We start from the raw sequence: 54,091 nt of genomic DNA on the forward strand, positions 1-54,091 counted from the left end.
AAGTGGTGGAACTGTTCTCGCGGCTGCGCGAACTCAATCCGCGCCCGACGACGGAACTGGAATACGGCACGCCGTTCGAACTGCTGGTCGCGGTGACGCTGTCCGCGCAGGCCACCGACGTGGGCGTCAACAAGGCCACGCGACGCCTGTTCCCGGTGGCCAACACACCGGCGGCGATCCTCGCGCTGGGCGAAGACGGGCTGAAGAACTACATATCGACCATCGGCCTGTTCAACGCCAAGGCGAAGAATGTCATCGCCACCTGCCGGATCCTGCTCGAGCGGTACGACGGTGAAGTACCGCGCTCGCGCGAGGCGCTGGAAAGCCTGCCGGGCGTGGGCCGCAAGACCGCGAACGTAGTGCTCAACACCGCCTTCGGCGAGCCGACCATGGCGGTGGACACGCACATCTTCCGCGTGGCCAACCGCACGGGGCTTGCGCCCGGCAAGGATGTGCGCGCGGTGGAGGACAGGCTGATGAAGGTGGTGCCGGCGGAGTTCATGCAGGATGCGCATCATTGGCTCATCCTGCACGGCCGCTATGTGTGCAAGGCGCGCAAACCGGATTGCCCGCAGTGCGTGATCCGCGACCTCTGCCGGTTCAAGGACAAGACCGTCGCCTGACGCGGCGGCATCGCCTGCCGCCGGCGCGGCCTCGTTGCGAAGGGCGCCCCCAGGTTGTTGCGGGCCGGCTGATCCTGCACGGCCGCTATGTGTGCAAGGCGCGCAAACCGGACTGCCCGCAGTGCGTGATCCGCGACCTCTGCCGGTTCAAGCACAAGACGCTGCCTTGATGAACGACGGCAGGTAAGTCTGTCGCAGGCCACGAGGTCAGCGTTGTGTGGGAGCGACGTGAGTCGCGATCGACTCACCGGTAAAGCCGCCCCATCGCGACTTATGTCGCTCCCACAGTGACCTTTCAGACAAAAAAGCCCCGGGACGTGCCCGGGGCTTTCTCGTTTCCGGTACTGCGTGAGGCTTACCAGCTGAACTGCGTGCGCAGCGCGTACTGGGCGGTCTCGTCGCCGGTGACCTCGTTGTCGCCCTGGGTGTAGTTCAGCATGAAACGCAGGTTGGGGTTGACGTAGTAGTTGACGCCAAAGATCCAGCTGGTGACTTCGCGGTTCAGCGTCTCGTTCTCGGCATAGTCGTAGCGGCCGGTCAGTTCCCACAGCCCCTTGTCGGCGACCTTGGGCGAACCGAACACGCCGGTGGCACCCTTGTACGGCTTATGGCCGCCATTGAGCATGAAGCTACCCTGCACGTAGTAGGTCTTCACGTCCTGGTCGCGGCCTAGCGGCTGGCCGAAGGAAGCGTCGGCGTACTCGGCCTGGAAGAAGGCCGGGCCGAAGGAGCCGGCGGCTTCGACGGCGTACACGGTGACTTGGTTGCGGCTGGCGCCCGTGGTGGTGGCGATGTTCTGCGAGGGGCCACGGCGTCCGGCGTAATTGAAGGAGGCCGACAGGTTGTCCGAACCCTGGTTGGCGTTTTCGTAGCTGTACCAGGCGCCCAGGTGCAGCGTGTTGTTGTCGTTGTTGATCGGCGCGAAGGTCACGCGGCCGGACGCGCCCATGCCCTCGTTGCGCGAGTTGGCCGCGCCACGCAGGTTGAACACGGTGGCGCCGGCCGTGTAGTTGTCGCCCGCACGCAGGTAGCCCACGCCCTGCTGGAACTGGCGGCTACCGAACAGACCGGTGGCGGAGGCGAACGGACGCTCCATCATCAGCAGCTCGTTGGAGCTGGTCAGCTCTTCCATGGCGCGGTACGGCTTGAAGTGGCCGATGGTGAACTTGCCGCCCAGCGCGCTCTTGGCGATGTACGCGTCACGCAGGCCGTCCAGGTTGGTGCCGGCGCCGAAGTCCTGCTCCAGCTTGTATTCCCAGCCGTAGGCCTTGCCGCCCAGGGTCAGGCGGGCGCGGCGGAACTCGGTGGTGCCGGTGGCGCTGGCGAGATCGCGGTCGAAGGCGTAGGTGTCGAAATGGATACGGCCACCCACGGTCGCCTCGACCTTGCCGTCGGCGGAGGTCAGCTTGATGCCGCCCTTGGTGTCGATCTTCGGCGAGCCGGGGTTGAGTTTGTCCAGCTGCGCGGCGGTGTCGATATTGACGTCGGACTGCGCATCACTGCGCTCTTCCAGTTCGGCCACCTTGGCCGTCAGCGCTTCCAGCTGCGCCTTCAGTTCGGCGATCGTCTGGTCGCGGTTGTCGGCGGCGGATGCCGAGAAACTGGTGCTGCCCATGGCGACGGCAAGTGCGGCAGCCAGAAGGGAATAACGCATGGTGACTCTCCGGATGGAAGGTGGAGTAAGAGCGCGGGCTTCGCGGAAGCTTCGTTTCCCTTCGGAAATCATTAAGCGCCCGTCAAAGATGCGCTAAAGCATGAGAGTGAAATCTTGCAGTCACATGTGAGTTTCGTGACCGCAATGTGACAGTCGGCCGCCTGTGCAGCCAATGCCGGCCACGCCCGCGTGCCATGCACATATCTAGGACTCCTGGCATGGCCTTCCGTGCGGGTCGGTCAGCGCCCGCCCTCCCCTTGCTCTCGCATGCATGCGCCACGACGTCCGCCGGGCGACGTACCCGCCGTCACGGGACTGTCTTGATTGCGACACCGAGCTGTCACACAAACGTCGTGGAATGGCCACCCAACGGGCACGCCCGTGCCTTCCACCCTGCCAAAACCAGGAGTCTCCAGTGCTCAAATCCCTAAAGGCCCGCGCGGCAGCCGTGGCGTTTGCCGCCACGCTTTCGACCGGCGTGCTTGCTGCCGACATCACCGGCGCCGGCGCGACATTCATCTACCCCCTGCTCTCCAAGTGGTCCGCCGACTACAACGCCGCAACCGGCACCAAGATCAACTACCAGTCCATCGGTTCCGGTGGCGGTATCGCACAGATCAAGGCCGCCACGGTCGACTTCGGATCTTCGGACGCCCCGATGAAGCCGGAAGAACTGGCGAAGTACGGTCTGGGCCAGTTCCCATCCGCCATCGGCGGCGTCGTGCCGGTGGTCAACGTGGCCGGCGTCAAGGCCGGCGCGATGAAGTTCGACGGCCCGCTGTTGGCCGACATCTTCCTGGGCAAGGTCAAGATGTGGAACGACCCGCGCATCGTCGCGCTGAACGGTGGCATCCAGCTGCCGGAGCAGAAGATCACCGTGGTCCATCGCTCCGACGGCTCGGGCACCACGTTCAACTGGGTCAACTATCTGTCCAAGGTCAGCCCCGAGTGGAAGAGCACCGTGGGCGAAGGCACCAGTGTGAAGTGGCCGGCTGGCGTGGGCGGCAAGGGCAACGAAGGCGTGGCCGCCTATGTGAAGCAGATCAAGGGCGGCATCGGCTATGTCGAACTGTCGTATGCGCTGCAGAACAAGATGGCGTACGCCCGCATGAAGAACGCCGCCGGCAACTTCGTGCTGCCCAGCGACGAAACCTTCCAGGCCGCCGCCGCCAGCGCGGACTGGGCCAAGGCCAAGGATTTCTACCTGATCATGACCAATGCCCCGGGTGAGAACGCCTGGCCGGTGGCGGCAACCAACTTCATCATCATGTACAAGAAGCCGAAGAACGTGGAGCGCGCCAAGGCCACCAAGGAGTTCTTCCGCTGGGCCTACGCCAATGGTGACGCCCAGGCCAAGTCGCTGGACTACGTGCCGCTGCCGGATCCGCTGGTCAAGCAGATCGAAGCTTACTGGGCGCAGAACTACAAGTACTGATGCAGGCAACGTCCAGGACGCTCTCTCCGTTCCGGACCGCACGCGGCACCCTCTCCGCCGCCGCACGAGGCGGGCCTCCGGGCCCGCCTCTTTCTTTTCGGGCGGGCAGCCGTCGCACGGAACACGGAGACCCTGATGTCATCACGCTGTAACAAAAACATCATTTCATAGCGCCAATCCAAACTCGATCACGTTTCCGGAGCTCGCCATGTCGCGCATGTCATCAGTCCGTCTTGCTCTCGCCCCTCTCGCCATCGCACTGGCGGTCGCCGCCTGCAAGCCGGCCGGCGACAGCACGCCGGCAGCCGCCACGGGCGATCAGGCCGCTCTTCCGGGACAGGCTGCCACCGACAAGGTCTCGACCGAAATCACCGGTGCGGGCGCCACGTTCATCTATCCACTGTTGTCGCGCTGGTCCGCGGACTACAACAAGAGCACCGGCGCCAAGATCAACTACCAGTCCATCGGCTCCGGCGGCGGCATCGCCCAGATCAAGGCCGGCACGGTGGATTTCGGGTCGTCGGACAAGCCGTTGCCTCCGGAGGAACTGGCGCAGGCCGGTCTCGGCCAGTTCCCGTCCGCCATCGGCGGCGTGGTCCCCGTCGTCAACATCGAAGGCGTCGAAAGCGGCAAGCTGCGCCTCACCGGCCAGACGCTGGCCGACATCTATCTGGGCAAGATCACCGCCTGGAACGACCCGGCCCTGGCCGCGCTCAATCCCGGCCTGGCGCTCCCCGCTACCAAGATCAACGTGGTGAAGCGCTCCGACGGATCGGGCACCACCTTCAACTTCGTCAACTACCTGTCCAAGGTCAGTCCGGAATGGAAGGAAAAAGTGGGTGAGGGCACCTCCGTGAACTGGCCGGTCGGCATCGGCGGCAAGGGCAACGAAGGTGTCGCCGCCTACGTCAAGCAGATCAAGGGTTCCATCGGCTACGTCGAACTGGCATACGCCACGCAGAACGGCATGGCCTACACCGCCATGCAGAATGCGGCCGGCACGTTCGTGCAGCCCAGCGCCGCCAGCTTCCAGGCGGCCGCCGCCACCGCCGACTGGGCGACCGCCAAGGATTTCAGCCTGGTCATCACCAACGCGCCGGGCCCGGATGCCTGGCCGATCGCGGCAACCAACTTCATCCTCATGTACAAGCAGCCCAAGGACGCCAAGCGCTCCCAGGACGCGTTCGATTTCTTCAAGTGGGCGCTGGAGAACGGCCAGCCGCAGGCGGACGAACTGCACTTCGTCCCGCTGCCAAAGCCGCTTGTGGAGCAGGTGGAAGCGTACTGGGCGGCCGAGTTCAAGCTGTAACCAGAACGACATCGACCGCGGGCCACCATGACGGCCCGCGGCCCTGTGCCCGCCCCCTTCTCATCCGGTTGATTCCCCTTCGATGAATGCCGCCACCCTGCCCACCGCAAAGCTCGCCGACCGCGACGTGAAGGACACCCGTGCAGACAGCGGTTTCCGCTGGCTCGTCACGGGTGCCGGCATTCTGGTCCTGCTATCCCTCACTGCCGCGGCGCTGTCGATGCTGTGGGGCGGGCGCGCCGCGTTCGCCAAGTTCGGCCTGGAGTTCTTCTGGCGCGATGCCTGGAATCCGGTGCTGCAGGACTTCGGCGCGCTCGTGCCCATTTACGGCACGCTGGTCACCGCACTGATCGCGATGCTGATCGCTGTCCCGGTCAGCTTCGGCATCGCCATGTTCCTGACCGAGATCGCACCCAAATGGCTGCGCACTCCCATCGGCGCCGCGATCGAGCTGCTGGCAGGCATCCCATCCATCATCTACGGCATGTGGGGCCTGTTCGTGCTGGTCCCGTTCCTTGCCGAGCACGTGTATCCGTGGATGGACGAGAACATGGGCCAGCTTCCGGTGATCGGCGCGCTGTTCTCGGGCCCGCCGCTCGGTCTGGGCATGGGGACCGCTGGCCTGGTTCTGGCGATCATGGTGATCCCCTTCATTTCCTCGGTGATGCGCGAAGTGTTCCTGACGGTACCCGGCCGCCTGAAGGAATCCGCTTACGCGCTGGGCTCGACGCGCTGGGAAGTGGTCTGGGACATCGTGCTGCCCTACACCCGTTCGGCAGTGATCGGCGGCGTGTTCCTGGGACTGGGCCGCGCTCTCGGCGAGACCATGGCCGTCACGTTCGTGCTGGGCAATGCGCACAGCCTGACGCTCTCGTTGCTGGAACCGGGCAACTCCATCGCGGCCACCATCGCCAACGAGTTCGCCGAAGCCGATTCCCCGATGTACCTGTCGTCGCTGATCGCGCTGGGCTTCGTCCTCTTCATGGTGACGTTCGTGGTGCTGTCGATCGCCCGCCTGATGCTGCGCCAACTCAACAAGCGGGAGGGCAACTGATGAGCACGCCCCTGTACGGCTACCGCCAGTTCAAGAACATCGCCGCACAGACGCTGGCGATCATCGCCACCGTCTTCGGTCTGTTCTGGCTGGTATGGATCCTGTGGACCACGTTCACCAAGGGCCTGAGCAGCCTGAACATGGACCTGTTCACGCACATGACGCCGCCGCCGGGCGATGAAGGTGGCGGCATGCTCAATGCCTTCTTCGGCAGTGCGGCCATGAGCCTGCTCGGCATCGTGATTGGTGCGCCCATCGGCGTGCTGGCCGGCACCTTCCTGGCCGAATACTCGCAGAAGAGCTGGATCGGCGAATCCGTACGTTTCGTCAACGACATCCTGCTGTCGGCGCCCTCGATCGTGCTGGGCCTGTTCGTGTACACGCTGGTGGTGGCGCAGATGGGCCACTTCTCGGCGCTGGCGGGTGGCATCGCACTGGCCTTCATCGTATTGCCCGTCGTGGTCAGGACCACGGACGAGATGCTGCGCCTGGTACCCTCCCAGATGCGCGAGGCCGCCCTGTCGCTGGGCGTGCCGCAGTGGAAGGTGATCGTGCAGGTGCTGTATCGCTCGTCGCTGCCCGGCATCGTGACGGGCATCCTGCTGGCGCTGGCGCGCATCAGCGGTGAAACCGCCCCCCTGCTGTTCACGGCTCTCAACAACCAGTACTGGACGACCGACCTGACCTCGCCGATGGCCAACGTGCCCGTGGTGATCTTCCAGTTCGCGATGAGCCCCTACGAGAACTGGCACACGCTGGCCTGGGCCGGCGCCTTCGTCCTCACGATGTTCGTGCTGCTCGTCAGTTTGCTGGCCCGCGCCATCGTTCTGCGGAACAAGATCACCCATGAATGACATGACCTCTCCCACTGTTCCCCGGACCCCGGCCATGAACGACGCAAAGCTCAACCTCGCCATGCCCGACCGTGTCGCCTCCGACGAGCCGACGCGCGTCAAACTGGCCGCAAAGGGCCTGGATTTCTACTACGGCGACTTCCATGCGCTGAAGGGCATCAACCTGGAAATCCCCGAGAAGCGGGTGACCGCCCTGATCGGCCCTTCCGGCTGCGGCAAGTCCACCCTGCTGCGCATCTTCAACCGCATCTATTCGCTGTACCCCAAGCTGCGCGCCACCGGCGAGGTGCTGCTGGACGGCGACAACATCCTCGACGCCAAGTACCCGATGAACCGCCTGCGCAGCAAGGTGGGCATGGTGTTCCAGAAGCCGGTGCCGTTCCCGATGACGATCTACGAGAACGTCGCCTACGGCATCCGCCACCACGAACGCCTGGGCAAGGCCGACATGGACGTGCGCGTCGAACAGGCGCTCCGCCAGGCGGCCCTGTGGGACGAGGCCAAGGACAAGCTGAAGCAGAGTGCGCTGGGCCTGTCCGGCGGCCAGCAGCAGCGGCTGTGCATCGCACGCGCCGTCGCGCTGCGTCCGGACGTGATCCTGCTGGATGAACCGACCTCGGCGCTGGACCCCATCTCGACCAGCAAGATCGAGCAGCTGATCGAGGAACTGAAGCACCAGTACACCATCGCCATCGTCACCCACAACATGCAGCAGGCCGCGCGCGTCTCGGACTACACCGCCTTCATGTACCTGGGCGAGCTGGTGGAGCACGACGTCACCTCGACCATCTTCTCCAACCCCGGCAAGCAGCAGACGGAAGACTACATCACCGGCCGTTTCGGCTGAGGACGCCCATGAACACCCAACCGAACGACCATATCGTGAAGAGTTACGACGAAGAACAGCGCCGCATCGTGGCCGAGATCGTGCGCATGGGCGAAACCGCCGTGGCCCAGCTGGAAGCCGCGCTGGACGTGGTCGAACGCCGGGACGACAAGGCCGCGCAGCGCATCATCGCCAACGACGAGGCCATCGACGCCATCGAGCACCAGGTCAGCCATGACGTGATGCACCTGGCCCTGCGTGGCCCGATGGCGCGCGACCTGCGCGAGATCCTCGCCGGCCTGCGCATCCCGGCCGACATTGAGCGCATCGGCGACTACGCCGCCAACGTGGCCAAGCGCTCCATCGCGCTGAACGTGTCGCCGCCGATGCCGCAGATCACCGGCCTGCGCGCGCTCGGCAAGCTGGCGGCCCGGCAGGTCCGCGACGTGCTGGTGGCCTACCAGAACAGCGATGCCGAGCAGGCCGTGCAGGTGCGCGCGCGCGACGCCGAACTGGATGCGCACTACACCGCGCTGTTCCGCGAACTGCTGACCTACATGATGGAAGACCCGCGCAACATCACGCCGTGCACCCATCTGCTGTTCATGGCCAAGAACCTGGAACGGATCGGCGACCACGCCACCAACATCGCCGAGAACGTGTGGTTCCTGGTGCATGGCGACCAGCCGCTGCCGCCGCGCGACAAGCGCGACGAGACCAGCACCACCGGCGCGGTCTGACCCGTACCGCAACGCAGCACCCGGAACGCCCCGCCCTGCGGGGCGTTTCCGTTTCCGCCCGGCGCGCATACGAACCGCTAACAAGGCGCGGCTACAATCCCGGCACGCCGGTGCGGATCCCCCGCACCTTCCCGGGAGAGAGACCAGATGTCCAAGACCACCACCAAACCCGCCGCCGTGGCCGTCGCGCTGGCCGGCGGCATCCTGCTGGCCGGCTCGACGTTCGCGATGGAACCCCTGGCGCAGGGTTACCTGCTGGCCGCACCCGAGGCCGCGAAGGCGGGCGAAGGCAAATGTGGCGAAGGCAAGTGCGGCGAGGGCAAATGCGGCATGGCCAAGGCCGACACCGACAAGGACGGCAAGGTCTCGCAGGCCGAATTCGACGCCATGCACCCTGGCCAGGCGGCGATGTTCGCCGGGATGGACACCAACAAGGACGGGTTCATCGACGCTGCCGAGCACAAGGCCAGCACCGGCGCCAAGGGTGCCGAGGGCAAATGCGGTGAAGGCAAGTGCGGCGAGGGCAAGTGCGGCGGCGACAAGAAGACCGGCGACAAGTGAGTCCATGAGCGCGGATCCCGGCATCGTGGCCGGGATCCGGCTCCGCGCCGCATGACGACACGCCTTCCCTCCGCGTCCGCAGGCCTGGGCCTGCGACGCGCCCTGCTCGACGACCTGCGGGGAGCACCCGCGGGCACGTTCGACGTCCTCGAATGTGCCCCGGACAACTGGATCGGGGTCGGTGGTCGTCTCGGGGAAGCCCTGCACGACCTTTCATCGCAATACCCGCTGACCTGCCACGGACTGTCGCTGTCGCTCGGCGGCATGGCCCCGCTGGACGACACCTTCCTCGCCCGCACGCGCCGCTTCCTCGACCAGCACGACGTCGTCCTGTACAGCGAGCACCTGAGCTACTGCGCGGACGACGGCCACCTGTATGACCTGATGCCGATCCCCTTCACCGAGGAAGCCGTACACCATGTCGCCGCGCGCATCCGCCAGGCGCAGGATGCGCTGGGCCGGCGCATCGCGGTGGAGAACGTCTCCTACTACGCGGCCCCCTACCAGGCGATGGCGGAAGCCGACTTCATCGATGCGGTGCTGGAAGAGGCCGATTGCGACCTGCTGCTGGACGTCAACAACCTCTTCGTCAACGCCATCAACCATGGCTACGACGCGCGGAACTTCCTCGCCCGCATGCCGTCCGCGCGGATCGTCTCGTATCACGTCGCCGGCCATTACGACGAAGCCGACGACCTGAAAGTGGACACGCATGGTGCGCCGGGGAAGGACGTCGTGTGGTCGCTGCTGGCGCTGGCCTACGAACGGCACGGCGTGCCCCCCCCCCTGCTGGAGCGGGATTTCAACTTCCCGCCGCTGGCCGAACTCGCCGCGGAAGTGCAGCGGATCCGCGACCTGCAATCCGCACACGCCGGCACGGCGGCGCGCATGGCCCATGGCTGACACCCTGCAAGACCAGCAGTTCGCGCTCTCCCGCCACCTGCGCGATCCCTCTCATCCGCCGCCGCCCGGCATCGAGGAACGTCGGCTCGCGATCTATCGCGACCTGTTCTTCAACAATATCGAGAGCCTGCTGGCGGGCAATTTCCCGGTGATCCGACAAACGCTGCGAGACGACGCCTGGCGCCGCCTCGTGCGCAGCTTCTACGCCCGGCACCGTAGCCAGACCCCGTTGTTTCCCGAGATCGCGCGCGAGTTCATCCGCTTCCTGGAAACCCGCACCGGCGACAGCGACCCGCCGTGGCTGCGCGAACTGGCGCATTACGAATGGGTGGAACTGGCGCTGCAGATCGCCGACGACGCCACGCCGTCGCACGATCCCCGCGGCGACCTGCTCGCGGACGTGCCCGTCGTGTCGCCCTTTGCCTGGGCACTGGCCTACCAGTGGCCCGTGCACCGCATCGGTCCGGACTTCCAGCCCGACCTGCCGCCGCCGGAGCCGACCCTGCTGCTGGTACGCCGCGACGCCAGCCACCAGGTGCGCTTCGCCGCGATCTCGCCGCTGGTCTATCGCCTGATCGAATTGCTCGGCGAAGGCCGCCGCAGCGGGAGCGACGTACTGCGGCACCTGGCGACGGAGGCGGGCGTGGATGACGTGCCGGCCTTCGTCGACCAGGGAGCCGCGATGCTCGTGCGCATGCGCGATGAAGGCACCCTGCTGGGTACCGCCGGAGCCCCGTTTCCCAGCGTGGGAGCGACGTAAGTCGCGATCGCTTTACCCGGTCCGTGCATCGCGACTCACGTCGCTCCCACGCTTGCGATTCCACCTCCCGTCGGAGTCCGGCCGCAGGGACCTGCTACCCTTTCCCTCATGGAAAACACCGCCGAACCCGTCCGCACCACCCCCATGGCCCGCCGCTTCCGCGGCTACCTGCCCGTCGTGGTGGACGTGGAGACCGGCGGCTTCGACTGGAACCGCCACGCCCTGCTCGAACTGGCCGCCGTGCCGCTGGATCTGGACGAGAACGGCCTGCTGGTGATGGGCACCACTTCCAGCGTGCACCTGCACCCGGCGCCCGGCACCGAGATCGACCCCAAGTCGCTGGAGGTCACCGGGATCGACCTGGATCATCCGTTCCGCTTCGCCAAGCACGAGAAGGAGGCGCTGGACCATGTGTTCGCGCCGGTGCGCGCGGCGGTGAAGAAGCACGGCTGCCAGCGCGCGATCCTGGTGGGCCACAACGCGCACTTCGACCTGAACTTCCTCAATGCGGCGGTGGCGCGGGTCGGCCACAAGCGCAACCCGTTCCATCCCTTCAGCGTGTTCGACACGGTGACGCTGGCCGGCGTGGCCTATGGCCAGACCGTACTGGCGCGGGCCGTCGCCGCCGCCGGCTTCGACTGGAACGCCGAAGACGCGCACTCCGCCGTCTACGATGCCGAGCAGACCGCGCGCCTGTTCTGCACCATCGCCAACGCCTGGCCCAAGCCACTGGGCTGAAGCGTCCTGCCGGCGCCACCCTGCCACTGACCGCGCTCCAGGCCGACATCGTCGCCCGGCGGATCGACGCCATCGTCATTGCGTCCACCGCTCCCGGCAGGCCGGGCGTGGTGTTCTGCTGCCATCTCCGTACGACCTGGCGCGCTGTCGCGCCCTGCCCGCCTAGCCTTCGCCGCTGCCCGCCGAGTCCACCGGCGGCCGTGCGGTCATCGCCGCGCCCGCCGATGCGACGATGATCGCGCCGATCGCCAGCCACTGCAGCACGGTGAGTTGTTCGTGCAGGAATAGCAGGCCGCACAGTGCACCGATGGCGGGCTCCAGGCTCATCAGCATGCCGAAGGTACGCGTCGGCAGTTTCGTCAGCGCCACCATCTCCAGGCTGTAGGGCAGCGCGGTGGACAACAGCGCCACCCCGAACGCGATGGGCAGCAGCGCGGGCGAGAGCAGCGCGGTGCCTGCATGCGCCACGCCGAACGGCACGGCGACCAGTGCGGCGATGGAGGTGCCCAAGGCGACGGTCTGCGGTCCGTGGTCGTTGCCGGCCTTCTGCCCGAACACGATGTACAGCGCCCAGCACGTACCCGCGCCGAGCGCATAGGCCGCACCGACGGGGTCCAATGCCTGCGTACCCTGCTCCGGTACCAGCAGCACCAGTCCCAGCACGGCCAGTGCGACCCAGACCACGTCGCGCAGGTGGCGCGAGCCGAACAGCGCCACCGCCAATGGACCGGTGAACTCCAGCGCGATGGCGATGCCCAGAGGCACCGTTTCCAGCGACTTGTAGAACATCAGGTTCATCAGGCCCAGCGAGATGCCGTACGCCAGCAGCGCGGGCCACTGGTGCCGCTGGACGCGCATGCGCCAGGGGCGGAACACCGCGACCAGCAGCAGCGTCGCCAAGGCCAGGCGCAGCGCGGTTGCGCCCGTCGCCCCGACGGCGGGAAACAGATGCTTGGCCAGCGATGCGCCCGACTGGATGGAGACCATGGCGACCAGCAGCAGGGCGATCGGCTGCCAGCGCGATGCGGCGGGAGATGACGAGACGAAGTTCATGGGGAAAACTTTCTGTCAGGGCACGCGGAGCGCCCTGTGCTTGTGGGGGGATACGATTGCGCACTATATTGCGCAATCGAAAGCTTAGCTGATGCGCAATATATTGCGCAACCCCTCTCCATGAGCGTACTCGAACACGTGGCCGAGAACGTCCGCCGCCTGCGGACCGCCGCCGGACTCAGCCAGCAGGCCCTGGCCGAGACGGCCGACGTCAGCCGGCGGATGCTGGTCGGCATCGAATCCGGCGACGCCAATGTCAGCCTGAACACCCTGGACCGCATCGCTGAAGCGCTGCAGGTCAGCTTCGCCGATCTGGTGAAGGCCCCTGCCCGGGATCTGCGCCGGATCGAAGCCCTCGCCTGGAGCGGCAGTACGCCCGGCTCGCAGGCCGTGCTGTTGGCCACCGCGCCCGCGGCGCACGATGTCGAACTCTGGGCGTGGACGCTGATGCCCGGAGATCGCTACACCTCGGGCGCCGATCCCGCCGGCTGGCACGAGATGTTCTACGTCATCGAGGGACGGCTGACGGTGGAACTGCCCAGTGGCGAGCAGGCGATCGACGCGGGCGACTTCTTCGTCTTCCCCAGCGATTGCCGCTACGCCTACCGCAACGACGGGGAGACGCCGTTGCGCTTCATCCGCAACGTCGTGCACTGAGCAACATGCGCATCACTTCGCCGGGGCGATACCGTGCCGGCGCAGGATGTCGCGCACCCGATCCAGCGGAATCGCTTCGACCGTCTCGCCGTTGCCGCTGATCGTGGTCGCCATGAAGATCGCGTTGTAGATCGCCTCCTCGACGGCCTCTACGCTGGCCTGGAACACCGCGCTCATCTGCTCGTTGGCCAGTTCCGAGGTGTCCAGCCTCGGGGCATCGAAGGCATGGCGGACCGAGTCCGCGGTGGAGAACGCGAGCACATAGTCGCCACTGCCGTTGGACGCCGAACTGCCGGTGCGGCCCAGGCCCATCATCGCGCGCGAGGCGACGCGACGCAGGTTGCGGTCGCCCAGCGGCGCATCGGTGGCGATGACGATGATGATGGAACCGTCCCCGCGGTCGTCCGCCAGGCCTCGCGGACCGTCGGTGCTGGCCGCCACTGCGTTCTGGAATGCATAGCGGTCGAGCTCGCGCCCGACCGGCGCACCCGCCACCTGCAGCACGCCTCCGAAATTGGCCTGCACCAGCACGCCCACCGTCCATCCGCCCAGCGATGCGGGCAGCCTGCGCGAGGAGGTGCCGATACCGCCTTTCCAGCCGAACGCCACGGTGCCGGTGCCCGCTCCCACGCTGCCTTCCTGCACGTGGCCGCCGCTGGCCGTCTCCAGCGCGCGCCGCACGGCCTGGGCGGTGACAGGGCGCGCGCGGATGTCGTTGAGTCCCCCATCGTTGGTCTCGCCGACCACCACGTTGAGCGACCGTACCTGCTGCATGTCCGGACGCTCCAGCATCCACGCCGCCATCGCATCGGCGGCCTTCCACACGCACAAGGTGCAGGTCAGCACGATGGGCGTTTCCAGTTCGCCCAGTTCGTTCACCTGGGTGCTGCCGATGAACTTGCCGAAGCCGTTGCCGACATGCACGGCGGCAGGCACGCGCGAACGGTAGGGATTGCCGGGATGCGGCAGGATCGCGGTGACGCCGGTGCGCACGGTGTCGCCTTCCACCAAGGTCACCTGGCCGACTCGCACGCCGGCCACGTCGGTGATCGCGTTGTGCGTGCCGGGGGCGAAGATGCCCGGCGCCACGCCGAGGTCGCGTGCACGCGCGCGGGGCGCGTCCTGCGCGAAGGTGCCGGCGGAAACGACGGCCAGCAGCAACGCCGCCAGCCGGATCGGAGAACGGTGCGGCGCTGCAGGCATGCGGATTCCCTTATTGGCGTTGGCGGACGGCTTCGAACAGGGTGACGCCGGCGGCGACCGACACGTTGAGGCTCTCGATCTCGCCGGGCATGGGAATCTTCACCAGGCCATCGCAGTGCTCGCGCGTCAGCCGGCGCAGGCCGTCGGCCTCGCCGCCCAGCACCAGCGCGACGTTGCCGCGCAGGTCGAGTGAATACAGCGACGCCTCGGCTTCACCCGCCAGGCCATAGATCCAGACGCCGAGCTGCTGCAGGTCGCGCAGGCAGCGCGAGAGGTTGGTGACTTGCACCACCGGGATGCGGTCGGCCGCACCGGCCGAGGTCTTGCGCACGGTGGCGTTGACGCCCACCGACTTGTCCTTGGGAATCACCACCGCAGTGACGCCGGCACCGGCGGCGCTGCGCAGGCACGCGCCCAGGTTGTGCGGGTCCTGCACGCCGTCCAGCACCAACAGCAGCGCCTTGCCTTCGGCGGCTTCCACCAGGCCCTGCAGCTCGCCCTCGTCCCAGCTCTTGGCGGCGGCATAGCGGGCGGCGACGCCCTGGTGGCGCAACGAGCCGGCCACGCCGTCCAGCGCCTGCCCGGTGACGCGGCGCACATCGATGCCCTTGCGGCGCGCGTTCTCTTCGATCTCGGTCAGGCGCGCGTTCTTGCTGCCGCCCTCGACCAGCACCTCGCGCACGTTGTCGGCGTCGTTCTCGATGGCCGAGGCCACCGCATTGACGCCGACGATCCACTGGTTCTGCTTGCTCATGCGCTGTACGGCCGCGTTGGAAAGGCCGGCATTATCGCATCGACCGCCCGGTCAGCGCGGCGGCCAGGCCGGCGTGTCGTGGTCCGGATGCTGGTAGGAGACGACGCCGGCGAGGAAGGCGGCCGCGGCCTCGTCCTCCTCGGTACGCCGCTGCGGCAGCGCCGGCAGGTCGTCCACATAGGGCAGCTTGCCCTCCACGCCGTACTGCACCCACGGCGCCAGGGGGCGGGGATCATCGAACGCGCCCGCCGCCACCGCCACGCCATCCGGCGCCTCGTAGGTCAACGGCGTGCCGCAGTCGGCGCAGAAGCCGCGGCGGACCACGTTGGACGACTGGAACCGCTTCGGCTCACCGCGTGTCCATTCCAGTACCGCACCGCGCGTGGACACCAATGGCGCGTAGTAGGCACCGAACGCCTTCTGGCACATGCGGCAATGGCAGATGGACGCGTCGTTCAAGTCGCCGGTGACGCAGAAGCGGATCGCACCGCATTGGCAGCCGCCGGTGTGGATTTGGGTGGACATGGGGACATCATCCTGGAAGATGCTATGCCGTGCTGTAGGGCCGTGATCGAGCTGCGTCCGTCTGCAACCCCGTTCGTCATCCCGGCGCACGCCGGGATCCATCTTGATCCTGCTGTTGCCTTGGATACGGGACAAGAAGCAAGATCAAAATGGGTCCCAGCTTGCGCTGGGACGACGACGTACTTGCTCAATACTTCCGCTTCTTCCGCTTGGCCGGCTGGCCACGTGGCGGAGGCGGCGGCAGGCCCTGGTCCTGCTTGTCCTCCACCAGGCGGAAGTCGATCTTGCGCTCTTCCAGGCTGGCCTTCAGCACGATGATGCGCACCCGGTCGCCCAGCCGGAACGACATGCCGCGACGCTCGCCGGACAGCGTCTTGCGGAGCGGATCGAAGTGGTAATAGTCGTGCGGCAGCTGGGTCACGTGGACCAGCCCGTTGACCTTGGACTGGTCCAGCTCCACGAACAGGCCGAAGCTGGTGACGCCACTGATGACGCCGTCGAACTGGCCGCCGACATGCTGCTCCATCCAGGCCGCGCGGTAGCGTTCGTCGACCTCGCGCTCGGCTTCGTCGGCACGGCGCGCACGCTCCGAACACTGCAGCGAAAGCGCCGCCATCTCGTGTTCGGAATACTGGAATTTCTCCGGCTTTCCCTTGGTCAGCGCGTACTTGATGGCGCGGTGCACGAGCAGGTCGGGATACCGCCGGATCGGCGAAGTGAAGTGTGCGTAGGCTTCCAGCGCCAGGCCGAAGTGACCGGCATTGTCCGGCGAGTAGACCGCCAGGCTCTGGCTGCGCAGCACCACCGATTCCAGCAGGGCCACGTCGGGACGCTCACGGATCTTCTTCAGCAACTGGGTGAAATCCCGTGGCTGCACCTTGCCCCAGGGCGGCAGGCTCAACTTGAATTCCTTGAGGAACTCGAGCAGGTCGGCGTACTTGGATTCCGGCGGCCGGTCGTGCACGCGGTACGGCGCGGGAATGCGCGCGCCCAACAGGAACCGGGCGGCCTCCACGTTGGCCGCAATCATGCATTCCTCGATCAGCTTGTGCGCATCGTTCCGCTGCAGCATGCCGGCCTGGGTGACCTCCCCGCGATTGTCCAGTTCGAAGCGGACTTCGGACGTCTCGAACTCGATCGCGCCGCGCTTCTCGCGCGCCTTGGCCAGCAGGCCATACAGCTCGTGCAGGCGCTCGACCTGCGGCAGCAGCGCGCCGATGGACTGGCGGGCCTCGGCGTCGCCCTCGCCCACCGCCTTCCACACCTGGTCGTAGGGCAGGCGTGCGTTCGAACGCATCACCGCCTCGTAGAACTTCGACTGGGTGACTTCGCCCTCGCTGTTGACCTGCATGTCGCAGACGAAGCACATGCGGTCCACTTTCGGATTCAGCGAGCAGATGCCGTTGGACAAGGTCTCCGGCAGCATGGGCACCACGAAACCCGGGAAGTACACCGACGTCGCACGCTTCTGCGCCTCATCGTCCAGCGGCGTGCCGGGACGCACGTAGTGCGAGACATCGGCGATGGCCACGACCAGGCGATAGCCGCTGCGGTTCTTCATGCGCAGGCCCTGGCGATTGCTCTCGCAATACACCGCATCGTCGAAGTCCTTCGCGTCGGCGCCGTCGATGGTCACCAGCGGCATGTCGCGCAGGTCGACGCGGTTGCCGATCATCGCCGGCTCGATCACCAGCGGTACCGCCGTGGCCTCGTCCAGCACCTCCTGCGGGAACTCGTGCGGCAGGTTGTGGCCGTGGATCGCGGCCTCCACCACCAGCGACGGCGTCAGGCTGTCGCCCAGCACGGCGATGACCTTGCCGATGGGCGGGCGACGCGCATCCGGCGCCTGGGTCAGCTCGACCACCACCAGCTGGCCATCGCGCGCGCCGCCAGTGGCGTCCTGCGGGATCTGGACGTTGCGCTGGATGCGCTTGTCGTCCGGCGCCACGTAGGCGATGCCGACCTCGAAGCCGAAACGGCCGATCAGCCGGGTGACCCCGCGTTCCAGCACGCGCGCGATGCTGCCTTCGCGGCGGCCGCGCCGGTCGATGCCGGTGACGTTGGCCAGCGCACGGTCGCCATGCATGACCTTGCGCATTTCATAGGGCGGCAGGAACAGGTCGTCGCCCCCGCCGGCGTCGGGCCGCAGGAAGCCGAAACCGTCCGGGTTGGCGATCACCGTGCCGGCGATCAGCGCGGTGTGCTGCACCGGCGCGAAACCGCCGCGCCGGTTCTGCACCAGTTGTCCGTCGCGGACCATCGCGCCCAGGCGCTTGGACAGGGCCTCGAAGCGGTCGGGTGCCTGCAGGCCCAGCGGACCGGCGATCTCCTCGGCCGTCTGCGGTCCCTCGGCGGCCTCGAGGAAACCGAGGATGGCTTCGCGACTGGCGATGGGCTGGTCATAACGTTGCGCTTCGCGCTGCGCGTGCGGGTCGACGAAACGCCCCGACGTGCGCGCGGGCGCGGCGCGGCGCGTGGCCGGCGCCGAAGACTTCGCCCCGCCGCCGGTCGGCGGGAGGTCGGGCATCCAGGGGGGGAGGCTCTTCCCGGTCTTGGCGGGTTTGCCCGATCGCTGCCCGACACTCTTCGTGCGCGGGGTGCTTCCCTTGCCGGCGCCGCTCTTGCCGCCGTTCCGTGTGGTTTTCTTGGTCATGCGTCGATGGTACACCCCGGCTGAACAACGCCATGCGAAAACACCCGTTGACATTCACCCGTCCGGTCCGCAAAATGCGCGCCTCGCTTACCTGCCCAGGTGGCGGAATTGGTAGACGCACTAGTTTCAGGTACTAGCGGGTAAAACCGTGGAGGTTCGAGTCCTCTCCTGGGCACCACGCATCACGAAGACCCTCGCGCAAGCGGGGGTTTTTCGTTTCCGGCGGCCGGACGCCTCACACACGCATGCCGGCAACCGAAGTAGGCTGATGGCCGGCCGTCAGGCGGCACCTTCACCCCCGGGGCACGCATGGAGTTCCAACAGATCCTCTTCTTGGTCATCCTGGTGGTCACGCTGGGGCTGTTCATCAGCGAGAAGCTGCGCATCGACCTGGTGGCGCTGCTGGCCCTGCTGGCACTGACCCTGACCGGGATCCTGGGACCGAAGGACGCGCTGGCCGGCTTCGCCAGCGAACCGGCGATCATCGTCGCCGCGGTGTTCGTGCTGTCGGCCGGCCTGTCGGCCACCGGCATCACCGACCGCATCGGCGCCGGTATCGGCCGGGCCGCAGGCGGCAGCGAGTGGCGCACCATCGCCGTGGTCATGCCAGCCACGGCGGCGCTGGCGGCGTTCTCGCACCACGTGATGGTCACGGCGATGATGCTGCCTATCCTGATGCGCATCGCGCGCGAGCAGAAGCTGGCCGCATCGCGCCTGCTGATGCCCATGTCGCTGGCCGCATCGCTGGGCACCACGCTGACGCTGTTCAGCGCACCGGCATTCCTGTTGTCCAACGACCTGATCAAGCGCGCCGACCTGCCCGCGCTGGACATCTTCGCCATCACCCCCATCGGCATCGCGCTGGTGCTGCTGGGCACGGTGTACATGCTGCTGGCGCGCTGGCTGGTGCCCAAGCGCGACGGGGAAACGCCGCAGGGCGATTACCTGAAGCTGGACCGCTACTACACCGAGCTGCTGGTGGAAGCGGATTCGCCCTGGGTCGGCAAGACCCGCGGCGACTTCTCGGACGCGTTCAAGGATCGCCTGCAGGTGGTCGACTGGCTGCGCCACGGCATGCGTCGCCGCAACCAGCACCCCGAAAGCCCGTTGGCCGCCGGCGATGTGCTGCTGGTACGCGCCTCGCCAGACGAGATCGCCTCCATCCGCGACGAGCCCGGCTTGGCCCTGCACGCCGTGGCCAAGTACGGCGATACCCCGGGCGAGCGTCCCAAGTCCGAAGCGCTGGGCGACGAACAGCTGGTGCAGGCGGTCGTGGCGCCCCATTCGGAGTTCGTCGGCCGCAGCGTGGCCGACATCGACTTCCTGCGCAATCTCGGCGTGGTGGTGGTGGGCCTGTGGCGCCGCGAGGGCTGGCTGCACGGCGAACTGTCCGAAACCGTGCTGCAGGAAGGCGACCTGCTGGTCCTGTGGGGCCAGCAAGAGAACCTGGAACCGCTGGCGACCCACCACGGTTTCCTGATGCTGATGCCGTTCAGCGGCCGGGAGAAGTCGCGCCGGCGCGCACCGGTGGCGCTGCTGATCATGGCGGCCGCCGGGGCCGCCGCGGCCACCGAGACGCTGGCGCCGCACATCGCGTTCCTGGCGGGGGCGGTGGCGATGGTGCTGACGCGCTGCGTGGACATCGAGCGCGCCTACCAGGAAATCGACGTGCGCATCTTCGTGATGATCGGCGGGGTGATTCCGCTGGGCATCGCCATGGAAAAGACCGGCACCGCCGCACTGGTGGCCGACCTGCTGCTGAACCACGCCGCCCACTGGTCGCCGCTGGTGCTGCTGCTGGTGATGTTCGGTACGGCCGCGCTGCTGACCCAGATCCTGTCCGATGCCGCCACCACGGTGCTGCTGGCGCCGATCGCGCTGGCACTGGCCACGGGACTGGGCTTGAACCCGGTGCCGTTCGTGGTCTGCACGGCGATGGGGGCGGTAGCCTCGTTCCTCACCCCCATCGGCCATCACGGCAACCTGCTGATCCTCACTCCGGGCCGCTACACGTTCGGCGATTTCCTGCGCGTGGGCGCGCCCCTCACCCTGGCCATCGCCTTCACCACCGCCTGGCTGGCACGCTGGCTGTGGCTGGGCGGACCGCTGCTGCCGGGTATCGGCGGCTGAGACGGGGCGGCGGGTAGAATGGCCGGGTTTTCCGACCCGCAGACCGTACGCCCGCAATGACCGAAACGATCCGCCCCACCTTCCACGGCTTCGAGCAGATCCCGCTGCGCGAGTACGCCGAGCGCGCCTACCTCGACTACTCGATGTACGTGGTGCTGGACCGCGCCCTGCCCTTCATCGGCGACGGGTTGAAGCCGGTGCAGCGGCGCATCGTCTATTCAATGAGCGAACTCGGCCTGAACGCCGGCGCGAAGCCGAAGAAGTCCGCGCGCACCGTCGGCGACGTGATCGGCAAGTACCACCCGCACGGCGACAGCGCCTGCTACGAAGCGCTGGTGCTGATGGCGCAGCCGTTCTCGTACCGCTATCCGCTGATCGAAGGCCAGGGCAACTTCGGCTCGCCGGACGATCCGAAGTCGTTCGCGGCCATGCGTTACACCGAATCCAAGCTCACCCCTATCGCCGAAGTGCTGCTGGGCGAGCTGGGCCAGGGCACGGTGGACTGGACGCCGAACTTCGACGGCACGCTGGAAGAGCCGACCTGGCTGCCGGCGCGCCTGCCGCACCTGCTGCTCAACGGCCCCACCGGCATCGCGGTGGGCATGGCCACCGACGTGCCGCCGCACAACCTCAACGAGATCGTCAGTGCCTGCATCCGCCTGATCGACGATCCGGACGCCACCGTCGCCGACCTGTGCGAGCACGTACGCGGCCCGGATTACCCCACCAAGGCGGAGATCATCACCGCGCCCTCCGACCTGCGCGCGATGTACGAGAACGGCACCGGCAGCGTCCGCGCGCGTGCGGTGTGGCGCAAGGACAACGCCAACCTCGTCATCGAGGCCCTGCCCTACCAGGTGTCGCCGTCCAAGGTGATCGAGCAGATCGCGGCGCAGATGCGGGCCAAGAAGCTGCCCTGGCTTGAGGACATCCGCGACGAATCCGACCACGCCAACCCGGTGCGCGTGGTGCTGATCCCGCGATCCAACCGCGTGGATGCCGAACAGCTGATGGGCCACCTGTTCGCCACGACCGACCTGGAGAAGAGCTACCGGGTCAATCTCAACATCATCGGGCTGGACGGCCGCCCGCAGGTCAAGACCCTGCGGATGCTGCTGACCGAGTGGCTGGCGTTCCGCAGCGACACTGTCACCCGCCGCCTGAAGCACCGCCTGGAGAAGGTCGAGCGCCGCCTGCACCTGTTGGAAGGCCTGCTGGTCGCGTTCCTCAACCTGGATGAAGTCATCCGCATCATCCGCACCGAGGACGAGCCGAAGACGGCGCTGATCGCGCGCTTCGCACTGAGCGAGGAACAGGCGGACTACATCCTCGAGACCAAGCTGAAACAGCTCGCCCGCCTGGAGGAAATGAAGATCCGCGGCGAGCAGGACGAGCTGCGGGCCGAGCGCGAGAAGATCGCCGGCATCCTCGAGTCGAAGGCCAAGCTGAAGAAGCTGATCAAGGACGAACTGACCGCCGACGCGAAGAAGTTCGGCGACGCCCGCCTGTCGCCGCTGGTGCAACGCGACGCCGCGCAGGCGCTGGACGAGACCGAACTGGTCGCCAGCGAGCCGATGACCGTCGTGCTGTCGGAGAAGGGCTGGATCCGCGCCGCCAAGGGCCACGACGTGGATGCGTCCACGCTGTCCTACCGCGACGGCGACGGACTGTTGGGTGCCGTGCGCTCGCGCAGCACGCAGCAGGTCGCCTTCCTCGATTCGGAGGGCCGCAGCTATTCGACCGCCGTGCACACGCTGCCGTCCGCGCGCGGCAATGGCGAGCCGCTGACCGGCCGCTTCTCACCGGCGGCAGGCGCCTCGTTCCAGGCACTGGCCACCGGCGACAACGACAGCCGCTTCGTGCTGGCGTCGTCGCACGGCTACGGGTTCGTCACCCGCTTCGAGAACCTCACCGGTCGCCAGAAGGCCGGCAAGGCGATGCTCAACCTGACCGCAGGCGCGAACGTCCTGCAGCCCGCGCAGGTGCCCAACACCGAGACCGATCGCATCGTCGCCGTCACCAGCGCCGGTCACCTGCTCGCGTTCCCGGTCAGCGAACTGCCGGAACTCGACAAGGGCAAGGGCAACAAGATCATCGAGATCCCGAAGGCCAAGCTCGGCACCGAGCGCGTGGTCGCGATCGCCGCGGTGTCGCCCGGCGCGACGCTGCTGGTCAAGAGCGGCCAGCGCACGATGAGCCTGTCGTTCAAGGACCTGGACGAATATGTGGGTGCGCGGGCGACGCGGGGCGGGTTGTTGCCGCGGGGGTGGCAGAAGGTCGAGGGACTGGACGTCCAGTAGTTCACCACATGCGCGCGCTGCGGCGCGTTCGTCACCGCCGCCAACCATGGTTTCAGGGGGCGCGGCAGAAGGTCGACGGACGGGATGCGTTCACGAGCGTCCGTAACATCATCGCCGCTGTATGGCGAGTTCCCCTCTGCCCGTTTCAACGAGGACTACACCCATGGACGCCGACTTCTGGTTGCAACGCTGGCAGGAAGGCCAGATCGGCTTCCATCGCAGCGACGTGATGCCGTTGCTGGAAAAGCACTGGCCCTCGCTGCAGCTGCCGGCGGGCAGTCGCGTGCTGGTGCCGCTATGCGGGAAATCGCTCGACATGCACTGGCTGGCGGCGCAGGGCCATCGCGTGCTGGGCGTGGAGCTGTCACCGCTGGCGGTGACGCAGTTCTTCGAGGAAGCCGGACTGACACCGGTGCGGACGACGAGCCCATACGGCGAGCACTTCAGCGCCGGCCCGGTGGAGATCATCCTGGGCGATGCATTCGGGCTGGATCCGGCGCTGCTCGCGGAGGTGGCCGGGGTGTACGACCGTGCGGCGCTGATCGCGTTGCCGCCGGACCTGCGCCTGCGCTATCGCGACACGGCCTATGCATCGCTCCCCACCGGATGCCAGGGACTGCTCATCACGCTGGAGTATCCGCAGGCCGAGAAGGCCGGTCCGCCGTTCTCGGTGGAACAGCCCGAGGTGGAAGCGCTGTTCGCCACGCCGTGGCGGCAGGAGCTGCTGGAACGGCGCGACATCCTGGACCAGGAGCCGCGCTTCCGCGAAGAAGGCCTGAGCGCGCTGGCGACCGCCGTGTACCACCTGACGAACGGACATCTGTAGGAGCGGGCCATGCCCGCGATGCTCTTGCGTTACCGGCGTCAAAAGCATCGCGCCCATGGGGCGCTCCTACAGCCAGCGCGGCATCTTGCGCAACGGTCAGGAAATACGAGGCTAACGTCGAGCGCCAGACCCGCGCTTACCTGGCGGTCGGTTCGCCGTCGAGCTTGGAGGTCAGGTACAGCTCGATGCCCAGACGCTTGATCAGGCCCAATTGCTGTTCCAGCCAGTGCGCGTGGTCTTCTTCCGTATCCTTGAGCTGCGCCAGCAGGATTTCGCGGCTGACGTAGTCGCCGTGCTGTTCGCACAGCGCCATGCCCTTGGCCAGGGGCGCGCGCACCGCGTACTCGACCTCCAGGTCGCGCTGCAGCATCTCCTCGACGGTCTTGCCGGCCGTGAAGGCTTCCGGACGCATGTCCGGGTCGCCCTCCAGGAACAGGATGCGCCGCAGCAGCGCGTCGGCGTGCTGGGTTTCTTCCTGCATTTCGTGGTCGATGCGGTGGAACAGCGCCTTCAGGCCCATGTCCTCGTAGCGCCTCGAGTGGTGAAATACTGGTCGCGCGCGGCCAGTTCGCCGCGCAACAGGAACTTGAGGTAGTCGACGACGTCCGGGTGGCCTTTCATGGGGGTACGGCTCCTGTAGCAAGGCGCACAGGATGCCCGATCCCGCCGGCCGGCGGCCGAATCGGAATCAGTCGCGTTCGTCGTCGCACCGCGGCGTGGACCGTCATCGCTTCCGTGGAATAATCGCAGCGCCCGCCCCTAGCCTCAGGACCCGCAATGCTGAAGTGGACCCGGCGCATCGCGCTGCTGCTGTTGGCCCTGGTCGTACTGGTGCTCCTGATCGCATGGTGGATGCTGCGCGGAAGCCTGGCGCAGTTGGAAGGCGAGTCGGACCTGGCGGGACTGTCGGCACCCGTCAGCGTGCAGCGCGACGCCCTGGGCGTGGTCACCATCGATGCGGCCAGCGAATCCGATGCCGTCCGTGCACTGGGCTACGTGCATGCGCAGGAGCGCTATTTCGAAATGGACCTGATGCGCCGCAGTTCGGCGGGCGAGCTGGCCGAGCTGTTCGGCCCCATCGCCGTCGGCCTGGACAAGGACCGCCGCGTGCACCGGATCCGCGCGCGCGTGTCGGCCAACCTCGACGCGTTCGCGGGCAACCGCATGCCCCAGCTGCAGGCCTATGCCGACGGCGTCAACGCCGGTCTCGGCAACCTGCGCGCCAGGCCTTGGCCCTACCTGCTGCTGCGACAGGAGCCGCGTCGCTGGGACGTGCTGGATTCGGCGCTGACGGGCTATGCGATGTATGTCGACCTGCAGGATGCGCAGAACGTGCGCGAGCTGGGCCTGTGGCAGATCCGCCGACAGGTGCCGCAAGGCCTCTACGATTTGCTCGCGCACGATGGCACCGAATGGGACGCGCCCCTCTATGGCGAGCCGCGCGGCAACGCCACGCTGCCGGACGCCAGCCAGGTGGACCTGCGCGCGCTGCCGATGCCGAAGACGGATTCCCACCAGCGCCTGGCCGACAAGGGAACGCCGGGCAGCAACAACTGGGCGGTCGCCGGCGCACTAACGGCCGATGGCCGTGCCATCGTCGCCGACGACATGCACCTGGGACTGCGCGCGCCGGGCATCTGGTTCCGCGTGCGCCTGCGCTATCCCGACCCGCATGCGCCGGGCGGCAAGGTCGACGTCTCCGGCTTCAGCCTGCCCGGCCTGCCCGCAATCATCGTGGGCAGCAACGGACGCGTCGCCTGGGGCTTCACCAACAGCTACGCGGACACCGCCGACTGGTATCCGGTGGTCCCGTGCGAAGGCCACATCAGCGCGGGCTGCGAGCCCGTTACGCGCCATGCCGAGACGATCAAGGTCGCCGGTGGCGAAGACGTGCCGTTCGAGGTATTCGATACCCGGCACGGCCCGATCGTCCATCCTGCGAAGGGGGACCGTCCCGCACTGGCGCTGCGCTGGGTGGCGCAGTTGCCGGGCGCACTGAACTTCGGCCTGTCGGACCTGGCACGGGCCGGCGACCTGTCCGCCGCCCTTGCCGTGGCCCAACGCACCGCTACGCCTGCACAGAACCTGGTCGTCGCGGATCGCAATGGCCGCATCGCGTGGCGCATCCTCGGTCCGTTGCCATCGCGCGCGGGCGCGTGCGCGCACGCACTCGACCGGGCAGTCGGCGTGTCGCCCGACGACGACACGGCCGCATCCTGCACGCCCTGGGACCTGTCCTATCAGCTCTCGCCCGTGCTCACGTCGCCGGAGAACCACCGCCTCTGGACCGCCAACGCACGCGTGATCGAAGGCGATGCGCTGGCGCGCGTCGGCGACGGCGGCTATGCGCTGGGTGCGCGCGCGAAGCAGATCCGCGATGGCCTGATAGCGAAGGAGCGCTTCACCGAGCAGGACCTGCTGGCCATCCAACTGGACGACCGTGCGCTGTTCCTGGAGCGCTGGTGGCGGCTGTTGCAGGACGAAGCGAAGACGCGGCCGGCAGCATCCGCCATGAAGGCCATCGCCGAGGCCGGCAAGACCTGGGAAGGGCGCGCGGGCGTCGATTCGGTCAGCTATCGCCTGGTCCGCGCCTGGCGCCTGGCCGTGCACGCGCGCATCGCCGACGGCCTGACGGCGCCCGCACAGGCGGCGCTGGGCGACGACTTCGTCATGCCCGACCTGCCGCAGCTGGAAGGCGTGGTATGGCCACTGCTCGAACAGCGTCCCGCCCATCTGCTATCGCGCCGCTACGAGAGCTGGGACGCACTGCTGGAAGACGCAGCGAAGGAAGTGCGCGACGACCTGGCCGACCAGGGACCGCTGGCCGAGCGCCGCTGGGGCGAGCGCAACACGGCCAGGATCTGCCACCCGCTCGCCGACGCCCTGCCCGCCTTCCTGAAGCCCCGGCTCTGCATGCCGGGCGAAGCGCTCGCCGGCGATGGCGCCATGCCCCGCGTGCAGGGGCCGGCTTTCGGTGCGTCCGAGCGCATGGTGGTGTCGCCGGGGCACGAGGCCGACGGCATCATCCACATGCCGGGCGGCCAGAGCGGCCACCCGATGTCGCCGTTCTGGGGCGCCGGCCATGATGATTGGGTACACGGCCGGCCGACACCCTTCCTGCCGGGCGAAGCGACCCACACGCTCACGCTGCGGCCCGCCAACGCTCAACCCAGATAACGATCCGGCACCGCCAGCCCTTGCTGGCGGAAGAAGCAGAGCTGGTCGAAATAGCCGCGCTGGAACACGATGCGGCCGTCGCGTACCCGGAAGAAGCCGCAGCCCCGCAGTCCAAGCGGATCACGCCACTCCAGGACGGCCCACTCACCGTCCTCGAGGATCTGTTCCACCTCGCACACCATCGTCGCGCGCGCGAATTCGATGCGGAACAGGTTCACGATCGCCTCGCGGCCGTGCAGCGGAGCGGTCACCCCCTGGTGATTGACGGCGTCTTCCGCATACAACGCGGCCAGGCCGTCGACGTCCGCCGCATTGAAGCAGCGGACCTTCTCGCACGACCGCTGCCGACGTCATGTCGTCGTCGCCGGCAGCGCGGACGCATGCACGCCCGCGACAGCGCGGCCCGACGGATCGGCCATCTTCGCGAAGCTGGCGTCCCAGGCGATGGCGGCCGGCGACGAACACGCGATCGATTTGCCGCCCGGCACCGTCTCGGCGCAGGCCTGGCCCGGGTAGTGCTGTTCGAACAGCGTGCGGTAGAAGTAGGCTTCCTTGGTCTGCGGCGGGTTGACCGGGAAGCGCTTGTCGGCCGCCGCCAGTTCGCGGTCGCTGACCTGCGCCTCGGCATGCGCTTTCAACCCGTCGATCCAGCCATAGCCCACGCCATCGCTGAACTGCTCCTTCTGCCGCCACAGGATCGACGCCGGCAGGTAGCCGTCGAAGGCCTCGCGCAGCACGCCCTTCTCCATGCGCCGTGCGCCTTCGCCCGTCTTGTCGATCATCTTGTACGCCGCGTCCATCTTCATCGCCACGTCAAGGAACTCCACGTCGAGGAACGGCACGCGCGGCTCCACGCCCCACGCCATCATCGACTTGTTGGCGCGCAGGCAGTCGTAGTTGTGCAGCGCGTCCAGCTTGCGCACCAGTTCCTCGTGGAATTCGCGCGCGTTCGGCGCCTTGTGGAAGTACAGGTAACCGCCGAAGATCTCGTCGCTGCCCTCGCCGGACAGCACCATCTTCACGCCCATCGCCTTGATCCGCCGCGCCAGCAGATACATCGGCGTGGACGCGCGGATGGTGGTGACGTCGTAGGTCTCGATGTGCCGGATCACCTCCGGAATCGCGTCGAGCCCTTCCTGGAAGGTGTAGGTGAAGCCGTGGTGCACGGTGCCCAGCGCCTTCGCCGCGACTTCGGCCGCTGCCAGGTCGGGCGAGCCCTCCAGGCCGATGGCGAAGGAGTGCAGCCGCGGCCACCACGCTTCGGTGGTGTCGTCGTCCTCGACGCGATGGCGTGCGTAGCGCGCGGCGACCGCCGCGACCAGCGAGGAGTCCAGCCCGCCGGACAGCAGCACGCCGTACGGCACGTCGGTCATCAACTGCCGGTGCACGGCGCGTTCGAACGCCTCGCGCAGTTCGTCCTTCGACACCTGCACGCCTTCGACGGCCGCGTAGTCGCGCCAGGGCTTCTGGTAGTACTTCACCAGCGCACGCGTAGTGGTGTCGTAGTAGTGACCCGGCGGGAACTGCGCCACGTCGGCGCAGATCGGCGCCAGCGCCTTCATTTCGGAGGCCACACACAGGCGACCTTCGCGGTCATGCCCCCAGTACAGCGGGCAGACGCCGATGGGATCGCGCGCGATCAGTGCGCGTCCCTTCGCCTTGTCCCATAGCGCGAAGGCGAAGATGCCGTTGAGGCGGTTGAGGAACGACGCAGGATCGTCTTCGCGATACAGCGCGTTGATGACTTCGCAGTCCGAACCGGTCTGGAAGGCATAGTGCTGCACCAGTTCCACCTTCAGTTCGCGATGGTTGTAGATCTCGCCATTGACGGCCAGGACCAGTTCGCCGTCGGCCGAGCGCAGGGGTTGCGAACCGCCAGCCGGGTCGACGATGGCCAGCCGCTCGTGCACGAGGATGGCGCCCTCGTCGTGGTACACGCCGCTCCAGTCTGGCCCGCGGTGGCGCTGCTTCTGGGACAGCTCCAGCGCCTGCCGTCGCAGGGCCGCAATGTCGTCGCCGGGCTGCAGCCCGAAGATGCCGAAGATGGAACACATGGATGGAAACGCCTGGGTGGGGTCGGTGACGGGAGCCGGAAACGAAGAAACCCGCATCTCGCGATGCGGGTTTCGGGTATCCGGCAGGTCTTTCTTTGCCTAGTCGCAGATCCGCATCGCCCGCGTCCCGTTGTTCGGGCGCAGGTTGTTGCGGTTGTTATTGATGGCGGTGCGGCAGGGCATGGGGCGACCGTACCCGGTCCCGACAGGACCGCGCAACTGTTTCATCCGTAAGGAAAGCGCACCGCCTGCGCTCCTCAGATGGCGGGCCGGGTCAGCATCAGCCGCTCCACCAAGGCCTGGTACAGGCCCGGCAGCGCCTGCAGGTCGGACACCCGGACGTGCTCATCGACCTTGTGGATGCTGGCATTGACCGGCCCGACTTCGATGCACTCCGCACCCAGCGGTGCAATGAAGCGCGCATCGGACGTGCCGCCGGCCGTGCTCTCTTCCGGCGGCGCACCGGAGAACTCGCCGAGCACCGCGCGCGCCGTGGCCCGCAGGTGGCCTTCAGGCGTGTAGAAGGGCTCGCCGCCGCGCAGCCACTGGATGCTGTAGTCGACCCCATGGCGGCGGAGGATGCCCTCGATCTCCTCTTCCAGCTTCTCCGCTGTCCAGCTGGGATTGAAGCGCAGGTTGAACACCACCTGCAGTTCGCCCGGGATGACGTTGCTGGCGCCGGTGCCGGCGTGGATGTTGGAGATCTGCAGGCTGGTCGGCGGGAAGGTCTCGTAGCCTTCGTCCCACTGGCGCGCGGCCAGTTCGTCCAGCGCGGGCAACGCCTTGTGGATGGGATTGAGCGCCTTGTGCGGATAGGCGACATGGCCCTGCACGCCGTGCACGCTCAAGGTACCGGTCAGGGTGCCACGACGGCCGACGCGCAACAGGTCGCCCAGTGCTTCCTTGGACGACGGCTCGCCCGTGATGCACCAGTCGATGCGCTGGCCGCGCTCGCGGAACAGTGCCGCGACCTGCTTCACGCCGTCGTGGGCGGGACCCTCCTCGTCCGAGGTCACCAGCAGCGCGACCGTGCCCGGATGATCCGGGTGCGCATCGACGAAGCGCTCCAGCGCGATCGTGCACGCGGCCACACTGCACTTCATGTCGGCGGTACCGCGCCCGTAGAGCACGCCATCGCGGACGGTGGGCACGAACGGATCACTGGTCCACGCGTCCAACGGCCCCGGCGGCACCACGTCCGTATGGCCCAGCAGCACCAGCACCGGCGACCCGCTGCCATGCGTGGCCCAGAGGTTGTCGGTCTCGCCGAAGCGCAGGTGTTCGCAGCGGAATCCCCATTGCGACAGACGGGTCGCCAGGACCTGCTGGCAGCCGGCATCGTCCGGCGTCACCGAATGGCGGCGGATCAGTTCGCAGGACAGTTCGACGACATCGCTCACGCGCCGGCTCCGAACATCTTCTTGAAACCATTGTCGCTGAAACCCTGTGAAAATCCGCCTTCACCGGTGACGACCACGGGGCGGCGGATCAGCTGCGGATACTCCTTCAGCAGCAGCTTCCACTCCGCATCCGACCCGGGCAACTTGCGGTTCTCCGGCATTTGCCGCCAAGTCGTGGACGACTTGTTGATCAGCGTGTCCCACCCGCCTGCCTTTTGCGCCCAGTCCTTCAGCGTCTCGGGCGACTGCCGGTTGTCGCGGTAGTCGACAAAGGTGTAGGCGACGCCGAAGCGGTCCAGCCACTTCGTCGCCTTCTTGCAGGTGTCGCAGTTCTTCAACCCGTAGAGCGTGGTCGTCATCGGTCAGTCCGCCAATCCGCGCAGCAGTTCGTTGACGCTGGTCTTGCTGCGCGTCTTCTCGTCGACCTGCTTGACGATCACTGCGCAGTACAGCGAATGCGACCCGTCGGCGGCCGGCAGCGAGCCGGAGACCACGACGCTGCCCGGCGGCACGTAGCCGTAGGTGATTTCCTTGGTCATGCGGTTGTAGATACGCGTGGACTGGCCGATGAAGACACCCATGCCGATCACGCTGTGGTGGCCGACCACCACGCCTTCGACCACCTCCGACCGCGCACCGATGAAACAGTGGTCCTCGATGATCGTCGGACTGGCCTGCAGCGGTTCCAGCACGCCACCGATGCCGGCGCCGCCGGACAGGTGGCAGTGCTTGCCGATCTGCGCGCACGAGCCCACCGTCGCCCAGGTATCCACCATCGTGCCCTCGCCGACGTAGGCGCCGATGTTGACGAAGCTCGGCATCAGCACCACGTCCTTGCCGAAGTACGTGCCACGGCGCGCGATGGCGCCCGGCACGACACGCACGCCCAGCTTGCGGAAGTCGTTCTCGTCGAACGCACCGAAGCGCGCCTCCACCTTGTCCCAGAACGGCGCCGGATAGGCTTCGACCAGCTCCATCTCGTTGACGCGGAAGTACAGCAGCACGGCCTTCTTCAGCCACTCGTTGACCTTCCAGCCACCCTTGCCGTCGGGTTCGGCCACGCGCAGTTTCCCGCTCTCCAGACCCTCGATGGCCAGTTCGACGGCGGTAAGGGTGGAACCCTCGATCTCGATCGACGTCAGTTCGGCACGGCGCTCGAAGGCGCTCTCGATGGTGGACTTGAGTTCTTCGGTCTTGGTGGCTTTGCGGGTCATCGAAGGTCCTGCAGGGATGTGCTCAGGTGGGGGTATCCAGGCCGCCGCGCAGCGCATCGCGCAGTGCAGCCTGGGTGTCGGTGTCGGTCAGGGGCTGGTCGTGCTCGTCGGTGATCTGGAACACGTCCTCGGCGCGCTCGCCGAACGTGGCGATACGCGCATCGTGCACGCGCAGTCCCTGCCGGCGCAGCACCTGCGCCACGTCGGACAGCAGCCCGGGACGGTCCGGCGCGACCAGGCCCAGGATCGTGCGACGGCCATCCGGCGTGATGCCGAACTCGATGCGCGGTGCGAACCGGAAATGCTTGAGCTGGCGCGGGACCGCGCGTCGCGAAGTACGCACGCCCTCCAGCGGACGCGCGAGGGCCTGACCCAGCCCGTGTTCGATGTCGGCCGGATCGCGCGTCGCATAGGCATCCGCCGGCAGCACCTCGAACGTATCGAAGACTGCGCCCTGCGGGCCGACCAGCACGCGCGCCTGGTGGATGGCGAAGCCCATGCGGTCCAGGGTGGCGAGGATGGCGGCGAACAGGCCGTCGCGGTCGGGCGAATGCACGAAGACTTCCATCGCATCGGCGTCGTCCGCGATCCGCCGCGCACGCACGCGCGTCTCGCCTGGGGTGGCGCCACGAATGGCCTGCGCCTGCCAGGCCAGCTGTTCCGGACGGAAACGCAGGAAGCTCTCTTCCGGCATCGCTGCGAACAATGCATCGGCCTGCGCGGCCGTCATGCCCTGTACTTCCAGCAGCGCGCGCACGCTGCCGCGCGCCTCCGCCAGGCGCTCGTCCACCGCGACGGGATTTTCCAGTCCTTCGCGCAGCACGCGGCGTGCGGCGAAGTAGAGGTCGGCCAGCAGCCGGTCCTTCCAGGCGTTCCACAGTTTCGGGCTGGTGCCGGCGATGTCCGCGCAGGTCAACAGGTACAGGTAATCCAGCCGTTCGCGGTCGCCGACCAGGGTGGCGAAACGGTGGATGACCTCGGGATCGGCGATATCCTGCTTCTGCGCGGTCACCGACATGCGCAGGTGCTGCTCCACCAGCCAGGCCACCAGCGCGGCGTCGGATTCGCTGAGCGCATGCGCGGCACAGAACTCGCGCGCGTCGACCGCACCGAGTTCGGAATGGTCCCCGCCACGCCCCTTGGCGATATCGTGGAACAGGCCGGCCAGAAGCAGCAGCTCCGGCTTGCGCAGGCGCGGCCAGACTTCGTGCGCGATCGAGAAGCGCTCGTCCGCGCGGCCGGCCGCGAAGGCGGCGATGTTCCGCAGCACCATCAGGGGGTGCTGGTCGACCGTGTAGACGTGAAAGAGGTCGAACTGCATCCGCCCCGACACCCGCGCGAACGCCGGGATCCACTGTCCCAGCACGCCGAGCCGCGCCATGCGGGTGAGCGTTTCCACTGCGCGCGGTCCGCGCAGCAGCGCCATGAAGGCATCGCGCTGCGCCCGCGCGGCCCCGGAATAGGCCGACAGCTTCGGCAACGCCTCGGCCAGCGCGCGCGCCGTGCGCGAATGCAGGCCGCGTACCTGCGGATGGGCCGCCCATGCGGCGAACAGGGCGAACACCTGGCCGGTATCGTTCCCCGGCCAGGCGGGATCGCGCGCAGCCAGGTAACCGCGGCGCAGGGCGAAGCGGTCGTCCAGCGGCTCGGGCAGCGCCTCGCCATCGAACTGTTCCTCGAAGCGCTGCAGCAGGCGGTCGCTGATCCGGCGCACGATGGCGGCGCTGCGGTAGAACCCCTGCATCATCTTCTCGACGCCCAGGCTTTCGGCGTCGTCGGCGAAGCCCAGCCGCTGGGCCAGCGTCTTCTGGTAATCGAAGCGCAGGCGTTCTTCCGCGCGCCCCGCGACTCGGTGCAGGCCGTAGCGCAGGCGACCCAGCGCGCGGCGCTCGCGTGCCAGCGCGACCGCTTCGTCCTGGCCCAGGTGGCCCATGCCCACCAGCGGTTCGAGGTCGCGCACGCCGAAGGTGCGCAGCGCCATCCAGCCCAGCGTGTGCAGGGCGCGCAGGCCGCCGGGGCCATCCTTGATGTTGGGCTCCAGGTTGTCGGAGGTGTCGCCGAAGCGGGCATGGCGGATGCGCAGTTCCTCGCGCTTGGCGACGAAGAAGTCGCGCGGCGGCCATACGCGCGCAGCGCCGATGGCGTCGATCAGCAGGGCTTCGTCCACCGGCTCGCCGACGATCAGGCGCTCTTCGATCAGCGCGGTCAGCACCGTCTGGTCGGCCGCAGCCGCGGCCGTGCACTGGGCCGCCGAGCGTACGCTGTGGCTGATCGGCAGCCCGGCATCCCACAACATGGCGAAGAAACGCGCCACCGCCTCGTGGTGACGCTGCTGGGTGTCGGCCGAGGCCAGCACCAGCACGTCCACGTCGGACTGGGGAAACAGTTCGCCGCGCCCATACCCCCCCACGGCGAACAGCGCCATCGGCGCCTCCGCCGGAATGCACCGCAGCCAGGCGTCCTTCAGCAGGTGGTCGACCGCCCGTGCACGCAGCGCGAGGATGCGGTCCATGCCGTCGTCCTGGTCGAAGCGCTTGTCCAGCCGGGCATCGGTGTGGGCCAGCGAGGCGCGCGCCGCCGCCGCCCAAGCCGGGTCATCGGCGACGTCCGGGCCGATGTCCGGAAGCCGCGTCGCATGTCCGTTCGCGGCTGGCGGGCTGCTCACAGGTCGTTGTCGTCGCCCGGCACGCGGGTCAGGATCTCGACGCCGTCCTCGGTCACCGCCACGGTGTGCTCCCACTGCGCGGACAGCTTGCGGTCCTTGGTGACCACGGTCCAGCCGTCGGGCAGCACGCGGGTGTGGCGCGCGCCTTCATTGATCATCGGCTCGATGGTGAAGGTCATGCCGGGCTTCAGCACCACGCCCTCGCCCGGGCGGCCGTAGTGCAGTACCTGGGGTTCGTCGTGGTAGACCTTGCCGATGCCGTGGCCGCAGTACTCGCGCACCACGCTGAAGCGCTCGCTTTCGGCGTACTGCTGGATCGCGTGGCCGACATCGCCCAGGGTCGCCCCCGGCTTCACCGCGCGGATGCCGCGGAACATGGCCTCGCGGGTGACGTCCACCAGCCGCTTCGCCATCACCGACGGTGTGCCGACGATGTACATGCGGCTGGTGTCGCCGTGCCAGCCGTCCTTGATGACGGTGACGTCGATGTTGAGGATGTCGCCGTCCTTGAGCACCTTCCCTTCGCTGGGGATGCCATGGCAGATGACGTTGTTGACCGAGGTGCAGACGGTCGCCGGGAAGCCCTTGTAGCCCACGTTGGCCGGAATGGCTTTCTGCACGTTGACGATGTGATCGTGGCAGATGCGGTCCAGTTCGGCGGTGGTGACGCCCGGCTTCACGTGCGGGGCGACCACCTGCAGCACCTCGGCGGCAAGGCGGCCGGCGATGCGCATCTGGGCGAGGTCTTCGGGGGTTTTCAGCTGGATGGCCATTGGCCGATTATCCCCCATTTGGCCGCCGGGCTGAACGTCCAGGCCATCGCGCGCCGGTTCAGGCAGGCCTTGATTTGCCGCGACCCGCCCTGCCCCGCTATACTCCCGCGGCTTCGCGCCCGGGTCTGCCCGGCCGAACCGCCCACGTCGGGCGACACCGACGAATCCACACCTGCTGCCCCAACCCGTGCCGGGGTGCCCTTCGCTGAAGGGTTCGGACACGGAAGCCGCAGGGAGGCCCAACCCCGGAACCCCGCCCTCACCGGCGCCGTCCTCCCTTGAACCGGACGGTGGGTTCCTCTTCGATGGAGTTACTGCAATGCCCCAAGTCACCATGCGCCAGATGCTGGAAGCCGGCGTCCATTTCGGCCACCAGACCCGCTACTGGAACCCCAAGATGGCGCCGTACATCTTCGGTGCCCGCGGCAAGATCCACATCATCAACCTCGAGAAGACCGTTCCGCTGTTCAACGACGCGATGAACTTCATCTCGGGCGTGGCCCAGAAGCGCGGCACCATCCTGTTCCTGGGCACCAAGCGCAGCGCGCGCGAGGCCGTGAAGGAAGAGGCCGAGCGTTGCGGCATGCCGTACATGACCCAGCGCTGGCTGGGCGGCACGCTGACCAACTTCGCCACCGTGAAGAAGTCGGTCGCCCGCCTGAAGGAACTGGAAGCCGCCGAAACCGACGGCACGTTCGAGAAGCTGGTCAAGCACGAAGTGCTGGGCCTGCGCCGCGAGCGCGAGAAGCTGCTGGCCTCGCTGGGCGGCATCAAGGAAATGAACCGCCTGCCGGACGCCCTGTTCGTCATCGACATCGGCCATGAAGACATCGCCATCAAGGAAGCCAAGAAGCTCGGCATCCCGGTGGTCGCGGTGGTCGACTCCAACTACGACCCGGCCCTGGTCGACTACGCCATCCCCGGCAACGACGACGCCATCCGCGCCGTGCAGCTGTACGCGCGTGCCGCCGCCGACGCCGTGCTGGAAGGCAAGGCCGCTGCGCCGAACGCCGCCGTGGTGCGCGAGGAAGAGTTCGCCGAAGGTGGCGACGACAAGGGCGCCCGTCGCGCGCCGGCCAAGAAGGCCGCCGGCAAGAAGTCCGACGAAGCCGCCGCCGAGTAATCCGGCTGCAACGCCGCCGCGCCATGCTGCGCGGCGGCTCATGTTCTTCCTTCTCCCGTCGGGAGAAGGTGCCCGAAGGGCGGATGAGGGTACGGGCAGCACGTTGACGCTCAGGGCGTCGCGATCCCACCGGACCCCCACCCCAACCCCTCTCCCGACGGGAGAGGGGCTTTGCCAATCCAAACAGAGGTAATCCCGTGGAAATCACCGCTTCCCTGGTCAAGGAACTGCGCGAGCGCACCGGCGCCGGCATGATGGAGTGCAAGAAGGCGCTCACCGAGAACAACGCCGACATCGACGCCGCCGCCGAGTGGCTGCGCAAGTCGGGCCTGGCCAAGGCCGACAAGAAGGCCGACCGCGTCACCGCCGAAGGCCGCATCGCCGTGGCCCAGGACGGCGGCAAGGCCGTGCTGGTCGAGATCAATTCCGAGACCGACTTCGTCGCCAAGGACGCCAACTTCATCGCCTTCACCGACGCCGTGGCCCAGGCCGCGCTGACCGCCGGCGCTACCGATGTCGAGGCGCTGAAGTCGGCCAAGCTGCCGTCCGGCGAGACCGTCGAGGAAGCCCGCGCCGCCGCCATCGCCAAGCTGGGCGAGAACATGCAGATCCGTCGCCTGGTCGCCATCGACAGCGCCGACAACGTCGCGGCCTACGTGCACGGCGGCAAGATCGGCGTGCTGGTCGAGGTCAAGGGTGGCGACGCCGACCTGGCCCGCGGCCTGGCGATGCACATCGCTGCGATGAACCCCCCGCACAACAAGGCCGCCGACGTGCCGGCCGAGTTCGTGGCGAAGGAGAAGGAGATCGAGCTGGCCAAGATGTCGGACAAGGACAAGGCCAAGCCGGCCGACATCCTGGAGAAGATCATCTCCGGCAAGATCAACAAGATCATCAACGAGGTCACGCTGTACGGCCAGCCGTACGTGCTGGACGGCGACAAGTCGGTCGAGCAGGTGGTCAAGGCCGCCGGCGCGGACGTGGTCGGCTTCCAGCGCCTGGTGGTCGGCGAAGGCATCGAGAAGGTGGTGGAAGACTACGCCGCCGAAGTGATGAAGCAGGCCGGTCTGGCGTAAGCCGCAAGCCGAACTGCTGGAACCGGAAAAGCCGCGGGAAACCGCGGCTTTTTCCGTTTCCGGGCTGCGTACGGAGGCCACGTGCGACCGTCCGTCGCAGCCATCTAAAGTTTGCGCGCGAGGCGCCGAAACTGGTTACAAAGGTGACACTTCGTCACGCTTTGCTGGCATGCTGCCGACCACTCTCTCACGCCCAGCGCGCGCCCGGATGCGTCCCGAACTCGAAACCCAGTTGCTGAACTGCCGCAACCTGCCCAGCCCGCCCGGGGTGGCGCTGCGCATCATCGAGCTGGCGCAGGATCCGGACGTGGTGATGGCCACGGCCGCCGACACCATCGGCCTGGACGCGGCGCTCAGCGCGCGCATGCTGCGCATCGCCAATTCGCCGCTGTACGCCAGCCGGCGACGCGTGGAGAACCTGTCACAGGCGCTCACCGTACTTGGCCTCAACGCCACCCTGACCCTCGCGCTGGGCTTCTCCCTTGCGCAATGCGGTCAGGGCAGCCATCCGGTGGCCCGCGAGCGCGTCTGGCGCCGCAGCGTGACCGCGGCGCTGGCGTCGCGGCTGCTCGGCCAGCATGCCGGCCTGCGCAAGGCGGAAGAACTGATGCTGGCCGGCCTGCTGCAGGACATCGGCATGCTGGCCCTGCTGGAAGTGCTGGGCGAGGACTACGCGCGGCTGGTCGAGCGCGCCGCCGACAACGCCGAGCTGCTGGCGGCCGAGCGCGATTGGCTGGGGTGCGACCACGCGACGGTCGGCGGCTGGCTGGCACGGCAATGGAACCTGCCGGCGCTGTTGCGCGAGGCGATCCTGGAAAGCGAAGCGCCCGCGTCCGATACCCCGTTCAATGCGTGCGTGGCCGTATCCGGCCATGTCGCCGACATCTGGCTGGCCGGTGCCGACGCATCGCGCAGCGAACACGCCCATCGCGATGCCGCGATGCAGGCGGCGACGCGCTTGGGCCTGGACTATGCGTCCTACCTGGCGCTGACCGAGGAGATGGTGTCCGCCCTGCCCGAAGTCTGCGCGATGTTCGACGTGCCACCCGCGCCGCCCGCCCGCATCCAGGCCCTGCTGGACCAGGCGCGCGAACTGCTGGTGGTACGCAACCTGCGCGAGATCCAGGAAGCCGCGCGTGCGCGCAAGGAAGCCGATGAACACGAGGATCGCGCGCGCCGCCTGGCCGAGGAAGTCCGCCGCGACCCGCTGACCGGCGTGTACAACCGCAGCCAGCTGGAAGAGGTGCTGGAGAAGGAATTCGATGCCGCCACCCGCCATGGCTGGCCGCTGTCGATCGCCTTCATCGACCTGGACGACTTCAAGCAGGTCAACGACCGCTGGGGCCATCTGGTCGGTGACGAGGTGCTGCGCAACTTCGCCAAGGCGCTGCTGCGGCACGTGCGCAGCAGCGACATCGTCGCCCGCTACGGCGGCGAGGAATTCCTGGTGGTGCTGCCCGGCATCGGCGAGGAAGCCGCCGCGCAGGTCGTGCGCCGCATCCTGTCGGAGGTCTCGGGGGTGGCGATGGCCGACGTGGGCGGACAGCCCCTGCACATCACCTTTTCCGCCGGCCTGGCCACGCAGGGCGCGCTGGAGCAGTTCCGCCACGTCGACGACCTGCTGCGCGCAGCGGACGAGGCGCTGTACGGCGCCAAGCGCGAAGGCCGCAACCGCGTCTCGGTCGGCGCCGTGGGCGGCTGACGCACGCCGGCTACGGTCGCGGCTGCAACGCCACCTCTTCGTACGGCTGCACCACCACCCAGCCCTCGCCGGCGAAGCGCAGCTGGATGCTCTCGCCCGATCCGCGCCCCATCAGCGTGCCCAGCGAGATGTCGGTGATGATCTCGGGTGCCAGGCCACCGGACCACGCCACGGTCGCATTGGGGTCGGTGAACACCGGGCCGGTCTGCGCGTTCACCGGCAGCGTCAGCGGCTCGTAGTGCGAGGTGATGGCGACGATGCCGTGCCCGCCCAGTCGCACGTTGAACAGGCCGCCCGACAGCATGCCGGCCACCTTGCGCATCATCGTGATGCGGCTCTCGATGCCCGACCCCACCGCCAGCACGTCGTTGCCGTTGACGAAGATGGATTCGCCGGCCAGGCGCAGCAGCGTGATCTTCTTGCCGGCATCGGCCAGGTACACGCGGCCCTGCCCCTCGACCTTCATCAGCTGCATGCCTTCGCCGCTGACGGCCTTCTTCAACAGGTTGCCCAGCCCCTGTTCCAGCACGCCCTGACGGGTGAACTTCACCGCCCCCTTGCGCGCCACCATCGCCCCCGCCTTGGCCCAGACCAGCCCGTTCAGGCGTACCTCCAGCAGGTGCGGGCTTTCCAGTTCGAACGCGTCCGCGCCGGCGTCCTTCTCACGGGTCGAGGCAAGGAATTCCTGCAGGGTGCGCACGCTCATGGCCGCTCCTTGATGGCTGCCGAAAGGGAGCGCCATGATAGCGGCCCCGACCCGAGGCCCCGCCATGCCCCGCATCGTTGCCGTACCGCACATGCCGGATGACGCCACGCGCGCGCCGGTCGCCGCCGAGCGCCTGGTCCACGGCCAGCCGCTCCAGGCTGTCGCCAATGCGTATTCCTCGCAGGACGAGCGATTCCACTGCGGGGTGTGGGAGGGCGGCGTGGGCGCTTGGCGCGTGCAGTACACCGAGCACGAGTTCTGCCACCTGCTCAGCGGACGCGTGCGCCTGCATGACGACGCGAGTGGGGACGCCGTGGTGCTGGAGGCCGGCCAGAGCTTCGTGGTACCCGCCGGTTTCAGCGGTGTCTGGGAGGTGCTGGAACCGGCGCGCAAGCTGTACGCGATCTACGAACCCGGCGACTGAAACGCCGCGCTCGGCTAGAATTGGCGTGTTTGCCCCCACGCCGAGACCCCCCATGCCCGCTCCCCTCGCCTATCGCCGCATCCTGCTCAAACTGTCCGGCGAGGCGCTGATGGGGGCGGAGGATTACGGCATCGATCCCACCGTGATCACCCGCATCGCCCGCGAAATCATCGAGGCGCGCGAGGCGGGTGCGGAAGTGGGCCTGGGGATCGGGGGCGGCAACATCTTCCGTGGTGCCGGCTTGGCGGCGGGCGGCCTGGACCGCGTGACCGGCGACCAGATGGGCATGCTGGCCACCGTGATCAATGCCCTGGCCATGCAGGACGCGCTGGAGAAGCTGGGCGCCAAGTGCCGGGTGATGAGCGCCATCAAGATCAACGACGTGTGCGAGGCCTACATCCGCCGCCGCGCCATCCGCCACCTGGAGAAGGGCCGCATCGCCATCTTCGCCGCCGGCACGGGCAATCCCTTCTTCACCACCGACTCGGGCGCCGCGCTGCGCGCGATCGAGATCGGCGCGGACCTGCTGCTGAAGGCCACCAAGGTGGACGGGGTGTACGACAAGGATCCCAGCAAGCACGCCGACGCCAAGCGCTACGACCAGCTGACCTACGACGAAGTCATCGCCCGCGACCTGCAGGTGATGGACACCGCCGCCTTCGCCCTGTGCCGCGACAGCGACGTGCCGCTGCGCATCTACGACCTGTCCGTGCCCGGCAACCTGATGCGCATCCTGCGCGGCGAGCACGTGGGCACGCTGGTGAAAGGCCGCGGCTGAACGGCGCGCATGACGGGCATGTCCTGTCGTTCGCTGTAATAGTGTCCGGCCCCCGTCTGCCGGCACCCTACGCCACCATGGGACATGGACACGATCACGGCCACGCGGCGCATGCGCATCCGCATGCATCGGCAACGCGTGCGTTCGCCTCGGTCACCCTGATCAACCTGGCCTATACCGCGCTCGAAGCGGGTTATGGCTTCCATACCAATTCGCTGGCCCTGCTGTCGGATGCCCTGCACAACCTGGGCGACGTGCTGGGGCTGGCGCTGGCGTGGAGCGCCGCGGCGATCGCCCGTCGTCCCCCGCGCGGCCGGCATACCTACGGCTGGCGCCGCGCCACCCTGCTGTCCCCGCTCGCCAATGCGGTACTGCTGATGGTGTTCTCGGGCGCGCTGGGCTGGGAAGCCTTCCGCCGGTTCAGTGCGCCCCCTGACATCCCCGCCACGCCCGTCATCGTGGTGGCCGCGCTGGGCATCCTGGTCAACCTGGGCGCCGCCTGGCTGGTGCGGGACGGGCATGCGCACGACCTCAACAAGCGCGGGGCCTTCCTGCACCTGATGGCCGACGCCGCGGTCTCGCTGGCTGCTGTCCTGGCGGGGGTGGGAATGGCCACGCTGGGCTGGGCCTGGCTCGATCCGGCCACCGCCCTGCTGATCGCGGTGGTGGTGGCGGCGGGGTCGTGGCGCCTGCTGCGCGACAGCTTCGATGCCGCCATGGATGCCGTGCCAGGCAGCGTGGACGCGGACGAGGTGGGCGCGTTCCTGCGGGCCCAGCCGGGCGTGGCGGCGGTGCATCATCTGCACATCTGGTCGCTGGGCGCCAACGAGATCGCCCTGACCGCGCACCTGGTGCGGCCGCGCGAGGACGACCACGACGCCTTCATCGACGCCACCGTGCACGCCCTGGACCACCGTTTCGGCATCAACCACGCCACCCTGCAGATCGAGCGCGGCGCCGGTTGCGGCCACGACCTGCACGATGCGGCGCCGCATCATTCCCGTTGAACGGTGCGGCGGCGGTCGGCAACGGCCCCGAATCGCCCTATAATCGGCTGTTTACAGGCTTTGCAACGGAAAGGGCGATGCTCAACGACATCAAGAAAGACGCGCAGGCGCGCATGGCCAAGAGCATCGCCGCGCTCCGCCACACGCTGGTCAAGGTCCGCACGGGCCGCGCCTCCACGGCCCTGGTCGAGCACCTGAAGGTCAACTACTACGGTTCGGACGTGCCGCTCAGCCAGGTCGCCCCCGTCGCCATCTCCGACTCGCGCTCGCTGACCATCACCCCGTGGGAGAAGCAGATCGTGGGCGCGGTCGAGAAGGCCATCCTGGCGTCGGACCTGGGCCTGACCCCGAACACCGCCGGCACCACCATCCGGCTCAACCTGCCCGCGCTGACCGAGGAGCGCCGCAAGGAACTCTCCAAGGTCGTGCACGGCGAGGGCGAGGACACCAAGGTGGCGATCCGCAACATCCGTCGCGACGCCAACCAGCAGATCAAGGACCTGCTGAAGGACAAGCAGATCACCGAGGACGACGAGCGTCGCGCCGAGGAGGAGATCCAGAAGCTGACCGACAAGTCCATCAAGGACGTCGACGATGTGGTCAAGGCCAAGGAACAGGAACTGATGGCGGTCTGAGGACTGCCATGTCCCCTGCCGCCTCACCACCCGTGCCCCGCCATCTGGCCGTCATCATGGACGGCAACGGGCGGTGGGCGGAGCGCCGGCGTCGCCCGCGCGTGATCGGCCACCGCGCCGGCGCGCGCGCGGTCAATGTCTGCATCGACTTCTGCCTAGAGCGCGGCATCGGCGCGCTGACCCTGTTCGCCTTCTCCAGCGAGAACTGGGGACGGCCGGAGGAGGAAGTCGGCGCGCTGATGAAGCTGTTCCTCAATGCGCTGGACCGCGAGGTGGAGGAACTCCACCGGCGGCAGGAGCGGGTTCGTTTCATCGGCGACCGTGCGCGCTTCTCGGCGGATATCCGCGCACGCATGGACGCGGCCGAAGCCCTGACCGCCGGCAATACCCGGCTGCACCTGGTCATCGCCGCCAGCTACGGCGGCCGCCAGGACATCGCGTTCGCGGCCAGGGCGCTGGCGACCGAAGTGGCGGCCGGGCGCCTGCGGCCGGAGGACATCGACGAGGCGGCGCTGGGCGCGCACGTCGCGCTGGCCGACCTGCCCCCGCCCGATCTGTTCATCCGCACCGGCGGCGACCATCGCATCAGCAACTTCCTGCTGTGGCAGCTGGCGTACACGGAACTCTGGTTCACCGACGTACTATGGCCCGACCTGGACGCGACGCTGCTGCAGCGCGCGCTGGACGACTTCGCCCGGCGCGAGCGCCGCTTCGGCCTGACCAGTGCCCAGGTGGCCGGCGGCGCCATCGAGGATTCACCCGCATGAGCGCCACCCGCACCCGTGTCATCGCCGCGCTGGTCATGGCGCCCTTCGCCATCGGCGCGATCCTGCTGCTGCCCACCTCGTGGCTGGTGATGCTGGCGGCGCTGGTATTCCTGGTAGGCCTGTGGGAATGGTTCAAGCTGGCCGAGATCGATGACACCCTGCAGCGCACGGTGCTGCTGACCGCCAACCTGCTGCTGATGGTGCTGCTGGTTTGGGCGTCGCGCGGGTCCACCGACCTGGTGCCGCTGCGGCTGATGGCGCTGGTGGGCGCAGGCTGGTGGCTGCTGGCGCTGCTGTGGCTGCGCTTCTTCCATTTCGCCTCCGACCACGAGACCTGGGCCCGCGTGTTCAAGCTGGCCGCGGGCACGCTGGCCGTCGTACCGGCGTGGTGCGCGCTGGGGTTGATCCACTCCTCGCAGCCGAACGGCCACATCTGGCTGTTCGTGGCGCTGGCCATCGTGTGGGCCGCCGACAGCGGCGCCTACTTCGCCGGCCGCCACTTCGGTGGCCGCTGGTTCGCCGGGCGCAAACTGGCCCCGCGCATCAGCCCCAACAAGACGCTGGAAGGCCTGTTGGGTGGCCTGGCGGCAGGCATGCTGGTGGCCGCGGTCGGCGCGCTGCTGGCCGGTGCGGGCATGGCCCAATTGCCGGGCGTGCTGCTGGTGGCGATCTTCACCGTGCTGTTCTCGGTGGTGGGCGACCTGTTCGAGAGCCTGCTCAAGCGGCACGTGGGCGCCAAGGACTCCGGTGACGTCATCCCGGGGCACGGCGGCGTGCTGGACCGCATCGACGGCGTGCTGGCGGCCCTGCCCATCTTCGTGTTGGGCAAGGAAGTCTTCGGATTCTGAGCATGGCCACGCACGCACTTCGCAACGTGGCCGTCCTGGGCGCGACCGGCTCGATCGGCGCATCCGCGCTGGACGTGATCGCGCGCCATCCCGGCCGTTATCGCGCCCGCGTGCTGGCCGCCGGCCACAACGTCGATGCCCTTGTCGCCCTGTGCGTGGCGCACCGGCCGGATCACGCCGTGGTCGCCGACGAGGAATCGTACCTGCGACTGCGCGATGGCCTGGCCGACGCTGGCCTGCCCACGCAGGCCCATGCAGGCACGCCGGCCCTGGACGCGCTGGTCTCCGGTCCGGAGTGCGACACCGTCGTGGCCGCCATCGTCGGCGCCGCGGGCCTGTCGTCCACCCTGGCAGCGGCACGCGCCGGCAAGCGCCTGCTGCTGGCCAACAAGGAATCGCTGGTGCTGGCCGGCGAACTGGTGACCCGCGCAGCGGACGCATCGGGCGCCGAGATCATCCCGATCGACAGCGAGCACAACGCCATCTTCCAGTGCCTGCGTTCACGACAGGCTCAGGGCGATGTCAGCCGCATCGTGCTGACCGCCTCGGGCGGTCCGTTCCGCGGGCGCCGCCGCGACGAGCTGGCGCAGGTGACGCGCGAACAGGCCGTGGCCCATCCCAAATGGTCGATGGGACCCAAGATCTCGGTCGATTCGGCCACCCTGATGAACAAGGGACTGGAACTGATCGAAGCCCACCACCTGTTCGGCGTGGGGCGCGAGCGGCTCGACGTGCTGGTGCATCCGCAGAGCCTGGTGCATTCGCTGGTCGAATTCGTCGACGGCTCCACGCTGGCACAACTCGGCCTGCCGGACATGCGGACCTCGCTGGCGGTCGGCCTGGGCTGGCCCGAGCGCATCGCCTCGGGCGTTGGCGGCCTGGACCTGCTGCGGCACCCGCGGCTGGAATTCGAAGCCCCCGACACCGACGCCTTTCCCTGCCTGCGCCTGGCCTGGGAGGCGATGGCGGCGGGCGGTACCGCACCGGCCGTGGTGAATGCTGCGAACGAAGTCGCGGTTTCAGCCTTTCTTCAGGGCCGCATCGGTTTCCTATCCATCCCTGCGCTGGTCGAGGACGCCCTCGCCGCGCTGCCCGCGACGCCGGCCGATTCGCTGGACGCGCTGCTGGCGGCGGACGCGCAGGCCCGCCGATTGACCGACCGCAACCTCGCAGGCCACCTCTCCCCATGAGCGCCGATATCCGATGAGCGACCTGCTGGGCTCCATCTGGTGGATGATCGTGGCGCTGGGCGTGCTGGTCACCTTCCACGAATTCGGCCACTACTGGGTGGCGCGCAGCTGCGGCGTGAAGGTGCTGCGCTTCTCGGTGGGCTTCGGCAAGCCGCTCTGGTCGCGGCGCGACCGCCATGGCACCGAGTTTGCCCTTGCCGCCATCCCGCTGGGCGGCTACGTGAAGATGCTGGACGAAGCCGAGGGCGAGGTTCCGGCCTCGCAGCGCGAGCAGGCCTTCAACCGCAAGTCCGTCTGGCAGCGCATCGCCGTGGTGGCCGCCGGCCCGCTGGCCAACATCGTGCTGTGCGTGGCGCTGCTCTGGGCGATGTTCGTGATCGGCAAGCAGGACTACTCGGCCACCGTGGGCAGCGTGTCGGGTATCGCGGCCGATGCGGGCTTCCAGCGTGGCGACCGCATCCTGCGGGTCGGCGACCGGACGATCGATACCTGGACCGATGCCTCCATCGTGCTGACCAAGGCCGCCATCGATGGCGCCGACCTGCCGGGGGAAGTGGAGACGGCCAGCGGCGGTACCACGACCCGCACCCTGCCGCTGTCGCGGCTGCCGGTGGGCTTCGACCAGGAGAATGCCGTCGCCCTGAGCGGGCTGGTCTGGCGCCACTGGGTGACCCCCGCCATCGTCGGCAAGGTTGCGCCGGGCTCGGCGGCGGACGGCGTGCTGCAGGCCGGCGACATCGTCACGGCCGTGGACGGCCAGCCGGTGCACGGCTTCGGCGACATCGCCGCCCAGGTCGACGCGCTGGGCAAGCGGGGCGGCATGGCGATGGTCGAGGTCGACCGCGCCGGCGAGCGCCTGGCGTTCGAACTGGCGCCGCGCCTGACTCCGCTCCCCGACGGCGCCAAGGGCCAGTACTGGGCCCTTGGCCTGGCCGCACCGGAAAAGACCCGCCTCCCCGAGTACGACGCCACCCTGCACTACGGCCCGCTGGCGGCCCTGCCCGCGGCGCTGCGCGAGACCGGCAAGCTGACCTCCGATTCGCTGGGCATGATCCGTCGCATGCTGACCGGCGACGCCTCGCTGAAGAACGTGTCCGGCCCCATCACCATCGCCCAGGTGGCCAATGTGTCGGCCAAACGCGGGCTGGACTGGTTCCTGTGGTTCCTGGCCGCCATGTCGCTGAGCCTGGCCATCATCAACCTGCTGCCGATCCCCGTCTTGGACGGCGGCCACCTGCTGTATTACCTTATCGAATTGGTCAAGGGCAGCCCCTTGAGCGAGCGCCACATGGTGGCCGGACAATACGTGGGCCTGGCCGCGCTGGCGGGCCTGATGGGACTGGCGTTCTACAACGACATCCTGCGTCTGATGACGCGTCTGGTGACCTGATGCCCCTGGACCCCCTAGGGCTGGCACGCTCCAAGGCGGCCTGCCCCTCCCTGGCGACACCCCGGACCGCGGCCCTGCGGTCCACCCCTGCGTTGCAGGAGCCACCCCAACCGGATGTGATGATGACGCGACTGCCTTCCCGCCGCCTGCTTGCCCTCGCCCTGGCTTCGGCCATCGCCATGCCGGCACTGGCCCAGACGACGGAACCCGCTGCCGCACCCGTGGCCTCCGCGCCGTTGGCCACTGCGCCGTTCACCGCCACCGACATCCGCATCGATGGCCTGCAGCGCATCTCCACCGGCACCGTCCTGACCTACCTGCCGATCGAGCGCGGCGACGTGGTCACGCCGGCGAAGGCGGCCGAAGCGATCCGCGAGCTGTACAAGCGCGGCTTCTTCGAGGACGTCAGGCTGGACCGCCAGGGGGACATCCTGGTGGTCACCGTCACCGAGCGTCCGGCGATCAACAAGCTGACCCTGACCGGCAACAAGGACATCAAGACCGAGGACCTGCTGTCGGGCCTGAAGGACATCGGCCTGGCCGAAGGCGAGACCTTCGACCGCCTGAGCCTGGACCGGGTGATGCAGGAACTGGTGCGCCAGTACAACAACCGCGGCAAGTACAACGTCGAGATCACCCCCACGGTCAGTGCGCTGGACCGCAACCGCGTGGACGTGACTATCGCGGTGAAGGAAGGCAAGCCCGCCAAGATCAGGCACGTCAACGTGGTGGGCGCCGAGAAGTTCGAAACCGAGGACCTGCTGGAGAACTGGGAGTCCAAGGAGACCAGCTGGCTGTCCTGGTACCGTCGCGACGACCAGTACTCCAAGGAGAAGCTGTCCGGCGACATGGAGCGCCTGAATTCCTGGTACCTGGATCGCGGCTACGTGGACTTCAGCATCGACTCCACCCAGGTGTCGATCAGTCCCGACAAGCGCGACATGTTCATCACCGCCGGCATCACCGAGGGCGAGCAGTACAAGATCTCCGACGTGAAGGTCACCGGCGACACGGTGCTGCCGAAGGAGGAGATCGAGAAGCTGGTGATCGTCAAGCCCGAGCAGACGTTCTCGCGCATCCTGCTGGAAATGACGTCCGACTCCATCACCGCCACGCTGGGCAACATCGGCCACGCGTTCGCGCAGGTGAACCCCATCCCGACCATCGACCGCGAGAACCGCACCGTCGCGATCAACCTGCAGGTGGTGCCGGGCCCACGCGTCAACGTGCGCCGGATCGTCTTCAAGGGCAACACGCGCACCTCCGACGAGGTGATGCGCCGGGAGATGCGCCAGTTCGAGGGCAGCTGGTTCTCGCAGGTCGCGGTGGACCGCTCGCGCGTGCGCCTGCGCCGCCTGGGCTACTTCGAGACCGTCGACGTCGAGACCACGCCGGTCCCCGGCACGACGGACCAGGTGGACGTGGTGTTCAACGTCAAGGAAACCACCTCGGGCAGCTTCGTGTTCGGCCTGGGTTATTCGCAGCTGTCCGGCCTGACCACCTCCATCCAGCTGTCGCAGAACAACTTCCTGGGCGGCGGCAACCGCGTGGCCGTGGAGGCGCAGCGCAGCGACTACCTGCAGCGCTATTCGTTCTCGTACACCAACCCGTTCTTCACCGACGAAGGCATGTCGCTGGGCTACAACCTGTGGTGGCGCGAGTTCGACTACTCGGACTTCAACACCGCGCAGTACTCCACGACCAGCGCCGCGGCGCAGGGCATCCTGGGCCTGCCGATCACCGAAAACGACACCGTGTCGCTGCTGTTCGGCGTGGACAGCAACGAGATCCTGACCTTCGGCGGCTCCACGCCGCAGTCGATCATCGACTACATCGACGCGGTCGGCCAGCGCACGTTCCATGCCTGGCGGACCGAGCTGGGCTGGGCGCGCGACACGCGCAACGACTACTTCATGCCCACCGGCGGCACCTACCAGCGCATCTCGGCGGAGATCGCGTTGCCCGGCTCCACCGTCGAGTACTACAAGCTCAACTACGAGTTCTCCAAGTACTGGTCGCTCAGTCCCTCGTTCGTGCTCAACACCCGCGCCGAGATCGGTTACGGCGACAGCTACGGCTCGGACATCTACCGCTACATCTGCCGCGTTAACGGCTCCGATCCGCAGATCCCCGGTCAGGCGACGACGACTGCACCCGCTGCAGACGGCACCTGCGCGGACGGGGGTACCCTCGACAAGACGCTGGTTGCCAGCGGTCTGCCGTTCTTCGAGAACTTCTACGCCGGCGGCACCCGCTCGGTCCGCGGCTTCCGCGACAACACGCTGGGCCCGCGCTCGGAAGTCATCAGCGGCTACCGCGGCCAGCCGCTGGGCGGTTCGCTGAAGACCACCGGCTCGGTCGAACTGATCTTCCCGAAGCTGTTCGACTCCAACGCGGCGCGCGTGTCGGCGTTCTTCGATTTCGGCAACGTGTTCGACGGCGTGGACAACTTCGACGCCGGCCAGTTGCGCGCCTCCACGGGCGTCGCGCTGCTGTGGCGTGCGCCGGTGGGGCCGATCTCGATCAGCTACGCCTTCCCGCTGAAGAAGGAGGATGGCGACGAGCTGGAGCGCCTGCAGTTCACTTTCGGCGGCGCGTTCTGACGGCCACGGTGCACGATCCGGCGTGAAGGAAGGGGGGCTGCGGCCCCCCTTCTGCTGTCCACCATACGCCCCCGTGGAAGCGGTTCTGGGGCAGCAGGGGCTAAACTACGCGGCCTATGACCCCTCCCTCCTTCACTTCCGGCGAGCTGGCCGACCGTTTCGGTCTGGAACTGCGCGGCGATGCCAGCCTGGACATCGAAGGCGTGGCCACACTGGCCCGCGCCGAGCCGGGACAGCTCGCCTTCCTCGCCAACAGCCGCTATCGCGGCCAACTGGGCGACAGTCGCGCCAGCCTGGTGGTGATGCGCGCCGAGGATGCCGACGCCGCGCCCGGCGCCGTCCTCATCGCGAAGGACCCCTACACCGCGTTCGCCAAGATGGCGGCGCTGTTCGAACGCAGGCAGGCCCGCGAACCCGGCATCCATCCGAATGCCGTGATCGATCCCACCGCACGCATCGCGCCGGGCGCCCATGTGGGTCCCTTCGTCACGGTGGGCGCCCGCAGCGTCATCGGCGAGGGCAGCGTGCTCGGGCCGGGCTGCATCATCGGGGAGGACTGCGTGGTCGGCGACGGTTGCGAACTGATCGCACGCGTCACCCTGGTCACGCGCGTACGCCTGGGCCAGCGCGTCCTGGTCCACCCCGGCGCGGTGATCGGTGCCGACGGGTTCGGCCTGGCCATGGACAGCGGCCACTGGATCAAGGTGCCGCAGCTCGGCGGCGTGGTGATCGGCGACGACTGCGAGATCGGTGCGAACACCACCATCGACCGCGGCGCGCTGGACGACACGGTGCTGGAAGAGGACGTGCGCCTGGACAACCAGATCCAGATCGGCCACAACGTCCGCATCGGCGCGCATACCGCGATGGCCGGCTGCAGCGCCGCCGCCGGCAGTGCGCGCATCGGCCGCTACTGCCTGATCGGCGGCGCCGCCGGCGTGCTGGGCCACCTGGAGATCTGCGACCGCGTGGTGGTCACCGCGATGTCGCTGGTGACCAGCTCGATCACCGAGCCCGGCGAGTATTCCAGCGGCACGCCGCTGACCGACAACCGTACCTGGCGCAAGAACGCCGCCCGCTTCAAGCAACTGGACGCCTTGGCACGACGCGTGCTGGCGGCCGACAAGGAAACCCGATGACCCTGGACCTGCAACTGCCCGTTGACGCGGCCACCATCCGCAAGCTGCTGCCGCACCGTTACCCGTTCCTGCTGGTGGACCGCGTGGTGGAGTTCGAGAAGGACAAGCGCGTACTGGCCTACAAGAACATCACCCAGAACGAGCCCTTCTTCACCGGCCACTTCCCGGACCGCCCGATCATGCCGGGCGTGCTGATCATCGAGGCGCTGGCGCAGGCCGGCGGCCTGCTGACCCAGCTCTCGCACCAGGGCGACACCGCGGGACGCATGTTCTACATGGTGAAGGTGGAGAACGCGCGCTTCACCCGGATGGTGGTGCCCGGCGACCGCCTGGACCTGGACGTCACCCTGAAGCGGCTGATCCGCAACATGGCCTTCTACACCGGCGTGGCCTCGGTCAACGGCGAACAGGTCGCCTGCGCCGACGTGCTGTGCGCCGAGGACACCCGCTGAGATGAGCGCCCCCACGGCCATCCATCCCAGCGCGGTCGTCGACCCCGGCGCGATGCTCGGCGAAGGCGTGCGCATCGGGCCGTTCGCCTACGTCGGTCCCGAGGTCGAGATCGGCGACGGCACGGTGATCGGTCCGCATTGCTCGGTCACCGGCCCCACCCGCATCGGCCGCGACAACCATTTCGTCGGCCACGCCGCGATTGGCGGCGACCCGCAGGACAAGAAGTACAAGGGCGAACGCGTCGAACTGGTCATCGGCGACCGCAACCAGGTGCGCGAGTTCGTCACCGTGAACCGCGGTACCGGCGCCGGGGGCGGCATCACCCGCGTCGGCAGCGACAACATGCTGCTCGCCTACACGCACGTGGCGCACGACTGCATCGTCGGCAATCACTGCGTGTTCTCCAACAATTCGACGCTGGCAGGCCACGTCACCATCGAGGACTGGGGGATCATGAGCGGCTTCGCCGGCGTGCACCAGTTCTGCCGCGTCGGGGCGCATGCCTTCATCGGCATGGGCGTCCTGCTGAGCGGCGACGTGCCGCCCTTCACGATGGTGGCGGGCGACGCCGCCGGTCGGCCGCGCGGCATCAACAGCGAAGGCCTGAAGCGACGCGGCTTCGACGCCGACCGCATCGCCGCCATCAAGCGCGCCTACCGCACGCTGTACGTGGCCGGGCTGCCGCTGGCGGAAGCCAAACAGCCGCTGGCCGAACAGGCCGAGGCGAGCGCCGACGTGAAGGCGCTGCTGCACTTCATCGAAAGCGGCGAACGGCCGTTGCAGCGATGAACAACGGCGGGAACGGGGAACAGGGAGAGAGGAATGCGGGTGTGCGGCACGTGGTTCCGCCGCATGAAGCCCTCAGTCCCGACGGTCCATTCCCCGTTTCCCGCCCTGCTCCCCGCTTCATCCTTTGCGCCGGCGAAGCGTCGGGCGACGGACTCGGCGCCGGCCTGATCGCCGCACTGAAGGCGCGCTTCCCGAACGCCGAATTCGCCGGCATCGGGGGCGATGCGATGCGTGCGGCCGGCTGCGACACCTGGTTCGACGCGAACGAACTGGCCGTGATGGGCCTGGCCGAGGTGTTGCGCCACCTGCCGCGCCTGCTGCGCCTGCGCAAGGCCTTCCGCCAGCGCGTGCTGGACTGGAAGCCGGACGTCTATATCGGCATCGACGCACCCGACTTCAACCTCGGCGTCGAGCGCAGGTTGAAGGAACGCGGCGTGCGCACGGTGCACTACGTCAGTCCGTCGGTCTGGGCCTGGCGCGAAAAGCGTGCCGAGAAGATCGGCCACAGCGCCGACCGCGTGCTGTGTCTGTTCCCGATGGAACCGCCGATCTATGCACGGCATGCGGTCGATGCACGCTTCGTCGGCCATCCGATGGCGGACGAGATTCCGATGGAGCCCGATCGCGCGTCCGCACGCGCCGCGCTCGGCCTGTCGCCCGACGCGCCCCCCCTGGCCGTACTGCCCGGCAGCCGCCTGGGCGAGATCGGCCGGCTGGCACCGGTTTTCTTCGAAGCGGCACGCAGGGTGGCCGCGCAGGTCCCGGGGCTGCAGATCGTCATCCCGGCAGCGAATGCCGCCTGCCGCCAGGCGCTGGAGGCGCAGATCGCCTTGCAGGGGGTCGATTCCACCTGGCACCTGCTCGACGGCCGGGCGCGCGAAGCGATGATCGCCAGCGATGCGGTCCTGCTGGCGTCGGGCACCGCCACTCTGGAAGCGATGCTGTGCAAGCGGCCGATGGTCGTCGGCTATCGCATCGCGCCGCTGACCTACCGCATCGTGAAGGGGCTGGGCCTGCTGAAGGTGGAACGCTATGCACTGCCCAACGTGCTGGCCGGCGAGGACATCGCGCCCGAACTGATGCAGGACGACTGCACGCCCGAACAGCTGTCCTCTTCCGTGCTGCACTGGTTCCGCGAACCCGAGGCCGTCGCCGCCCTGCAGCCGATCTACCGGCGCCTGCATGGACAACTGCGGCAGGATGCTTCTGCAAGTGCCGCTGCTGCGGTAGCGGAGCTGGGTTTCCCATCTCCTGTAGGAGCGACGTAAGTCGCGACCGCACGCCATGACCGCCACAACGTCATCGCCTACCGGGAAATCCCACTTGCCGTTCCTTCTTGCCAAGAGAAGGATCCTGGAAGATGTCGTTGTTCCGGTCGCGACTTACGTCGCTCCTACAGGGAGCCCTTGTTGATGGCCGGCTCCTCGCTGTTCCCGGATCCCATCGTCCGTCTTGTTGCCGGTGTCGATGAAGCAGGTCGCGGCCCCTTGGCCGGTCCCGTGGCTGTTGCGGCCGTGATCCTGGACGAATCGCGTCCCATCGCAGGACTCAACGACTCCAAGCAGCTCAGCGAAGCCAAGCGCGAAGCGCTGTTTCCCCTGATCCAGGAACAGGCGCTGGCGTGGCACGTGACCTTCGTCGAGCCCGATGAGATCGACCGTCTCAACATCCTGCAGGCGACGATGGAAGGCATGCGTCGCGCGGTCATGGCGTTGCAGCCGTTCCCCGAACTGGTCCGCATCGACGGCAACCGCGCGCCGAAGGGGCTGAACTGCATAGCCGAAACCCTGATCGGCGGCGATGCGATCGAGCCGGCCATCATGGCGGCCTCGATCCTGGCGAAAGTGTCGCGGGACCGCATGATGGTGCAGCTGCACGCGGCATTCCCGCAGTACGGCTTCGACCAGCACAAGGGCTATCCCACGTCCGCGCACCTGTCCGCGCTGGCGCAGCATGGTCCGTGCGTGCACCACCGGCGCAGCTTCGCCCCCGTGCGCGAAGCGCTCGACCGGCGCTGACGCAGCGCGTCTCTTTGGGCGTGACCTCCGGCACGGTGTCCATCGTCACGATGGCTTCCAGCAGGCGCGCGCACTCCCGCCTGCGCGCACCATGGTCCTGCATCCTGCGCACCATCCCGCGCGGGAGCCCTCTCCCCCACGAGGTGCACCATGCCCCTGCTGAACCCCGTCACTCCATCTCCCGCATTCCCGCCCCGTCCCGTGGACGACGCGCGCGTGCAGTTGTTGCGCAGTCTGCTGGCGGATCGCGACTGGTCATCCGAAGGCATCGTGCGTACGCGCCTGCTGCAGGCGCTGGCGCTGCTGCGCAGCCAGGAGGCTACCTCGCTCGATGAAGCCACCTGGCTGCTGGTGGCCGATGAGACCGCGCGCTACCTGGACTTCCGCCGCCTGCGCAATCTCGAGGCCCAGCTGCGCGGATGCCCGCACGACGCCCTGCGCTACACCCGTGCCGACTGGGAGGCCGCACGCAACGCTGAAGCGGCGCTGGAAACGCACCTGAGGCACGTGCGCTTCGGCAGCTACGCCCCCGAACCGGTGCCGATGTTCCGCATCCACTGAACCCGGCGCGCCCCCCCACAGCCGCGCCCTCACCCACCCGA

Annotated in this window: 48 protein-coding genes, 1 tRNA gene and 2 pseudogenes; 36 read left to right on the plus strand and 15 right to left on the minus strand. The window is 67.9% G+C overall.

The annotated features are described in order from the left end of the window. The first annotated feature begins 2 nt into the window (after positions 1 to 2). Positions 3 to 623, plus strand: a complete 621-nt coding sequence (nth, locus tag CSC76_RS10200; RefSeq protein WP_162109906.1) for an endonuclease III — start codon at positions 3 to 5, stop codon at positions 621 to 623. 89 nt (positions 624 to 712) lie between these two features. Continuing rightward, positions 713 to 793, plus strand: coding sequence for a hypothetical protein (locus CSC76_RS10205; protein ID WP_425500854.1), 81 nt, complete (start codon positions 713 to 715; stop codon positions 791 to 793). 185 nt (positions 794 to 978) lie between these two features. On the opposite strand, the gene CSC76_RS10210 is transcribed toward CSC76_RS10205, so the two are convergent. Beyond that, the gene (locus CSC76_RS10210; RefSeq protein WP_162109907.1) at positions 979 to 2,277 is read right to left on the minus strand and encodes an OprO/OprP family phosphate-selective porin; all 1,299 of its coding nucleotides are present in this window, start codon (positions 2,275 to 2,277) and stop codon (positions 979 to 981) included. A 415-nt stretch (positions 2,278 to 2,692) separates the two neighbouring features. Here CSC76_RS10210 and pstS (CSC76_RS10215) point away from each other — a divergent pair, with 415 nt between their 5' ends. The 10 genes from pstS (CSC76_RS10215) (at position 2,693) to rnt (ending at position 11,457) form a co-directional block, all read left to right on the plus strand. After that, positions 2,693 to 3,712 (plus strand): phosphate ABC transporter substrate-binding protein PstS, encoded by a 1,020-nt coding sequence (gene pstS, locus CSC76_RS10215; protein ID WP_238394934.1) that lies wholly within the window; start codon positions 2,693 to 2,695, stop codon positions 3,710 to 3,712. Positions 3,713 to 3,929: 217 nt separating this feature from the next. Beyond that, a complete protein-coding gene (gene pstS, locus CSC76_RS10220; RefSeq protein ID WP_162109949.1) occupies positions 3,930 to 5,021 on the plus strand; it encodes a phosphate ABC transporter substrate-binding protein PstS in 1,092 nt (363 codons plus the stop codon). A gap of 82 nt (positions 5,022 to 5,103) precedes the next feature. Then, complete coding sequence (gene pstC / locus CSC76_RS10225; protein WP_162109909.1) at positions 5,104 to 6,075, plus strand: phosphate ABC transporter permease subunit PstC; 972 nt, start codon at positions 5,104 to 5,106, stop codon at positions 6,073 to 6,075. Continuing rightward, complete coding sequence (gene pstA / locus CSC76_RS10230; RefSeq protein ID WP_162109910.1) at positions 6,075 to 6,929, plus strand: phosphate ABC transporter permease PstA; 855 nt, start codon at positions 6,075 to 6,077, stop codon at positions 6,927 to 6,929. The genes pstC and pstA overlap by 1 nt, the downstream gene beginning before the upstream one ends. 61 nt (positions 6,930 to 6,990) lie before the next feature. Beyond that, on the plus strand, positions 6,991 to 7,776 hold the full coding sequence (pstB, locus tag CSC76_RS10235) for a phosphate ABC transporter ATP-binding protein PstB (RefSeq protein ID WP_238394936.1): 786 nt from the start codon (positions 6,991 to 6,993) through the stop codon (positions 7,774 to 7,776). Positions 7,777 to 7,784: 8 nt separating this feature from the next. Then, entirely contained in the window at positions 7,785 to 8,495 is a 711-nt protein-coding gene (gene phoU, locus CSC76_RS10240; RefSeq protein WP_162109912.1) for a phosphate signaling complex protein PhoU, read from the plus strand. 147 nt (positions 8,496 to 8,642) lie between these two features. Further along, positions 8,643 to 9,056, plus strand: a complete 414-nt coding sequence (locus CSC76_RS10245) for an HvfA family oxazolone/thioamide-modified RiPP metallophore (RefSeq protein WP_162109913.1) — start codon at positions 8,643 to 8,645, stop codon at positions 9,054 to 9,056. Between the two features lie 51 nt (positions 9,057 to 9,107). After that, a complete protein-coding gene (locus CSC76_RS10250) occupies positions 9,108 to 9,959 on the plus strand; it encodes an HvfB family MNIO-type RiPP peptide maturase (protein ID WP_162109914.1) in 852 nt (283 codons plus the stop codon). Beyond that, complete coding sequence (locus CSC76_RS10255; RefSeq protein WP_162109915.1) at positions 9,952 to 10,719, plus strand: HvfC family RiPP maturation protein; 768 nt, start codon at positions 9,952 to 9,954, stop codon at positions 10,717 to 10,719. Before CSC76_RS10250 ends, CSC76_RS10255 begins: the two co-directional genes overlap by 8 nt. 108 nt (positions 10,720 to 10,827) lie before the next feature. After that, entirely contained in the window at positions 10,828 to 11,457 is a 630-nt protein-coding gene (rnt, locus tag CSC76_RS10260) for a ribonuclease T (RefSeq protein WP_162109916.1), read from the plus strand. A gap of 162 nt (positions 11,458 to 11,619) precedes the next feature. On the opposite strand, the gene rhtA is transcribed toward rnt, so the two are convergent. After that, the gene (gene rhtA / locus CSC76_RS10265) at positions 11,620 to 12,510 is read right to left on the minus strand and encodes a threonine/homoserine exporter RhtA (RefSeq protein ID WP_162109917.1); all 891 of its coding nucleotides are present in this window, start codon (positions 12,508 to 12,510) and stop codon (positions 11,620 to 11,622) included. Positions 12,511 to 12,630: 120 nt separating this feature from the next. Here rhtA and CSC76_RS10270 point away from each other — a divergent pair, with 120 nt between their 5' ends. Further along, positions 12,631 to 13,167, plus strand: a complete 537-nt coding sequence (locus CSC76_RS10270) for a helix-turn-helix domain-containing protein (RefSeq protein ID WP_162109918.1) — start codon at positions 12,631 to 12,633, stop codon at positions 13,165 to 13,167. 12 nt (positions 13,168 to 13,179) lie between these two features. Here the strand turns inward: CSC76_RS10270 and CSC76_RS10275 are convergent, their stop codons facing one another. From CSC76_RS10275 to rnr, 4 genes are all read right to left on the minus strand, one after another. Further along, entirely contained in the window at positions 13,180 to 14,370 is a 1,191-nt protein-coding gene (locus tag CSC76_RS10275; protein WP_162109919.1) for a DmpA family aminopeptidase, read from the minus strand. A 10-nt stretch (positions 14,371 to 14,380) separates the two neighbouring features. After that, on the minus strand, positions 14,381 to 15,124 hold the full coding sequence (gene rlmB, locus CSC76_RS10280; protein WP_162109920.1) for a 23S rRNA (guanosine(2251)-2'-O)-methyltransferase RlmB: 744 nt from the start codon (positions 15,122 to 15,124) through the stop codon (positions 14,381 to 14,383). A 51-nt stretch (positions 15,125 to 15,175) separates the two neighbouring features. Next, positions 15,176 to 15,649 (minus strand): GFA family protein, encoded by a 474-nt coding sequence (locus tag CSC76_RS10285; RefSeq protein ID WP_162109921.1) that lies wholly within the window; start codon positions 15,647 to 15,649, stop codon positions 15,176 to 15,178. Between the two features lie 187 nt (positions 15,650 to 15,836). Then, positions 15,837 to 18,176, minus strand: coding sequence for a ribonuclease R (gene rnr, locus CSC76_RS10290; RefSeq protein ID WP_425500855.1), 2,340 nt, complete (start codon positions 18,174 to 18,176; stop codon positions 15,837 to 15,839). 219 nt (positions 18,177 to 18,395) lie between these two features. Here rnr and CSC76_RS10295 point away from each other — a divergent pair. The 4 genes from CSC76_RS10295 to CSC76_RS10310 all read left to right on the plus strand — a co-directional run bounded on the left by CSC76_RS10295 (position 18,396) and on the right by CSC76_RS10310 (position 23,558). After that, a tRNA-Leu gene (locus CSC76_RS10295) sits at positions 18,396 to 18,480 on the plus strand. A gap of 131 nt (positions 18,481 to 18,611) precedes the next feature. Then, positions 18,612 to 20,432 carry an SLC13 family permease gene (locus CSC76_RS10300; RefSeq protein ID WP_162109923.1) on the plus strand — a complete coding sequence of 607 codons (1,821 nt, stop codon included), beginning with the start codon at positions 18,612 to 18,614 and terminating at the stop codon, positions 20,430 to 20,432. 56 nt (positions 20,433 to 20,488) lie between these two features. Further along, positions 20,489 to 22,732 carry a DNA topoisomerase IV subunit A gene (parC, locus tag CSC76_RS10305; protein WP_162109924.1) on the plus strand — a complete coding sequence of 748 codons (2,244 nt, stop codon included), beginning with the start codon at positions 20,489 to 20,491 and terminating at the stop codon, positions 22,730 to 22,732. Positions 22,733 to 22,895: 163 nt separating this feature from the next. Beyond that, positions 22,896 to 23,558 (plus strand): thiopurine S-methyltransferase, encoded by a 663-nt coding sequence (locus tag CSC76_RS10310; protein ID WP_162109925.1) that lies wholly within the window; start codon positions 22,896 to 22,898, stop codon positions 23,556 to 23,558. A gap of 136 nt (positions 23,559 to 23,694) precedes the next feature. Here the strand turns inward: CSC76_RS10310 and bfr are convergent. Further along, positions 23,695 to 24,179 (minus strand): annotated as a pseudogene (gene bfr / locus CSC76_RS10315) (bacterioferritin). A gap of 156 nt (positions 24,180 to 24,335) precedes the next feature. Here bfr and CSC76_RS10320 point away from each other — a divergent pair. Beyond that, complete coding sequence (locus CSC76_RS10320) at positions 24,336 to 26,735, plus strand: penicillin acylase family protein (RefSeq protein ID WP_162109926.1); 2,400 nt, start codon at positions 24,336 to 24,338, stop codon at positions 26,733 to 26,735. Here CSC76_RS10320 and CSC76_RS10325 read toward each other — a convergent pair. The 7 genes and pseudogenes from CSC76_RS10325 to map form a co-directional block, all read right to left on the minus strand. After that, positions 26,723 to 27,049, minus strand: a pseudogene (locus tag CSC76_RS10325) (nuclear transport factor 2 family protein); the annotation flags it as partial. The gene CSC76_RS10320 and the pseudogene CSC76_RS10325 sit on opposite strands and share 13 nt — an antisense overlap. Positions 27,050 to 27,085: 36 nt before the next feature. Then, a complete protein-coding gene (gene asnB / locus CSC76_RS10330) occupies positions 27,086 to 28,789 on the minus strand; it encodes an asparagine synthase B (protein ID WP_162109927.1) in 1,704 nt (567 codons plus the stop codon). Between the two features lie 257 nt (positions 28,790 to 29,046). After that, a complete protein-coding gene (gene dapE, locus CSC76_RS10335) occupies positions 29,047 to 30,189 on the minus strand; it encodes a succinyl-diaminopimelate desuccinylase (RefSeq protein WP_162109928.1) in 1,143 nt (380 codons plus the stop codon). Beyond that, positions 30,186 to 30,548 carry an arsenate reductase gene (locus tag CSC76_RS10340; RefSeq protein ID WP_162109929.1) on the minus strand — a complete coding sequence of 121 codons (363 nt, stop codon included), beginning with the start codon at positions 30,546 to 30,548 and terminating at the stop codon, positions 30,186 to 30,188. The genes dapE and CSC76_RS10340 overlap by 4 nt, the downstream gene beginning before the upstream one ends. Positions 30,549 to 30,551: 3 nt before the next feature. Next, on the minus strand, positions 30,552 to 31,403 hold the full coding sequence (gene dapD / locus CSC76_RS10345) for a 2,3,4,5-tetrahydropyridine-2,6-dicarboxylate N-succinyltransferase (protein WP_202923515.1): 852 nt from the start codon (positions 31,401 to 31,403) through the stop codon (positions 30,552 to 30,554). 22 nt (positions 31,404 to 31,425) lie between these two features. Beyond that, entirely contained in the window at positions 31,426 to 34,068 is a 2,643-nt protein-coding gene (gene glnD, locus CSC76_RS10350; protein ID WP_162109931.1) for a [protein-PII] uridylyltransferase, read from the minus strand. Beyond that, positions 34,065 to 34,841 carry a type I methionyl aminopeptidase gene (gene map, locus CSC76_RS10355; RefSeq protein WP_142123819.1) on the minus strand — a complete coding sequence of 259 codons (777 nt, stop codon included), beginning with the start codon at positions 34,839 to 34,841 and terminating at the stop codon, positions 34,065 to 34,067. The genes glnD and map overlap by 4 nt, the downstream gene beginning before the upstream one ends. 319 nt (positions 34,842 to 35,160) lie before the next feature. Here map and rpsB point away from each other — a divergent pair, with 319 nt between their 5' ends. The 3 genes from rpsB (at position 35,161) to CSC76_RS10370 (ending at position 38,742) form a co-directional block, all read left to right on the plus strand. Further along, positions 35,161 to 35,964 carry a 30S ribosomal protein S2 gene (gene rpsB, locus CSC76_RS10360; RefSeq protein WP_162109932.1) on the plus strand — a complete coding sequence of 268 codons (804 nt, stop codon included), beginning with the start codon at positions 35,161 to 35,163 and terminating at the stop codon, positions 35,962 to 35,964. A 197-nt stretch (positions 35,965 to 36,161) separates the two neighbouring features. After that, entirely contained in the window at positions 36,162 to 37,040 is an 879-nt protein-coding gene (gene tsf / locus CSC76_RS10365; protein ID WP_162109933.1) for a translation elongation factor Ts, read from the plus strand. A 208-nt stretch (positions 37,041 to 37,248) separates the two neighbouring features. Then, positions 37,249 to 38,742, plus strand: coding sequence for a GGDEF domain-containing protein (locus CSC76_RS10370; RefSeq protein ID WP_162109934.1), 1,494 nt, complete (start codon positions 37,249 to 37,251; stop codon positions 38,740 to 38,742). A 10-nt stretch (positions 38,743 to 38,752) separates the two neighbouring features. Here CSC76_RS10370 and CSC76_RS10375 read toward each other — a convergent pair whose 3' ends face one another. Then, on the minus strand, positions 38,753 to 39,448 hold the full coding sequence (locus CSC76_RS10375; RefSeq protein WP_162109935.1) for an AIM24 family protein: 696 nt from the start codon (positions 39,446 to 39,448) through the stop codon (positions 38,753 to 38,755). Between the two features lie 64 nt (positions 39,449 to 39,512). Here CSC76_RS10375 and CSC76_RS10380 point away from each other — a divergent pair, with 64 nt between their 5' ends. From CSC76_RS10380 to CSC76_RS10450, 15 genes are all read left to right on the plus strand, one after another. Then, positions 39,513 to 39,872, plus strand: a complete 360-nt coding sequence (locus CSC76_RS10380; RefSeq protein WP_162109936.1) for a cupin domain-containing protein — start codon at positions 39,513 to 39,515, stop codon at positions 39,870 to 39,872. 52 nt (positions 39,873 to 39,924) lie between these two features. Continuing rightward, on the plus strand, positions 39,925 to 40,650 hold the full coding sequence (pyrH, locus tag CSC76_RS10385) for a UMP kinase (protein WP_162109937.1): 726 nt from the start codon (positions 39,925 to 39,927) through the stop codon (positions 40,648 to 40,650). Positions 40,651 to 40,691: 41 nt separating this feature from the next. Next, positions 40,692 to 41,657: a cation diffusion facilitator family transporter gene (locus CSC76_RS10390; RefSeq protein WP_202923516.1), complete on the plus strand. Its 966-nt coding sequence runs from the start codon at positions 40,692 to 40,694 to the stop codon at positions 41,655 to 41,657. Positions 41,658 to 41,734: 77 nt separating this feature from the next. Continuing rightward, a complete protein-coding gene (frr, locus tag CSC76_RS10395; protein WP_162109938.1) occupies positions 41,735 to 42,292 on the plus strand; it encodes a ribosome recycling factor in 558 nt (185 codons plus the stop codon). Positions 42,293 to 42,300: 8 nt separating this feature from the next. Continuing rightward, a complete protein-coding gene (gene uppS, locus CSC76_RS10400) occupies positions 42,301 to 43,059 on the plus strand; it encodes a polyprenyl diphosphate synthase (protein WP_162109939.1) in 759 nt (252 codons plus the stop codon). Then, complete coding sequence (locus tag CSC76_RS10405) at positions 43,056 to 43,907, plus strand: phosphatidate cytidylyltransferase (protein ID WP_162109940.1); 852 nt, start codon at positions 43,056 to 43,058, stop codon at positions 43,905 to 43,907. The genes uppS and CSC76_RS10405 overlap by 4 nt, the downstream gene beginning before the upstream one ends. Before the next feature lie 2 nt (positions 43,908 to 43,909). Further along, positions 43,910 to 45,097: a 1-deoxy-D-xylulose-5-phosphate reductoisomerase gene (locus tag CSC76_RS10410; protein ID WP_162109941.1), complete on the plus strand. Its 1,188-nt coding sequence runs from the start codon at positions 43,910 to 43,912 to the stop codon at positions 45,095 to 45,097. Positions 45,098 to 45,110: 13 nt separating this feature from the next. Further along, on the plus strand, positions 45,111 to 46,487 hold the full coding sequence (gene rseP, locus CSC76_RS10415) for an RIP metalloprotease RseP (protein ID WP_162109942.1): 1,377 nt from the start codon (positions 45,111 to 45,113) through the stop codon (positions 46,485 to 46,487). 122 nt (positions 46,488 to 46,609) lie between these two features. Next, the gene (gene bamA / locus CSC76_RS10420; RefSeq protein WP_162109943.1) at positions 46,610 to 49,090 is read left to right on the plus strand and encodes an outer membrane protein assembly factor BamA; all 2,481 of its coding nucleotides are present in this window, start codon (positions 46,610 to 46,612) and stop codon (positions 49,088 to 49,090) included. Between the two features lie 116 nt (positions 49,091 to 49,206). After that, positions 49,207 to 50,229 (plus strand): UDP-3-O-(3-hydroxymyristoyl)glucosamine N-acyltransferase, encoded by a 1,023-nt coding sequence (gene lpxD, locus CSC76_RS10425; protein WP_162109944.1) that lies wholly within the window; start codon positions 49,207 to 49,209, stop codon positions 50,227 to 50,229. After that, on the plus strand, positions 50,226 to 50,681 hold the full coding sequence (fabZ, locus tag CSC76_RS10430) for a 3-hydroxyacyl-ACP dehydratase FabZ (RefSeq protein ID WP_055935832.1): 456 nt from the start codon (positions 50,226 to 50,228) through the stop codon (positions 50,679 to 50,681). Before lpxD ends, fabZ begins: the two co-directional genes overlap by 4 nt. Before the next feature lies 1 nt (position 50,682). Next, complete coding sequence (gene lpxA, locus CSC76_RS10435) at positions 50,683 to 51,471, plus strand: acyl-ACP--UDP-N-acetylglucosamine O-acyltransferase (RefSeq protein ID WP_162109945.1); 789 nt, start codon at positions 50,683 to 50,685, stop codon at positions 51,469 to 51,471. Continuing rightward, positions 51,468 to 52,739, plus strand: coding sequence for a lipid-A-disaccharide synthase (gene lpxB, locus CSC76_RS10440; RefSeq protein ID WP_162109946.1), 1,272 nt, complete (start codon positions 51,468 to 51,470; stop codon positions 52,737 to 52,739). Before lpxA ends, lpxB begins: the two co-directional genes overlap by 4 nt. A 144-nt stretch (positions 52,740 to 52,883) precedes the next feature. Beyond that, positions 52,884 to 53,489, plus strand: coding sequence for a ribonuclease HII (gene rnhB, locus CSC76_RS10445; RefSeq protein WP_162109947.1), 606 nt, complete (start codon positions 52,884 to 52,886; stop codon positions 53,487 to 53,489). A 150-nt stretch (positions 53,490 to 53,639) separates the two neighbouring features. Further along, complete coding sequence (locus tag CSC76_RS10450; RefSeq protein ID WP_162109948.1) at positions 53,640 to 54,050, plus strand: hypothetical protein; 411 nt, start codon at positions 53,640 to 53,642, stop codon at positions 54,048 to 54,050. Positions 54,051 to 54,091: the final 41 nt, after the last annotated feature.

Source organism: Pseudoxanthomonas mexicana (assembly GCF_010093385.1).
GTDB classification, from domain to species: domain Bacteria; phylum Pseudomonadota; class Gammaproteobacteria; order Xanthomonadales; family Xanthomonadaceae; genus Pseudoxanthomonas_A; species Pseudoxanthomonas_A mexicana.

Bases quoted from the DNA above. Each gene is read 5' to 3' on its own strand.
- CSC76_RS10450 (WP_162109948.1), top strand. From the start codon at position 53,640: ATGCCCCTGCTGAACCCCGTCACTCCATCTCCCGCATTCCCGCCCCGT.
- rpsB (WP_162109932.1), top strand. From the start codon at position 35,161: ATGCCCCAAGTCACCATGCGCCAGATGCTGGAAGCCGGCGTCCATTTC.
- CSC76_RS10300 (WP_162109923.1), top strand. From the start codon at position 18,612: ATGGAGTTCCAACAGATCCTCTTCTTGGTCATCCTGGTGGTCACGCTG.
- CSC76_RS10285 (WP_162109921.1), bottom strand. From the start codon at position 15,649: ATGTCCACCCAAATCCACACCGGCGGCTGCCAATGCGGTGCGATCCGC.
- rnt (WP_162109916.1), top strand. From the start codon at position 10,828: ATGGAAAACACCGCCGAACCCGTCCGCACCACCCCCATGGCCCGCCGC.
- pstC (WP_162109909.1), top strand. From the start codon at position 5,104: ATGAATGCCGCCACCCTGCCCACCGCAAAGCTCGCCGACCGCGACGTG.
- CSC76_RS10380 (WP_162109936.1), top strand. From the start codon at position 39,513: ATGCCCCGCATCGTTGCCGTACCGCACATGCCGGATGACGCCACGCGC.
- rlmB (WP_162109920.1), bottom strand. From the start codon at position 15,124: ATGAGCAAGCAGAACCAGTGGATCGTCGGCGTCAATGCGGTGGCCTCG.
- pstB (WP_238394936.1), top strand. From the start codon at position 6,991: ATGCCCGACCGTGTCGCCTCCGACGAGCCGACGCGCGTCAAACTGGCC.
- CSC76_RS10275 (WP_162109919.1), bottom strand. From the start codon at position 14,370: ATGCCTGCAGCGCCGCACCGTTCTCCGATCCGGCTGGCGGCGTTGCTG.
- CSC76_RS10410 (WP_162109941.1), top strand. From the start codon at position 43,910: ATGGCCACGCACGCACTTCGCAACGTGGCCGTCCTGGGCGCGACCGGC.
- CSC76_RS10320 (WP_162109926.1), top strand. From the start codon at position 24,336: ATGCTGAAGTGGACCCGGCGCATCGCGCTGCTGCTGTTGGCCCTGGTC.
- uppS (WP_162109939.1), top strand. From the start codon at position 42,301: ATGTCCCCTGCCGCCTCACCACCCGTGCCCCGCCATCTGGCCGTCATC.
- rhtA (WP_162109917.1), bottom strand. From the start codon at position 12,510: ATGAACTTCGTCTCGTCATCTCCCGCCGCATCGCGCTGGCAGCCGATC.
- rseP (WP_162109942.1), top strand. From the start codon at position 45,111: ATGAGCGACCTGCTGGGCTCCATCTGGTGGATGATCGTGGCGCTGGGC.
- CSC76_RS10255 (WP_162109915.1), top strand. From the start codon at position 9,952: ATGGCTGACACCCTGCAAGACCAGCAGTTCGCGCTCTCCCGCCACCTG.
- CSC76_RS10245 (WP_162109913.1), top strand. From the start codon at position 8,643: ATGTCCAAGACCACCACCAAACCCGCCGCCGTGGCCGTCGCGCTGGCC.
- CSC76_RS10270 (WP_162109918.1), top strand. From the start codon at position 12,631: ATGAGCGTACTCGAACACGTGGCCGAGAACGTCCGCCGCCTGCGGACC.
- pstA (WP_162109910.1), top strand. From the start codon at position 6,075: ATGAGCACGCCCCTGTACGGCTACCGCCAGTTCAAGAACATCGCCGCA.
- rnhB (WP_162109947.1), top strand. From the start codon at position 52,884: ATGGCCGGCTCCTCGCTGTTCCCGGATCCCATCGTCCGTCTTGTTGCC.
- CSC76_RS10405 (WP_162109940.1), top strand. From the start codon at position 43,056: ATGAGCGCCACCCGCACCCGTGTCATCGCCGCGCTGGTCATGGCGCCC.
- CSC76_RS10210 (WP_162109907.1), bottom strand. From the start codon at position 2,277: ATGCGTTATTCCCTTCTGGCTGCCGCACTTGCCGTCGCCATGGGCAGC.
- phoU (WP_162109912.1), top strand. From the start codon at position 7,785: ATGAACACCCAACCGAACGACCATATCGTGAAGAGTTACGACGAAGAA.
- CSC76_RS10375 (WP_162109935.1), bottom strand. From the start codon at position 39,448: ATGAGCGTGCGCACCCTGCAGGAATTCCTTGCCTCGACCCGTGAGAAG.
- lpxD (WP_162109944.1), top strand. From the start codon at position 49,207: ATGACCCCTCCCTCCTTCACTTCCGGCGAGCTGGCCGACCGTTTCGGT.
- CSC76_RS10340 (WP_162109929.1), bottom strand. From the start codon at position 30,548: ATGACGACCACGCTCTACGGGTTGAAGAACTGCGACACCTGCAAGAAG.
- parC (WP_162109924.1), top strand. From the start codon at position 20,489: ATGACCGAAACGATCCGCCCCACCTTCCACGGCTTCGAGCAGATCCCG.
- map (WP_142123819.1), bottom strand. From the start codon at position 34,841: ATGGCCATCCAGCTGAAAACCCCCGAAGACCTCGCCCAGATGCGCATC.
- CSC76_RS10310 (WP_162109925.1), top strand. From the start codon at position 22,896: ATGGACGCCGACTTCTGGTTGCAACGCTGGCAGGAAGGCCAGATCGGC.
- lpxA (WP_162109945.1), top strand. From the start codon at position 50,683: ATGAGCGCCCCCACGGCCATCCATCCCAGCGCGGTCGTCGACCCCGGC.
- bamA (WP_162109943.1), top strand. From the start codon at position 46,610: ATGACGCGACTGCCTTCCCGCCGCCTGCTTGCCCTCGCCCTGGCTTCG.
- CSC76_RS10250 (WP_162109914.1), top strand. From the start codon at position 9,108: ATGACGACACGCCTTCCCTCCGCGTCCGCAGGCCTGGGCCTGCGACGC.
- pstS (WP_162109949.1), top strand. From the start codon at position 3,930: ATGTCATCAGTCCGTCTTGCTCTCGCCCCTCTCGCCATCGCACTGGCG.
- lpxB (WP_162109946.1), top strand. From the start codon at position 51,468: ATGAACAACGGCGGGAACGGGGAACAGGGAGAGAGGAATGCGGGTGTG.
- CSC76_RS10370 (WP_162109934.1), top strand. From the start codon at position 37,249: ATGCGTCCCGAACTCGAAACCCAGTTGCTGAACTGCCGCAACCTGCCC.
- asnB (WP_162109927.1), bottom strand. From the start codon at position 28,789: ATGTGTTCCATCTTCGGCATCTTCGGGCTGCAGCCCGGCGACGACATT.
- pyrH (WP_162109937.1), top strand. From the start codon at position 39,925: ATGCCCGCTCCCCTCGCCTATCGCCGCATCCTGCTCAAACTGTCCGGC.
- frr (WP_162109938.1), top strand. From the start codon at position 41,735: ATGCTCAACGACATCAAGAAAGACGCGCAGGCGCGCATGGCCAAGAGC.
- rnr (WP_425500855.1), bottom strand. From the start codon at position 18,176: ATGCCCGACCTCCCGCCGACCGGCGGCGGGGCGAAGTCTTCGGCGCCG.
- dapD (WP_202923515.1), bottom strand. From the start codon at position 31,403: ATGACCCGCAAAGCCACCAAGACCGAAGAACTCAAGTCCACCATCGAG.
- fabZ (WP_055935832.1), top strand. From the start codon at position 50,226: ATGACCCTGGACCTGCAACTGCCCGTTGACGCGGCCACCATCCGCAAG.